A 55,370-nucleotide genomic window follows, 5' to 3' on the forward strand; every position below is an offset into this window, starting at 1 on the left:
GAGGTTCACCGCGACGCTCACCCAGGTGCTTCGGGTAGCCGCGGCGGCCATGGCGGGCGTCGCTTCGGCGACAGTTTCGGGTACGGCGTCGGGGTTGTTCTGGATCACGATTCAGTTCACGTTACAGGGTTAGCAAATTCGAATGTCGCTGGCAGCACCCGACAGCGGCGCTCAAGCGGCCAGCTGGTCGTAAGCGATCAGCGCATGGGCCGCGTACATCATCGACGGGCCGCCGCCCATGTACACGGCGACGCCGGCCACCTCCTCGACTTCCTCGCGCGTCGCCTTCAGCTTGATCAGCGCCTGCACGTGGAAGCCGATGCAGTCGTCGCAGCGCGATGATATCGCGATGCCCAGCGCGATCAGCTCGCGCGTCTTCTTCGTCAGCGCGCCGTCGCGCGTGCCGGCCGCCGCCAATGCGCCGAACGCCGACATCAGATCGGGCTGCGACTGCCGCAGCTTGCGCATCTGCTCGGTAATCTCGGCGGTTCGTTGACGATAGTTCAGTGAATCGGTCATGGCAGGTCGCCTCCGCGTTGGGGAAATCGGACCGGCTCGCGGCGTCGCGCCGCGGTCGCTGCACGCGACGCACGATGATGCACCGCAGGAGCGACATCGCCGTGACGGCCGGCACACGTTTCGATGGTATGAGCGGCTCCCGGACGGCCCTTGATCTGCCGCAATGGACAGGCTGCGCTCACGTGTACCGTTGAACGCATGCAAACCGTCGGGAGACTGCCATGTTTCGCTTGAATACCTTCACCGCACACTGCGTGATCGGCGTCGCGATCGCGATGTCGGCCGGGCTGGCCCACGCGCAGGCGAGCCAGCCGAGCCAGCCTGCACGCGGCGGCGTCGAATCGGGGCACATGATCTACGGCAGTCAGCTGATGACGCCGGCGGAGCGCACCGAATACCGGACGCGGATGCTCGCGGCAGCGTCGGACGCCGAGCGCGACAAGATCCGCGCCGAGCATCACGCTCAGATGCAGAAGCGCGCGAAGGCGCGCGGCATCACGCTCCCCGACGCGCCGCCGATGCGCGGCATGCATCGCGGCCAAGGGATGGGAATGGGGTCCGGGATGGGGCCGGGATCGGGGATGGGGTCCGGGATGGGCCCCGGCTACATGCACGGGCAGCCCGGCAGCCCCGCCAGCGGCGCTGCCGGCCAGTGACCGCGCGGCGCGGCGCGCCGGGCGAGGACCGAGGCCAGCCTGACACGCGCGCCGAGCCGGCCATGAAAGGCCGCTGCGGTGACCTTCGGTCACGCGCCGACCTTGTGCGGTGTAATTCGTAATCGACATGATCGCCTAGTGCGCGGCTGTGCCGGCTGCATCGGCTGCATCGGCTGCATCGGCGGCCGGCCACGACACGACGACGCACAACCCGCCCAACGCCGCCGAACGCCCGACCTCGAGGTCCGCTTCATGCGCGGCCGCGATGCGCCGCACGATCGACCAGCCCAGGCCGCTGCCGCCCGGCCGGCTTCCCGCCGGCCGAAAGAACCGCTCGCCCAGCCGGCGCAGATCGTCGTCGCCGATGCCGGGGCCGCTGTCCTCGACGCGCAGCGTCGTGCGTCCGTCGCATCGCGCGACCGACACGGTGATGCACGCGTCGGCCGGGCTGTAGCGAATCGCGTTGTCCACCAGATTGCGCACCATCGACTCGAGCAACGGCTCGTTGCCGCCGACGAGGCACGGCGCTCGCGCGTCGAGCTCCAGCCGCTGCCGCATGTCGATCGATCGCGGCGCGGCCTCCGCGACCACGCGCTTCGCGAGCGCCGCCAGATCGACCGGTGCGCGCTGGGCCAGCGCGCCCGCATCGAGACGCGACAGCAACAACAGCTGATCGACGAGCCGCGCGGCCCGATCGCAGCCTTCGAGCACGCCGCGCAGCGCATGCCGGCGCGGCGCGTCGTGGCGCTCGGCCAGCGCGACCTGCGCCTGCGCGCTGACGGCCGCGATCGGCGTGCGCAACTCGTGCGCCGCATCGGCAGTGAAGCGCCGCTCGGCGTCCATCACCGCACGAATCCGTTCGAACAGGCGGTTCAGCGCGTCGAGCATCGGCTGCATTTCGAGCGGCGTGCGCTCGAGCCGAATCGTGTCGAGCGCCTGCGGGTTGCGCCTGGCGAGCGCGCGGCCGAAATCGCGCAGCGGCGACGTGCCGCGGCGCACGGCCCAGCCGATCGCCAGCACCAGCAGCGGCAGCGCGGCCGCCATCGGCCAGAACGCGCTGCGCATGACCGCGCCGAGGATCGACTTGCGCGAATCGATCCGTTCGCCGACGAACACCTGGACGTCGTGGCGCACGCCGTGCACGACGAAGACGCGCCACGCATCGCCGTCGATCGCGACGGTCCAGAATCCCGACGCGCGAGCCTGCCCGGTCAGCTCGGGCGCCACCATCGGCTGCGACGGCGCGTTTTCCGAATGCAGGCCGAGCCGGCCGTCGTGGAATACCTGGAACGCCACACGCGGCCCGTACGGATGAAGCATCGGCGCGTCGATCGCGGTGTCGTCGTCGTCCGGCCCTCGCGCCTGCTGCGCGACCAGCAGCGCGGCGGCCTGCGCGAGGTGACCGTCGAGCAGCCGGTCGATCTCGCGCTGCGCATCGAGCCACGTCAGCATCAGCGTCGCGAGCCAGACGCCGAGCACCACGGCCGGCACCAGCGTCAGCAGCCGGCCGTGCAGCGAGCGTGCGGGCAGCAGCGCCTTCATGCGGCGTCCCGCATCAGCACGTAGCCCACGCCGCGCACGGTGCGGATCACTTCGCTGCCGAGCTTCGCGCGCAGCCGATGGATGTGGACCTCCACCGCATTGCTCTCGACTTCCTGCCCCCAGCTGTACAGATACTGCTCGATCTGCTCGCGCGACAGCACCCGCCCGGCGTTGAGCATCAGGATGTGCAGCAGGTCGAACTCGCGCGTCGACAGCGCAACGGCCACGCCCGCGCGGCGCGCGGTGCGCGACGCGGGCTCCAGCTCGACGTCGTGCGCGCGCAGCCGTTCGGTCGGCCGGCCGTGCGCGCGCCGCACCAGCGCGCGGAGGCGTGCGCCGAGCTCGTACAGATCGATGGGCTTGATCACGTAGTCGTCGGCGCCCGCGTCGAGCGCGCGGATGCGGTCGGGCACCGCGTCGCGCGCGGTCAGCACGAGGATCGGCAGCGCAATGCCGTCGCGGCGAATGCGTTGCAGCACGTCCATGCCGTCGACGAGCGGCAACCCGAGGTCGAGCACCGCGGCCGCATGAACGTGCGCGCGCAGCTCGCGCTGCGCCGCGTCGCCGTCGCGGACCCAGTCGACCTGGAACCCTTGCTGGCGCAACCCGGCGCGGATGCCGTCGCCGAGCAGGACATCGTCTTCCACGAGCAGGATGCGCACGATCGGGCACTCACTCAGCCGGCGGCCGTCAATCGTCGTCGCGGTCCGCGCCGTGCGCGGGGCGTCCGATGTCGGCCGCGACTGGGCCGTCGCCCGGCGCGGGCTGCGGCGCCGCGTGCCATTGCGTCCACCACCAGCCGATCGCCGCGGCCGTCATGATCGCGGCGAGGCTCCACCACGCGCGCCGGATGCCGTCGGCCGGCGCACCGCGCTTGTAACCCGTCACCATCGCGCGGGCCAGATTCTCGCGGTGCACGATGCTGCTGACGAACACCGCGCCGACGTGCACGGCGACCAGCACGAGCATCGCGTTCGCCACGCCTTCATGCAGCTCGCCGAACGCTTCGCCGTTACCGTTGTACGCGGCCCAGCCGCTCGCGCCGAGCGCGGCCGTCATCGCCAGCATCGCGACGATCGCGATCGCGCCGGCCGGGTTGTGGCCGACGTGATGTTCGGGCCGGCCTTTCGCGAGGCTCAGCAGATAGCGGACCACGGCCGCCGGCGAGCGCACGAACGACGAGAAGCGCGCATGGCGCGTGCCGGCCACGCCCCAGACGACGCGAAACGCGACGAGCGCCAGCATCGTGTAGCCGAACGCGACGTGCATCAGCCGCCATCGTTCGCTTTCGGCGCTCAGCCACGCGCCGGCAAATGCGATCACCATCAGCCAGTGAAACGCGCGCACCGGCGCGTCCCACACCAGCACGCGTTCGGCGCGCGGCGTGGCCGGTTCAGCGGGCGCCTGGAATGCGGACGAATCGTTCATCGAAATTTCCCTTGTCTGCCTGCGTATGACATGCGGCGCAATTGGACGGCCGCTTCACTGCCGGGCTGTTCCACACCGCGGCCGGTACTTCGTCGTGGGTCGAGATGAACCACGACGAGCGCGTGATCCTGTCGTCGGGCGGCCGCCGCGCCGCAGCGCCCGTCGCCGCGTGCGCGCTCAGCCAGGTCTGCAGTTGCGCGACGGTTGCCGCATCGAGCGTCGCGTCGGTGCCGAAGTGATGCTCGAGACCGTTGAGGATGCGACGCCACGACTCGGCCGGCAGCGCGCCCGGCGGATAGGCGACGTGGCAGGTCGCGCACTCCTGCTTGTAGCGGGGCAGCAGCGGCACGGCCATGCCGCGCATTTCGTCTTCGGCGAGGACGGTGTGCGGCAGCAGCGAAACCAGCAGCGCCGCGGCGATGCCGACCCGCAGCGCGGGGCGCCACGACGAGATCGTCGGTTCGACACGGTTCATCTGCGTTCCCCTTCAGGGTTTCAACGTGATCAGCCACGCGAGGATGTCGGCCTTTTCGGCAGCCGAGCATTCGCGCCCGACGACGTCCTTGCAATTTCGGCGAAACCATTTTTCGGAGCGTGCGCCGTCCGAGAACCGCGCCGGGTTGAACGCGGGCGCGAGCGGCTCGATCGTCTTGCCGGTCACGACGTGCCGCCCTGCACCGGTCGGCGAGCTACCGTGACAGCTCGCGCAACTCCATTCGCGTCCGTGGCGGGACGTGAAGAACTGTTGTCCGCGCAACGGCACAGCGGCCGTGCCCGCCTGCGCCGTGTAGCCGGCCAGCAACGCGGCCGGTGTTTCGGCATGCGCGCCGGCGCCGGCGGCCATGCATATCGCGGCCGCCGCGCAGGACCGGCGCAGCATGCGAACCGAGTCAGATAGACGCATCGTGATCCTCCTGAGCGATGCATTCATCTTCGGGCGCGTTCCTTACCGGATTCTTAAGGGAGCGGTGTGTCACCGTTCGGCGGCGAGCTGACGGTCATACACTCGTGCCGCCTTGACGCACGTCAAACGTTGCGACACCTGCCGAAGCCAGAACTGGAGCCGGCGTCGGACGCGATGCGGCCGCTCGCGCACCGAAACGAGCGGCGCGCAGGCCCGATGGCGTGGTGGCGCTTGACCTGCATCAAGCCGGCACGCGCGTTCCGCGTCAGCATGGACACGCTACCGTTTGCTCCGCACGTGCACGGCCGATGCGGCAGCCCAATCCCCGAGGAGACTTCGATGCGATCGAGACCTTTCGTTGTACTGCTTGCGTGGCTGGCATTGCTGGTCGGACAGGTAGCGCCTGCCGCTGCGAACGACCTGACGCGCAGCGTGACGTCCGGCGACATTGCCGTCAACTTCGGCGTGGTGCCGGCGAATCAGACTGCCGCAGCGGGCGGCAGCGCCGCCGACGCGTCGTCGAACGTGAACCTGTATCTGCTGACCGTCGCGCTGTTCGACCGGTCGACCGGCAAGCGCATCGAAAACGCGCACATCACGGCCGTAGTGAAGGGCCCGCGCAGCGAAGCCAGCTCGTTTCACACGAAGCCGAAGCAGATGCAGCTCGAACCGGCGCGGGACGGCAATGCGGTCACGTACGGGCACGTGTTCGACGCACGCTGGAAAGGCATCTATCACATCGACCTCGCGATTACGCGAGACGGCTCGACGCATGTCGAGCATGTCCGCCTGAACTACGACCAGCAGTTCTGAGCTTCCGACCGGGTCGGCAGCGCCAAGGGTGCGCCGCCGCGACGCGCGGCGGTCACGGCGACGCCGTTCCGTTGCGCAGCCGGCCGAACACCCGACGACGCACGCCGACCCGCGCTTAATACAGCAGGAACGCCGCCCGCTCGGGCGCGAACGCGGCATTTTGCGCAGCGACGAACGCTTCGATGTCGTCGAGCGAGCGCCCCGCTTCCAGCATGTCGGCCACCTCGCGCGAGCCGACCGACGCGCGGATCGCATCGATCCGGAACCGCGCCGGATAACGGCGGTGCAATGCCAGCGCGAGCGCCAGCCCGATCTCGCCGGGCCGCGTCGCGCCCGGCAGCCGTTCGATGCGCACGCCTTCGCAGAGCCTGCCGCGATAGGGGCCCTCGGTCGGCACGAAGCGGACCGGCGAGAACGTCGCGGCGAGCCGCATCGCGCGCAAATCGTCCGCGACGCTGCGCGCGTCGATCCACGGCGCGCCGACCACGCTGAACGGGGTCGCGGTGCCGCGCCCGACACTGACCGCCGCGCCCTCCACGAGCCCCGTCTCCGGATAGAGCGACAGCGCGGCCGTATCGCGCAGGTTCGGCGATGGCGGCAACCAGCCGAGCCCCGTGTCGTCGAAGCGCATCGTGCGCGCGTAGTTCGCCAGCGGCACTACGCTGAGCGTCGCGCCGATCTGCAGCCGGTCGTTGAACAGCCGGGCCAGTTCGCCGATCGTCATGCCGGGCGCGAGCGGCAGCGCGTAGTAGCGCGTGAAGGTCGACGGCCCCGCGTCGGCGACGGGCCCGCCGAACGCGTCGGCGCCGAGCGGATCGGGACGGTCGAGCACGATCACCGGACGATGCGCGGCCGCGCCGGCTTCGAGCGCATAGCCGAGCGTCGCCAGGTACGTGAAGAAGCGCACGCCCGCGTCCTGCAGGTCGACCACCAGCACGTCGACGTCGGCCAGCAGCGCGGGCGCGATCGTGCGGCGCTCGCCGTACAGGCTGTGAACGACCGCGCCGGTCGCCGCATCGACGCTGTCGCCGAACGTGTCGTCCACGTCGGTGCCGAGCCCGTGCTCGGGCGCGAACAGCGCAACGAGCCGTGCGCCCGGCGCGTGCGCGAGCAGGTCGGCCGTGCGCCGGCCGAACCGGTCGAAGCCGCTGCGGTTCGTGACGAGCGCGATGCGCTTGCCGGCCACCGCCGCGTAGCCGCTCGCGGCCAGCACGTCGATGCCGGCCAGCACCGGCCCGCGCGATGGCGGCGGCCGGACGGCTGCGGCGAGCGCGTCCGCCATCGGCGGCACGCGCGCGGCGATCTGCGCCGGCGTGACCGGCGCCACCGCGCTCGATACGATGCCGACCACGAGCGCGCGCAACGGCATCGCGGTGCCGGTTTCGTCCGGATAGAGACGGCTCGTCAGCACGATCGCGAAGCGACGCGTCACGGGATCGATCCATAGCGCCGTGCCCGTGTAGCCGAGGTGTTGCAGCGCGCCGACCGGCGGCAGCCGGTAGCGGTTCGCCACGAGCGGCGGCCCGACCGCCCAGCCGGGCGTGTGCAGCTCGCTTGGCGTGTCGGCCGGGAGCGGTGTTTCGAGTTCGGCGACGCTGCGCGCGCTCAGCACCCGCGTTGCACCGAGCGTGCCGCCGTTCAGCAGCATGCGCGCGAAGCGCGCCAGATCGTCCGCGCTCGCGAACAGGCCCGCATTGCCCGCCACGCCGCCCAGCGCCGCCGCGACCGGATCGTGCACGCGGCCTCGCAGCAGGCGGCCGTCGCGTACGACGGTGGGCGCCACGCGCGCGCTCAGCGGGGCGGCTGGGCGGAACGTGGCGCTCGTCATCCCGAGCGGCCCGAACACGTGCTCGGCGCACCACGCGTCGAGCGGTCGGTGCGACACGCGCCGGACGATCTCGCCGAGCACCACGTAATTGACGTCGCTGTAACGGACGCGCGTGCCGGGCGTCGCGACCGGCGCCATCGCGACGATGTCGGCGAGCACGGCCGCGCGGCTGCGCAGCGCGCGGGCCGACGACACGCCGGCCGGCAGCCCCGACACGTGCGCGAGCAACTGGCGGATCGTGATGCCGGCCTTCTCGTTCGTGCCGAACGCCGGCCAGTAGTGCGCGGCCAGCATGTCGAGGCCGAGCATGCCGCGCTCCGCGAGCTGCATGATCGCGACGGCCGTCGCCACCGGCTTGGTCAGCGACGCGAGGTCGAACACGGTGTCGGCCGTCATCGGCTCGGCCTGCTCGCCCGTCACGCGCGCACCGCGGGCGACCCGCACGCGCACGCCGTCCGCGTCGCCGGTCACGACCACGGCGCCCGCGAGATGCCCGTCCGCGATCTCCGCGGCGATCGCCGCGTCGATCGCGGCCGCCTGCTGCGACGCAGCGGGCGCGTCGGCTTGCGCCCACGCGTCGGCCGCGCGGAATGGGCCGAGCGGGCCGAATGGGCCGAACGCGAGCAGCAACGCGCCGCTCAGCGCGACAGCGCGGCGCAATCGCACCCATCGAACGCGTTCCACTGGATCGCCTCCTTCGTGGCGGCGGATGGATCGAGGCCGGCATGCGAGCGCGTCGCTGCCGAGCCGAGGCCGGGAGTCCTGCACGCCTACCTTCGGGTCGGCGCCGACCCGCCGCGCGGCTAGCGCGCCGGTTGCTGCTGCGGGGCCGGGCAGCCGGTGCAGAGTCGCATCGCGCCTTCGCGTTCGGGGTCGCGCCAGGCAAAGCGGACCTCGACGCCGCCGCGCGCCGGCACGACCACGTGCCGGACCTCCTGCACCGCGCGGTCGCGCGCGGTGATCGTGTACCTGCCCGGCGGCACGCGAGCGAACAGGAACGGGCCGCCGGTGCGTACGTCGAGAAGCGCCGACTTGCCGGACGCCAGCTTCACGTCGACGTCGGACAGATAGTGGCCGGCCTTCGACGTGAACGTCATCCGCAGGTTGTAGCGCGGCGCGACGTCGCGAAACGCGGTGACTTCGTCGCTGCCGATGCCGCCGGTGATGTACACGACGCCGTTACGCGAGATCGGCTCGTTCGCGGTGTCGGCCAGCGCGTTCGCGCCGAGCGTCAGCACGCAGGCTGCCAACAGCATCTTGATGGTGGTGGTCCGCATCTTCACTCTCCTGATTGAGCACGCGTGGCTACACGGCCGCCCGTCGATCGCGGCGCGGTGCTGCGTGCGACGGCGTCGTGCGTTCGCTTTGGCGATGCTGTGAGCGTCGCGCGGAACGTCGATTTCCCATTGATGCAAGTCAACGGCGTTCCGGTCGAGGCGCGCAAAACCGGACGAAGCGCAAGCGTTACTGCGATCGCGTCGCGGCGGTCGGGGCGCGCGGCCGAGCGGCGTACCGCGGGTGAATGGCGGGCGGGCGGCATGGTGTCGGCGCGCGCTGTCAGGCGATCCTGCGCAGGCCGTCGGAAATTGCCGACACGGCCGCCCGACGTCGGACAGCAAGCTCAGGCCGCGCTGATTGTGCCGCGCGGGGTCGCCGCCAATACTGAAGACGTGGCAGTACGCCATGCATCGAGCGGCTGACGCACGGTTGGTCCGCGCCGCCGCCGCACTGGGAGTTCGCGATGATCGATCCGACCGCAGCGCACGCCGACGCCGCCGATTCCAATGGCGAACCGCCGGTCGGTGCGCACCTCGTGACGCGCCGACCCGGCTATCTGCATCACGGCATCTATATCGGCGACGGCAACGTGATTCATTACGCGGGTTGGTCGCGCGATCCGAGCGGCGGCCCGGTCGAAGTGGTCACGCTCGACGGCTTCCGGGCCGGCCGCGCGCTCGCGGTCGTGCGCCACGCGCATGCGCCCTACGACGGGATGCAGGCCGCGCGCCGCGCGGCGTCGCGCCTCGGCGAATGCCGCTACCGGCTGCTGACGAACAACTGCGAGCATTTCTGCCTGTGGTGCCTGTTCGGCGTCGGCCGGAGCGAACAGGTGGCGTCGTGCCTGCGCAATCCGGCGCATGGCCTCGCGGTCGCGGCGATGCTGATCGCCTGGGTGCTGGCTGCGCGGTTGTATCCGGGGATGGGTGGGCGGGGGTAAACGGCATGGCGCGTTACTGGCCTGCCAGCAACTGCCGCCGCATCACCGGCGGTCGCGCCGGACCGCACAGCGCTTCACCCGCCCGCTCGCAATTCGACTCGCCGATGCCGATGCCGACCGACCCGTTCGCCATCACGACCGCATTGTCGCGCATCGCTCACGGATAGCCTCTCCGTCCCATCGCGGCACCGATTCGCGCCGCCCCGGCCACCCGCCGCAACCTCCCACTCACCGCGGCAACGCCGCCGGATCATAGCGATTACGCGGATTCCACAGCATCCACCCATCAGTCCCCTCCGCGTCGGCCGCATCGACCTGCGCGCGGATCTCGTCGGCGTCGAACGGCCGATGATCGAACGCGTAGTCGCGAAAGGCCTGCAGCCACGGTCTGAAGCGCACGCCGTCCATCCCGGTCCGGCGCTTCGCCTCGGCCAGCGACCGCGCGACGATCTCGCCGGCATGCTCGGTCGGCTTGCGGCAGCCGGGCAGCCCCCACGTGAAGCCCGACGGATACAGCATCGGCGACACGTAGTCGACCACCGTGCCCAGTGCATCGAGCCGCTGCCCGATCGCGGTGTCGTCGCTGTTCCAGCACACGTAGCCGAAAATGTCGGCCGACAGGTACAGGTTGTACGGACGCAGCCGCTCGCGCGCGCCGGTCAGAAAACCGGTGATCGCCGCGACCCGGTTGGCCTCGGTGTTGGGCTCGGCGAACCGCAGGCCGTTCGCGTCGGGAAACCGCAGATAGTCGAACTGGATTTCGTCGAAGCCCATCCGGGCCGCCTCTTCGGCGATGTCGTAATTGTGTTGCCAAGCCGCGCGCGACGTCGGATCGATCCAGCGCTGATGCTCGCGATCCTGCCAGATCTCCCCCGCCGCATCGCGCACCGCCCACTCAGGATGCGCACGCGCCAGTGCGTCGTCCTTGAACACGACGATGCGCCCGATCACGTAAAGGCCGCGCGCATGGAACGTCCGCAGCAGCTCCGGCAGATCGGGCGGATGCACGATCGCGCCCGCCGCATGACTCGCCGCACCGGACACGTCGCGCGCGAGGCTGCGATACGGCGTGACGCCGCTGTCGCCCTTCACGTCGATGACGAGCGCGTTGATCGCGGTCGTGCCCTGCAGCGCGAGCGCGGCGTCGCGCAACGTGTGGTCCGCGACACCGTACGCCGACAGGTAAACCGCTTTCGGACGCACCGGCGCCAGCCGGATCGTATGGGCCGCGTCGGTCGGCGCCAGCGTGAGCTCGGCGCGCGCGTAGCCGGGCGCGCGCACGCTCACGCGCGTACCTGCCGCATCGAGCTCCAGCGAAAACGCGCCGTCGCGATCCGCGGTCCGGTTCACGCCGCCGGCATGGCCGATCGCGCCGGCCAGCGGATGACCGTTGGTCGCATCGACCACGGTGATCGACACCGGCGCCGCCTGCGCGGCGACCGCGGCGAACAATACGAGCAGACACGCGATCACGCGCTCAATCATGGCTTCCTCCGGCGCTTCTCAGCAGTCCGTTCATGCAGCGCGTGTCGCACGCGTCGGTCATCAGATAGCGCGGCAGCGCCATCGCGGAATCGGTGCGCCGGACCGGGCGCGCATCGATCGTGAAGGCGGCGACGTAGCCCTCGGCCGCCGCCTGCTCGTCGGTCTGCGCATCGTGGACGCCGAACGGCCAGGCCAGCAGCGTGACGGGCCGGCCGATCTCGGCCTCGAGCCGTTCGCGCGAGCGCCGCAACTGGAACGACACGAAGCGCCGGTAGTCGGCCGGCGTCTGCCGCGCCCGCTCGGTATGGAAATTCGGATGCCAGTACGTATGCGACTCGATGGCGACGTCGGCGGATTGCCCGAGCGCGCGCAGCTGATCCCACGTCATCGCATAGCCGGCATTGGAGATCGCCGACGGATAGACGAACAGCGTGACGGGCATCGGATGCGCCGCGAGCAGCGGGCGCAGCACGTCGTAGACGGAGCGGTGACCGTCGTCGACGGTGATGGCGACCGCACGCGCGGGCAGCGCAACCGCATCGCCGCGCTGCCAACGCACGACGTCGGCGAGCGGCACGATCCGGTAGCCGTTCGCGTCGATCGCCTGCAGCTGGTCGCGCAACGTATCGATGCGCACCGTCATCGAATCGACGCGCGTCGTCGCGAACCGGTGGTAGGCCAGGATCAGCACACGCTGCGGCTGCGGCGCACCGGCGCCTTCATCGTCCGCCGCCCACAGCGGCGGCACGCACGACAGCAGGAGTAGACAGACGAGCATGCGCAAGGCCATGGCGGTCCTCGTAGACGGGCTGCCCCATTGTTCGCGATCGCGGCGCGCATGCCGCTGAGCCAGATCAACGATCACCGATCAGCTTGCGAGCGCAACGATTTCGTCGTGGATGCGCTCGACGTCCGCGCGCGTGCACAGGGCGGTGCCCGGATGCTCGACCGACGAAGCCGATGCGGCGAGCGCATAGCGGCACGCGTCGTCGAGCGGCACGCCGCGTGCCAGCGCCCACACCATGCCGCCGACGAAACTGTCGCCTGCGCCGACCGTGCTGCATACCGCTGCCGGCCGCCCGGGCAGACGCAACGACCGATCGCGCGTGACGACCCACGCGCCGCGCGCGCCGAGCGTCAACGCGACGATCTCGGCCTGGCCGCGCGCGACGAGTTCGCTCGCCACCCGACACGCGGACGCATCGTCGAGCGCTTCGCCGGCCAGCGCGCTGAGCTCGCCGATACTGGGCTTCACGAGATGAACGCCCTCCTCCAGCGCCGCGGCCAGCGCACGGCCCGACGCGTCGACGACGACGCGACTGCCCCGCGCCTTCGCGGCCCGTGCGAGCGTCGCGTACAGATCGTCGGGCGCGCCGGGCGGCAGACTGCCGCTCAGCACGAGATAGCGCGGCGCCGGCTGCATCGCGTCGAGGCGGGCCGCGCAGTCGCGCCACTCGGCGTCGCTCACCGATGGCCCCGGCATCAAAAAGCGGTATTCGCGCCCGGTCGAGGTCTCGGTCACGCAGACGTTCTCGCGCGTCTCGCCGACGATCCGGATGCGCACGCTCGGCAGGCGCTCGGCCTCGAGCAACAACGTCAGCACGTCGCCGGTCGGGCCGCCGGCCAGGTACAGCGCGACGCAGTCGCCGCCGAGCCGGTGGATGGTCCGCGCGACGTTGATGCCGCCGCCGCCCGGGTCGCGGCGCGGCCGCGCGCAGCGCAGCTTGTGCGTGTCGACGATGTGCTCGACCGACGTCGCGACGTCGACGGCCGGGTTCAGGGTAACGGTAACGATATCTGTCATGGTGTGGGTCTTGTGCAGTCGATGGCACGCGCGCCGCGACGGTGCGCGCGCCGGCCGTGGCTCCACCATACGTGCGGCGACGGTCGCGGCGTTGATGCCAGTCAATCGATCCCGCAACCGCACACGATTGCGCTCGATCAACGACGCACGCGTGCAGGCTCCTACAGTGAATCATTCTTCGCCGCCGAGCCCGCCATGGATGAGCAGCCGCTGTGCAGCACCGTGTTCGCCGAGCGCTACGCGCAGCCCGGCGAGACGTCGCGTGCGGCCGTATTCCAGCGCGTCGCGCGCGCGCTGTCGCTCGCCGAGCCGCCCGAGCTGCGCGCGCAGTGCGAGCGCGCGTTCTTCCTGAACCTGCAGCGCGGCGCGATCGGCGCCGGCCGCATCCTCGCGAACGCCGGCGCCGATAAGGGCGGCACGATGGTCAACTGCTTCGTCCATCCGCTCGCGATGCCGGCCGACACGCGCGCGCGGGCCGTCGATGCGGCGCTCACGCACGCGCTCGGCGACGCGCGGCGCACGCTGCTGATGGGCGGCGGAATCGGCTACGACTTCTCGCCGGTGCCGCCGCTCGACGCCTACGAGCGCCGCGCGGCGTCGGACGCCGGCGCATGCGCGGCGATCGACCGCTTCGATGCGATGTGCCGCGCGCTACCGTTCACCGGCCCGCGCCGCGGCGCGCAGATGGCCGTCCTGCGCTGCGATCATCCGGACCTCGCGGCATTCGTCGCGGCCAAGCGCGGACGTTCGCGCTGGCCAACCTTCAACGTGTCGGTCGGCATCACCGACGCCTTCATGGAAGCGGTCCTGCACGACCGGCCGTGGGCGCTCGTCCATCGTGCGCCGCCGCACCGGGCGTCCATCGCGGCGCCACGCCGGCCGGACGGAGGCCATGTTTACGCGACGGTCGCGGCACGCACGCTGTGGCACGAGATCGTCGCCGCGGCGCGCGACAGCGCCGAACCGGGGCTGCTGTTCGTCGACACCATCCGCGCTGCGAACCCGCTGCGCGAGCACGAACGGATCGACGCGACCAATCCGTGCGGCGAGCAGCCGCTGCCCGCGTACGGCAGCTGCGTGCTCGGCCCGATCGACCTGTCGCGGTTCGTGCTGCACCCGTTCGGCGTCGAAGGCAAGCCGCGCTTCGACTTCGCGACGCTCGCCGACGCGGTGCGCATCCAGGTCCGCATGCTCGACGACGTGCTGGACCTGACCGCATGGCCGCTCGCCGCGCACCAGCGCGAGGCGCGGCGCACGCGCCGCATCGGCGTCGGCGTAACCGGGCTGGCCGACGCGCTGACGATGCTGCGGCTGCGTTACGACAGCGCCGACGCCCGCGCCTTCGCGCGCTCGATCGTGCTGTCGATGCGCGAACATGCGTTTGCCGCGTCGGCGGCGCTGGCGGCCGAACGCGGCGCCTTTCCGGCATACGATCCGGCCGACTATCTGACCGGCCCCGCGCACCGCACGCTGCTGCCGCTGAACGTACAGCACGCGATCGCGCGGCACGGGCTGCGCAACAGTCATCTGCTGTCGTTCGCGCCGGCCGGCAGCGTGAGCCTCGCGTTCTGCGACAACTGCTCGAACGGCATCGAGCCGGCCGTCGGCTGGACCCAGCGCAGGATGGTGCATACGGCCGACGGTCGGGTCCGCCAGTTTCATGCGCAGAATCACGCTTACCGGCTGTTTCGCGCGCTGCATGGCGAGCACGAACGGCTGCCCGACTATTTCGTGACCGCGGCGGAGATCGCACCGGCCGATCACGTCGCGATGCTCGCGGCGCTGCAGCCCTGCGTGGACGCCGGCATCTCGAAGACGGTGACGCTGCCCGACCGGTGTTCGCTCGCGCAGGTCGACGCGCTGTTCGTGCAGGCGTGGCGCGACGGTCTGAAGGGCATCACGGTGTTCCGGCCCGACCCGCGGCTCGCGGCGGTCGTGACCGACGACGCGGCGCAAGCACGCCGCGATGGGCCGGTCTGCATCGGTTGTTGAACCGAACCGCGCGACAGCCGGCGGACGGCAGCCGGCGGTCCACACGCGACGCGATAGCGATGAACGCCGCCCCGCCCCGCTCCGGCCGTCAGGCGGACGTGCCGCTGACGCTTTCAGTATCGGTCGATGCGGCGCCCGACGTCGGGCCGGCGGCGTCCGGCGCCGCGATCAGCGCGACCAGCATGTCGTGGTCGATCGATTCGTGCTGCAGCAGGCTGCGCGCGATCCGTTCGAGCGCATCGCGGTGCGCGGCGAGCGTCGCGGTCACGCGCGCGTGCGCGTCCTCGAGCAGCGCGCGCACCTCCTCGTCGATCAGCTGCGCCGTGTGTTCGCTGCAGTGGCCGTCGCCCGGCGTCCATACGCCCGGCGCGCCGTGCTGCAATGCGCCGTCGTCGAGCGTCGCGAGGCCGAGCCGCTCGCTCATCCCGTACTGCATGACCATGTGGCGCGCGAGCGCGGTGGCGCGCTCAAGATCGTTCTGCGCGCCGGTCGACACGTCGCCAAACGCGATTTCCTCGGCCACGCGTCCGCCGAGCAGCACGTCGAGCCGGTCGAGCAGTTCGCTCCTGCGCAGCACGTAGCGATCTTCGGTCGGTACCTGCTGCGTGTAGCCGAGCGCCGCGATCCCGCGCGGGATGATCGACACCTTCTTCACCGGATCGCAATGCTCGCGGCTTTGCGCGACGAGCGCGTGCCCCGATTCGTGGTACGCGATGGTGCGCTTCTCCTGCTCGTTCATCACGCGGCTCTTGCGCTCCATGCCGGTCATCGCGCGATCGATCGCCTCGTCGAAATCGGTCATGTCGATCGCCGGCTTGCCGAGCTCGGCCGCATGCAGCGCGGCTTCGTTGACGACGTTCGCGAGATCGGCGCCGACGAAGCCCGGCGTGCGCTGCGCGAGCTCGGCGAGATCGACGCCGGGTGCGACCTTCACGCGCTTCGTATGCACGGTCAGGATCTGCTTGCGGCCGTTCAGGTCGGGCCGGTCGATCGCGATGTGCCGGTCGAAGCGGCCGGGGCGCAGCAGCGCGGGATCGAGAATCTCCGGCCGGTTGGTCGCGGCCATGATGATCACGCCGGAGTTGGCCTGGAAGCCGTCCATCTCGACGAGCAGTTGGTTGAGCGTCTGCTCGCGCTCGTCGTTGCCCGACATCAGCCCGACGCCGCGCGCCTTGCCGAGCGCATCGAGCTCGTCGATGAAGACGATGCACGGCGCGGTTTGCTGCGCCTGTTCGAACAGGTCGCGCACGCGCGCCGCGCCGACGCCGACGAACATCTCGACGAATGCCGAGCCGCTGATCGTGAAGAACGGCACCGCCGCCTCGCCGGCGACGGCGCGCGCGAGTAGCGTCTTGCCGGTGCCCGGCGCGCCGACGATCAGCACGCCCTTCGGAATCTTGCCGCCGAGCCGCTGATAGCGATCCGGATCGCGCAGAAACGCGACGATCTGCTGCAGCTCTGCCTTCGCCTCGTCGATGCCCGCGATGTCGTCGAACGTGATGCCGGTTTCCTTCTGCATGTACACGCGCGCGCGGCTCTTGCCCATCCCGCTCAGGTCGCGCATCCCGCCCGGCCGGCGCGTCATGAACGTCCAGATCACGACGAAGCCGATCAACGGAAAGATCCAGGTCGCGAGCGTGCCGATCCAGCCGGTATCGGCCGCGCCGCGGTAGCGAATCCCGGCCGCGGTCAGCGCCGCAACCAGATTGTCGTCGCTCACGCGGTTCGTGGTGAAGCGCCACGGCGCGCCGGCCGCCTTCACGTCGGCCGCGTCGGAGGCCGGCAGCGCCGCCCCCGCCTGCGGCATGCGCAGCGTGCCGGAGATCGACGTCTGCCCGATCTCCAGATCGTCGACGAGCCGCGCTTCCACGAGGTGGTGGAAATCGCTGTAGGAGATCGCGGTCGCCGCCGGCTGACGCCCGAACAGTTGAACCGCGATCAGTACCGCGAACGCGATCGGAATCAGCAGGCCGGAGTAGTCGAAGGTTTTTTTCATCGGCTAGACCCTGCCGGGCGGCCCGGCACCGGTTCACGCATCGTCGCGCGTCCAGTGCGCACGCAGCATGTCTTCGCCGTCGCGATAGTTGATCGCGAGACTGCCGTGATGCGCATGCAGCAGCGCGTCGGCCAGGCGCCTGACCATGTGTGCGCCGGTCGTGCGCACGGTGACCGAATCGGCGGACCGCTCGATCTCCATGATGCGCTCGAGCGCGTGCTCGCTCGTCTCCATGTCGGCCTGACGCTGCAGCAGCTCGAGGATCATCCCGCGATGCGCGTGCAGATACGCGCCGTGCAGCACCAGCTCGCCGGCCGGCACGTTTTCGCGCATGCGCTTGCAGGCCGGGCATTCGAGCTGGCGCCGATCGCGCGGCGTCGCGTACCAGGTCCAGCGGCCCGCGTTGCAGACCGCGCCGCAGCCCTCGCAGATCCGGTCGCCTTTGGGCCGCTTCGGCTCGCGATAGCTGTCCTTCGTATGCGGTTGCATCCGCTTGTCGCGGCGCAGAGGGTTGCGGCCGGAGCCGCCATTCGAACGGTTCATCGCATTTCTCCTGACAGTGGACAACACCGGCGCGACGGTCGTGCGACGCTCGCGCACCGGTCATGCAACGCTCAGGCGACGGTCAGCCGGTCCACGACCTGCCGCACGCCGCGCACTGCGCCGGCCGCGCCGCACACCGCGCGCTTGTCGGCCAGCGACGCCACGGTGCCCGACAGCGTGACCACGCCGTCGCTCGCGTCGATCGAAATGCCGGAGGATTCGCGCCGCGCGCGACGCGCGAGGGCGTCAGCGATCCGCGCGCCGACGTCCGGCACCGTCTGGTCGGCGCGCACGCGGATGCGGTTCGCCACGCCGACGACGCCGGTCATCCGGCTCACCATCGCCTCGGCCGCGCGGCTCTGATACGCATGGTCGACTTCGCCGTCGAGCGTCACGCAGCCGTGATCGACCTCGACCGCGATCTTGTGATCGCGCAGCGCCTCCTGCCAGCCGAGCGCGAACGTGATCGCGATCGCCAGCTCGTGGTCGGCGCATGCGCTTGCCGGCGGCGTGACGCTCAGTTCGAGCACCAGCGCGCGCGCATCGGCGACATGCAAAGCGGTTTTCTGCGCTTCCAGCTTCTGCGCCCAGCTGTCGACGCTGCCGCGCAGCGTCACGATCCGGTCGCGGACCTCGACGTCGATCCGGCGCGCATCGATCGCCGGATTCCAGAACAGCGCCTGCTCGACATCCTGCTTCAGTACGGCGTCGGACTTCATGCCGGTCTCCCGTCGGCGCATGCCGGCCGCGACGTTTGCGACCGGATCCGTGCACCATCGCGATCAGCATCGCGCACGGCGGCCGCGACGGCTTGACGAGGATCAAGCAACGGCCGGCTCGCGGCGGCCGCGCGTCGGTGCGCCGCCGTCCGCCCCGCGCTGCTTCGATCGCCCCGCTCGGCCAAAAAGGACGACGCCGGGGCAGCACAGCAGGCCGCCCCGGCGCGCCGGCATCGCGGCCACGTCTCGGTGCGCGCGTCAATCGAGGGGCCGCTCGACACGCAATCCGGCCCGAGTGACCCAGATCAAGGGGAAACCCGGTAATCGTCGGATATAAACGAGGCCGAAGCGGCGACGCCCGAGGGCGCCGCCATCCCGTATTCCTGCATTCGTCGAGGCCTTCCATGCGCGCTGCCGCGCTTGCCGCTCCGTTTCACCCGACCGTCGTGCGGCGCATGCGTGTCGCCGTGCTGTTGGCGGGCCTGGGACTGCTGTCGGGATGCCTGTCGCTCGCGCCTGCCGACACGCGCCCGCCCGCACCGATTCCCGCCGCCTTCCCCGATCCGTCGGCCGCCGCGTCGCCCGCCGCGCAGGCGCCCGACTGGCACGCCTACTTCGTCGACACGCGCCTTCAGGCGCTGATCGCGCAGGCGCTCACGAACAACCGCGACCTGCGCGCGGCCGTGGCACGCGTCGACGAGGCGCGCGCGGTCTACGGCGTCCGCAGCGCGGACCAGTGGCCGACGATCGGCGCGGGTGCGGCCTACGCGCGGTTTCGCACGCCGGGCGGCTTGCTGACGCCGGCGCCCATGATCGGCCAGCTCTACGAGGTGCAACTGGCCGAGACCCAATGGGAGATCGATTTCTGGGGCCGCGTGCGCAGCCTGAAGGCGGCCGCGCTGCAGCGCTATCTGGCGAGCGACGCGGCCCGCCAGGCGACGACGCTGAGCGTCGTCACCGGCGTCGCGAACGCGTATCTGACGCTGTGCGAGATCGACGAGCGGATCGTGCTGACCCGCGCGACGATCGACACGCGCCGCGAATCGCTGCGGATCTTCCGGCTGCGTTACGCGGCCGGCGCGATCTCGCGCCTCGACCTCACGCAGTCGGAGATCCTGCTGCAGCAGGCCGAGTCGCTCGGCGTCCAGTTGCAGCAGGCGCGCGCCACGGCGGCCGATGCGCTCGCGCTGCTGGTCGGCGCGCCCCCCGAGCTGGGCGCAGCGCCGCTCGCGCTCGACGACGGCGCGGTGCTGCCGTCGCTCGCGCCCGGCCTGCCTTCGTCGCTGCTCGAGCGCCGTCCGGACGTGATCGCGGCCGAGCACGAACTGCAGGCGAGCCGCGCGAACATCGGCGCGGCGCGCGCGGCGTTCTTCCCGCGCATCGCGTTGACGAGCGCGATCGGCTCCGGCAGCACGGCGCTGCACGACCTGCTGACGTCGGGAACGGGCGTGTGGTCGCTGATCCCCAGCGCCACGCTGCCGCTCATCGACGGCGGCCGCAACCGTTCGAACCTCGCACTCGCGAATGCGCAGCGCGACGAGGCGCTCGCCCGCTACGAGAAAACGCTGCAAGGCGCGTTCCGCGACGTCTCCGACGCGCTCGCCGCGCGCCACTGGCTGGCCGACCAGGTCGCGATCGAACGCGCGACGCTGGCGTCGCAGGCCGAGCGCGCGCGCCTCGCGAAGTTGCGCTACGACAGCGGCGCGACGCGCTTCCTCGAAGTGCTCGACGCGCAGCGCGACCTGATGAACGCCGAGCAGCAGCTCGTCGTCACGCGGCGCGCGCTGCTGTCGAGCCGCGTCGCGCTGTACGGCGCGCTGGGCGGCGGCCCCGACGATCCGCGCCTGCCGCCGACGGCGCAGCAGCCTATCCATTCGACTGACTCGGAAAACAGACAATGAAAACCATCCCGCGCCCTCTTCTGATCGGTGCCGGTGCGGCCGTGCTCGCCGTCTGCGTCGCCTATTACGGCTGGTCGCGCTGGCGCGACGGCCAGACCGATGCGGGGCTCGTCAGCGGCAACGGCCGCATCGAGGCAACCGAAATCGACGTCGCGACCAAGCTGCCCGGGCGCGTGACCGCGATGCTCGTCGACGAAGGCGACTTCGTGAAGGCCGGCCAGCCGCTCGCCCGGATGGACGTCGTGGTGCTGCAGGCGCAGCTCGACGAAGCGCAGGCGCGCGCGCAGCAGGCCGTGAACACCGCGGCGAGCGTCGACGCGCAGGTCGCGCAGCGCCGCAGCGACAAGGCGGCGGCAGAGGCCGTCGTCGTGCAGCGCGAAAGCGAGCTCGACGCAGCCACGCGGCGGCTGGCGCGCTCAGAGACGCTGTCGCGCGACGGCGCCTCGTCGCTACAGGAACTCGACGACGACCGCGCCCGCGCGGGCAGCCTGCGCGCGACCGTGAATGCCGCGCGCGCGCAGGTGCAGGCCGCGCAGGCCGCGATCGACGCGACCCAGGCGCAGCTCGTCGCGGCGCGCTCCGCAGTGACGGCAGCGCAAGCGACCGTCGCGCGCGTGCGCGCCGACATCGCGGACAGCGAGCTGACCTCGCCGCGCGACGGCCGCGTGCAGTACCGCATCGCCGAGTCGGGCGAAGTGCTGCCGGCCGGCGGCAAGGTGCTCAACGTCGTCGATCTGTCCGACGTGTACATGACGTTCTTCCTGCCGGAAGCGGCGGTCGGTCGCGTGCCGCTCGGCGCCGACGTGCGGATCGTCCTCGATGCGGCGCCGGAATACGTGATTCCGGCCCGCGTGTCGTACGTGTCGAGCACCGCGCAGTTCACGCCGAAGACGGTCGAGACGGCCAGCGAACGGCAGAAGCTGATGTTCCGCGTCAAGGCGCGGATCGATCGCGACTTGCTGCAGCGCCATCTGAAGCTGGTGAAGACCGGGCTGCCGGGCGTCGCGTGGCTGAAGACCGATTCGCACGCGGCGTGGCCCGAGCGCCTCGCGATCAAGGTGCCGCAGTGAACACGACGACGCGCGCAGATATGGACAGCCGCGCGACCGACGGCGCGCCGGGCGCGGCCGGCCCGGCGCCGGTCGCCCGGCTGTCGGGCGTGTCGCTGCGCTACGGCGGCAAGGCGGCGCTCGACGACGTGACGCTCGAGATCCCGGCCGGCCGCATGATCGGGCTGATAGGCCCGGACGGCGTCGGCAAGTCGAGCCTGCTCGCACTCGTGTCGGGCGCGCGCGCGATCCAGCAGGGGCACGTGCACGCGCTCGACGCCGATCTGTCGTCGCGCCGCGATCGCGCGCGCGTATGCCGGCGCATCGCGTACATGCCGCAAGGCCTCGGCCGCAACCTGTACGCGACGCTGTCGGTCGAGGAGAACCTGCAGTTCTTCGCGCGCCTGTTCGGCCACGACGCGGCCGAGCGGCGCCGCCGGATCGACGCGCTGACGCGCAGCACCGGCCTGCATCCGTTCCTCGACCGCCCGGCCGGCAAGCTGTCCGGCGGGATGAAGCAGAAGCTCGGCCTGTGCTGCGCGCTGATCCACGATCCCGACCTGCTGATCCTCGACGAGCCGACGACCGGCGTCGATCCGCTGTCGCGCGCGCAGTTCTGGGATCTGATCGCGCGCATTCGCGTCGCGCGGCCCGCCATGAGCGTGCTGGTCGCGACCGCCTACATGGACGAGGCGCGCCGCTTCGACTGGCTGATCGCGATGGACGCCGGCCGCGTGCTGGCCACCGGCAGCCCCGCCGACCTGCTCGCGCGCACCGGCTGCGACACGCTGGAGGCCGCGTTCATCGCGCTGCTGCCGGACGAGCGCCGCAAGGGGCACCAGCCGGTGCAGATCGAACCGTTCCGGCCCGACGCGACCGCCGGCTACGCGATCGAGGCCGACGGGCTGACGATGCGGTTCGGCGAGTTCGTCGCGGTGGACCACGTGAGCCTGCAGATCCGTCGCGGCGAAATCTTCGGGTTTCTCGGCTCCAACGGCTGCGGCAAGTCGACGACGATGAAGATGCTCACCGGCTTGCTGCCGGCGTCCGAAGGCACGGCGACGCTGTTCGGCCAGCCGGTCGCCGCCAACGACATCGACACGCGCCGCCGCGTCGGCTACATGTCGCAGGGCTTTTCGTTGTACGGCGAGCTGACCGTGCGGCAGAACCTCGTGCTGCACGCGCGCCTGTTCGGCGTGCCGGAAGCCGACGTGCCGGCGCGGGTCGACGAGATGGTCGCGCGCTTCGGGCTCGCCGGCGTGCTCGACGTGCTGCCGGAGCGCCTGCCGCTCGGGATGCGGCAGCGGCTGTCGCTCGCGGTCGCGATGGTGCACAAGCCGGAGCTGCTGATCCTCGACGAGCCGACCTCGGGCGTCGACCCGGTCGCGCGCGACGACTTCTGGCGGCTGATGATCGAGCTGGCGCGCCGCGATCGCGTCACGATCTTCATCTCGACGCACTTCATGAACGAGGCCGCGCGCTGCGACCGCATCTCGCTGATGCATGCGGGCCGCGTGCTCGCGAGCGCCGCGCCGGCGGAGCTGGTGCGCATGCGCGGCGCGGCATCGCTCGAGGACGCGTTCATCGGCTATCTCACCGATGCGCAGCGTGAGGACAGCCCGAGCGATGCAGCCGCAGCGGCCGATGCGTCGTCCGACGCCGGCTGGCTCGCCACTGCCCCGTCGGCCACGCCCGCGGCCGCCCGCGGCGCAGCGCGGACCGCATGGTTCAGCGCCGCGCGCGCCGGCAGCTACCTGTGGCGCGAGGTGCTGGAGCTGCGCCGCGACCCGCTGCGCGCGACGCTCGCGCTGTTCGGCTCGCTCGTGCTGATGTGCGTGATCAGCATCGGCATCAGCCTCGACGTCGACAACCTGACGTTCGCGGTGCTCGACCGCGACCAGTCGATCCTGAGCCAGGACTACGCGCAGAACCTCGCCGGCTCGCGCTACTTCGTGCCGCGCGCGCCGCTCGCGGACGATCGCGACATCGAACGCCGCATGCGCAACGGCGAGCTGTCGCTCGCGATCGAGATTCCGCCCGACTTCGCGCGCGACGTCGCGCGCGGACGGCACGTCGAGATCGGCGCGTGGGTCGACGGCGCGATGCCGATGCGCGCCGAGACGATCCGCGGCTACGTGGCCGGCATGCACGAGAACTGGCTGCGCGACCAGGCGAAGCGCCGCCTCGGCGTGGCGCTCGCGCCGGCCGTCGACATCGCGGTCCGCTATCGCTACAACCCCGACGTGAAGAGCTTGCCCGCCATGATTCCGGCGATCATGCCGATGCTGCTGTTGATGTTGCCCGCGATGCTCACCGCGCTCGCCGTGGTGCGAGAACGCGAGCTCGGGTCGATCGTGAACCTGTACGTGACGCCCGTCACGCGCGCCGAATTCCTGATCGGCAAGCAGGTGCCGTACGTGATGCTGGCGATGCTGAACTTCCTGCTGATGGTGGTGCTCGCCGACCTCGTGTTCGGCGTGCGGATCAAGGGCAGTTTCGCGACGCTGGCGGCCGCGGTGCTGATCTTCAACGTGGTGGCGACCGGCATCGGCCTGTTCGCGTCGACCTTCACGCGCAGCCAGATCGCCGCGATCTTCATGACGATCGTCGGCACGCTGATACCGGTCGTGCAGTTCTCGGGGCTGCTCACGCCGCTGTCGTCGCTGGAAGGCAGCGGCAAGTGGATCGGCACGATCTATCCGGCCACCTACATGCTCGCGATCAGCCGCGGCGTGTACAACAAGGCGCTCGGGCTGTCCGACCTGTCGTCGCAGTTCTGGCCGATGCTCGTGGCCGTGCCCGTCATCCTCGTGATGACCGGCGTGCTGCTGCGCAAACAGGAGCGCTGATCATGTCACGCCTGAACGCCATCTTCCGGCTCGGAGTGAAGGAACTGTGGAGCCTCGCGCGCGACCCGATCCTGCTCGCGCTGATCGTCTACACGTTCAGCGCGTCGATCTACGTCGCCGCCACCGCCCGCCCCGAAACGCTGCACAAGGTGCCGATCGCGATCGTCGACGAGGATGCGTCGCCGCTGTCCGCGCGCATCGCGGCGGCGTTCTTCCCGCCGCAGTTCGCGCCGCCGCCGATCGTCGGCGCGGCCGCCGCCGATCGCGGCCTCGACAACGGCGACTACACGTTCTCGCTCGACATCCCGCCCGACTTCCAGCGCGACGTGCTGGCCGGCCGCCATGCGACGGTCCAGCTCAACGTCGATGCGACGCGCATGACACAGGCCTTCACCGGCGGCGGCTACGTCCAGCAGATCGTGTCGGGCGAGATCGACTCGTTCGTGCAGCGCTATCGCGGCTCGCCGCTGCCGCCGGTCGATCTCGCGATGCGCATGCGCTTCAACCCGAACCTCGACGAAGTGTGGTTCGGCGCGCTGATGGAGCTGATCAACAACGTCACGATGCTGTCGATGATCCTCACCGGCGCCGCGCTGATCCGCGAACGCGAGCACGGCACGATCGAGCATCTGCTCGTGATGCCGGTGACCGCCGCCGAGATCATGCTCGCGAAGGTCTGGTCGATGGGGCTCGTGGTCGCGGCGGCGGCGGTCGCGTCGCTGAGCTTCGTCGTGCAGGGTGCGCTGCACGTGCCGATTCCCGGCTCCGTGCCGCTGTTCGTGGCCGGCATGGCGCTGCACCTGTTCGCGACGACGTCGATGGGGATCTTTCTCGCGACGCTGGTGCGCAGCATGCCGCAGTTCGGCATGCTGCTCGTGCTCGTGCTGCTGCCGCTGCAGCTGCTGTCGGGCGGGCTCACGCCGCGCGAGAGCATGCCGCTCGCGGTGCAGGACATCATGCTCGCCGCGCCGACGACCCATTTCGTCGAGCTGGCGCAACGCATCCTCTATCGCGGCGCCGGCCTCGACGCGGTGTGGATGCAGTTTGCCGCGCTGTTCGCGATCGGCTGCGCGCTGTTCCTGCTGTCGCTGACGCGCTTCCGCAAGACGATCGGCCAGATGGCCTGAGCGGTCCGGCGCGCGGCGCCCCCGGGTCCGTTGACACAGATCAACTGCGACGCGACGCCGCACGCGATCATGACGCCATGTGCCGCAACCAGCGGCGCCATCGCCTGCGGCCCCGCCGTGCCATCGGCCGCCGCTCAACCGGAGAACGTCATGATTCGACTGCAATATCGAAGCACGTTGGCGACGTCCTGCGTGTTCATCGCGCTCGCATCGCTGCTCGGCGTCGTCCACGCGATGCTGATCGACGAGCAGGTCGCGCCGTATGCGATCGTCGCGCTGGTGTCGGGCATCGTCGGCTTCGTCGCCCAGCTGGACCCGGCGTCGAGCGAGCGCTAGCCGGACGGCCGCGCGCTTCGCACCGGCACCATGAACGGCATCCTGCGCCTCGCGTTCAAGCTGCTCGTCAACGACGGCGCGAAGTTCACTGCCCTGATCGTCGGCATCACGTTCTCGGTGCTGCTGATGATCGAGATGACGTCGCTGTTCGCCGGCATTCTCAACAAGTCGTCGGCGTCGGTGATCAACATCGGCGCGAAGGTCTGGGTGATGGACCCGGCCGTGAAGACGATCGCGAACAGCATCGGCATGCCCGGCTACGTGCTCGACGCCGTGCGCAGCATCGACGGCGTCAAGTACGCGGTGCCGCTCTACTCCGGCGGTGCGCTGGTGAAGCTGCGCTCGGGCGCGTATCAGGCGGTCACGGTGGTCGGCCTCGACGACGCGAGCCTGCTCGGCCGGCCCACGATGCTCCAGGGCCGCATCGAAGACATCTACGCGGAAAACGGCTTCATCGCGATCCAGGACCCGGAGTTCGCGAAGCTGGAGAACCCGACCATCGGCACCGATTTCGAGCTGAACGATCATCGCGGCGTGATCGTCGGCATCGCGAAGGTCGCCGCGAGCGGCCTGTTCGGCACGCCGACGCTCTACACCACCTACGCACGCGCGATCCGCTACATCCCGTCGCCGCGCTTCACGACCTCGTACATCCTCGTCGAGCCGAAGTCCGATGCGGACATCGCGCACATCCAGGCCGTCGTGAAGTCGCTCGGCTACCGCGCGTACACGCGCGACGAGTTCATCGCGCAGATCTCGCGCTTCTACAAGTACGAAACCGGGCTCGGCACCAACATCATGCTGATGACGATCATCAGCTTCATCATCGGCCTGTCGATTTCCGGGCAGACCTTCTACGCGTTCATCGTCGAGAACCTCGACAAGTTCGGCGCGCTGAAGGCGATCGGCGCGAAGAGCCGCGAGCTGGTCGCGATGATCCTGTTCCAGGCGACCTTCACCGCGCTGACCGGCTACGGCATCGGCGTCGGGCTGTGCGTGCTGATGATCTCGCTCGCCAAGCTGCGCATCCCCGACTACGCGGCCCTCATCACGTACGGCAACCTGTCGCTCGCGTTCGGGATGGTCGTCGTGATCGCGGCGATCTCGAGCTATCTCGGCGTGCGGCGCGTGCTGCGCATCGAGCCCTTCGACATCTTCCGGGGCTGACGATGGCCGGTATCGCGATCGACGCGCGCGGCGTCGACAAATGGTTCGGCGAAGGCGAAGCGCGCACGCAGGCGCTGCGCGACGTGTCGATGCAGGCGCACTTCGGCGAGATGCTGCTGATCGTCGGACCATCCGGCAGCGGCAAGACCACGCTGCTCAGCGTGATCTCCGGCATCCTGCGGCCGGACGGCGGCTCGGTGTCGATCGACGGCGTCGACCTGTGGGCGCAGCCGAACGACGCGATCGCCGAGTTCCGGCTCAACCGGATCGGCTTCGTGTTCCAGGACTACCACCTGTTCCCGCGGCTCACGACCGCCGAGAACGTCGCGATTCCGTTGATTTTGAAGCGCCAGCCGTGGGACGACGCGATCCAGGCCGCGCACACCTACCTGGGCGTCGTCGGTCTCGCCAATCGCGCGCAGCTGCCGCCCGTCAAGCTGTCCGGCGGCGAGCAGCAGCGCGTGGCGATCGCGCGCGCGATCGTCAGCCAGCCCGACCTGCTGATCCTCGACGAGCCGACCGCATCGCTCGACGGCGACACCGGCCGCATGATCATGGAGTTCGTCAAGCACGAGGTGCTGAACGACACGCGCTGCATCGTGATCGTCACGCACGACGCGCGGATCTTCGAATACGCGGACCGCATCCTGCGCATGGAAGACGGCAAGCTGACCGGCATCGAGCGCGGAGGCGTGCGATGAAGCGCCGGCTCGTGTTCGTCGCGGCCGTGCTCGGCTTCCTGGCGAGCGTCGTCGCCGCGTGGCTCTACGGCCGCCAGGAGCCGCCGCAGCCGCCGGTGTTCAAGCCGGCCGCCAATCCGTACGCGCGGGGCGTCTATGCGAACGGCATCGTCGAAAGCGAGCAGCCGGCCGGCGCGAACGTGAACGTCTATCCGGACGTGTCGGGAGCGGTGACGCGCATCTACGTGCACGACGGCGATCCGGTGAAGGCCGGCGACGTGCTGCTGACGATCGACGACGCCGTGCAGCGCGCGAGCGCCGCGCAGCTCGCCGCGCAGGCCGATGCGGCCGCTGCGCTACTCGACGAGCTGAACGCGCAGCCGCGCCGCGAGGTGCTCGACGTGGCCGGTGCGCAGACCCGGGCCGCTCAGGCGAGCCTGAAGCTCGCGCAGGACCAGTACGACAAGCAGCGGCGCGCGTACGACATCGATCCGAAAGCAGTGAGCCGCGACGCGCTCGACACGGCCGCGAACGCGGTGCGCGTCGCGGCCGCCAACGTGGACGTCGTGACGCGCCAGTATCGTCTGACCAAGGCCGGCGCATGGAGCTACGACCTGCGCAACCAGCGTGCGCAGGTCGTCGCGCTGCGGCGCGCGGCCGATGCGGCCGCCGCGCTGCTGGCCCGCTACACGCTGCGCGCGCCGGCGGACGGCATCGTGCTGGCGATGAACGCGGCGCTCGGCTCGTACCTGAGCCCGCAGGGGATCTACGACACCTACACGCGGGCCAGCGCGCCGGTCGCGGTGCTCGGCGCGCCGGTCGACCGGCTGCAGGTGCGCTGCTACATCGACGAGATCCTGATCCCGCAACTGCCCGACCTGCATGCGCTGAAGGCGCACATGTTCGTGCGCGGCACGTCGGTCGAGGCCGATCTGCAGTTCGTGCGCGTGCAGCCGTACGTGACGCCGAAGATCGAATTGTCTGACCAGCGCACCGAGCGCGTCGACGTGCGCGTGCTGCCGCTGATTTTCCGTATCGTGCCGAACCGCAACGTGCGGCTGTTCCCCGGGCAGATCGTCGATGTGTACGTCGCCGGCAAATGACCGCGCGTGCGGCGGCCGTACGTCGCGGCGCCGAACCGCTGCGCGCTTGGCCGCCGGGCTGCTCGCCGCGCTGCTCGCGGGCGGCTGCACGGTCGGGCCGAACTTCGTGCCGCCGCCCGCGCCGCGCGTCGAGCGCTTCGTCGCGCCCGACGATCCGCACGCGGCGTCCGGCCCGTGGACCGGCGACGGCCGCACGCAGGCGTTGTCGCCCGACGCGCCGCTCACGCGCGACTGGTGGACGCGCTTCGGCAGCCACGCCATCGACGCGAGCGTCGACGCCGCGCTGACCGGCAGCCCGACGCTCGCGCTCGCCGAAGCGACGCTGCGGCGCAGCGAGCACGCGTTGCGGGCCGGCCAGGGCGTGTTCTTCCCGCAGATCGACGCGCAGGCCGGCGCGGCGCGCGAGCGCGCGACGCCGTCGCGCGGCCCGGCGTTGCCGGCGTCGATCTTCAACCTGTTCACGCTGTCGGCGACCGTCAGCTACACCCTCGACCTTTGGGGCGGCGAACGGCGCCAGGTGGAGGCGCTGGCCGCCGGCGTCGACGCGCAGCGCCACGCGCTGGCCGGCGCGTATCTGATGCTGAGCGCCAACGTCGTCAACACGATGATCGCGCGCGCCGCGTATCGCGACGAAGGCGCCGCCACGCGCGAGACGATCGGTCTCGTCGACGAGCAGATTCGCCTGACGCGCGCGCAGGTGACGGCCGGCGCGGCGGCCTACGTCGCGGTGCTGACGCTCGAGTCGCAGCGGGCGACGCTGCAGGCCACGTTGCCGGCGCTCGACCAGAAGCGCGCGCAAGCCGACGATCTGCTCGCGCTGCTGGCCGGCCGATATCCGGCCGACTGGCGGACGCCGGAGCTGTCGCTCGCCGCGATCGAACTGCCGGCGAGCCTGCCCGATACCGCGCCGTCGTCGCTGGTGCGCCGCCGTCCGGACATCCAGCAGGCGGAAGCCGAACTGCACGTGGCGAGCGCCCAGGTGGGCGTCGCCACCGCCGCGCTCTACCCGAACCTGACGCTGTCCGCGTCGGGCGGCTTCGACAGCGGCGTCGCGGCCAATCTGTTCTCGCCGGCCGGCCGCGCGTGGAGCGTCGGCGCCGGCGTCACCGCACCGCTGTTTCACGGCGGCACGCTGCTGAACCAGCGGCGCGCCGCGCAGGATGCCTACGACGAGGCCGACGCGTCCTACCGGCAGGTCGTGCTGGCCGCGTTCTCGCAGGTGGCCGACGCGCTGCGCGCGCTCGCGAACGACGCCGCGGCGCTCGATGCGCAGGCTCGCGCGATGGCCGCCGCCCGCGATGCGCTGCGGCTCACGCAGGCCGGCTACGACGCGGGGATCACCGGCTACGTGCCGTTGCTGGTCGCCGACGTGCAATATCACCAGGCCCGCATCGCATGGCTTCAGGCGCTCGCGCAACGCCTGCAGGACACGGTGGCGTTCTACGTCGCGCTCGGCGGCGGCTGGGGCGAAGCTGGTTGACGGACATGGCGCGGGCGCGCGGGCCGGCTTCACGCGGCTTCACGCCGCGTCGGCCGGCTGCTCGACGGTGCGGCGCGCTCAGGCGACGATGTCGGGCCGTTCCCAGCGCGGCAGCTCGGCCCAGCCGAGCGGCGCGTACACGGTGCCGCCGGCCGCGTCGATCGTTTCGACGAATGCGGCGAGCGTCGCGCCGGCCGGCACCATGAGCGTGGTCGCATCGACGAAATCCTCGCTGCGCAGCCACGGCGCCGCGCCGCGGTTGATCTGCTGGACGCTCCACGCGTGGCCGTGGCGCCCGGCTTCGGGCGGCAACAGCCCGGGCGCGTCGAACGCGACCCGCAGCAATTGCGCGCGCGAATCGCTGTACGGCGGTTTCGCCGCGTTCTGATACGGCACGTCGGCCCAGTTCTCGCCGCATTGCTGATTGAGCGGCAGGCACGTAAACCACGCCCATGGCGAACGAACGAAGCACAACCGGTACAGGTGCGCGGCGCCGTCCAGATTGGCGATCAGCGTCATGATGGATCGATCCCGAGAGACTCGCGATGCCGATGCGCAGCGCGCGCACGGCAGGCGCGGATCATCGAATCATGACACCGCGTCCGCGCGCCGGACCGCCATGCGCGGGCCGACGCGACTGACGATTGATCGTAGTCAAACCGCGCGAGCAGCCTCATTGGGCGGCGCCGGCGGTACGGCCGGCGGGGCATGGAATCCTGCAATTGCTGACTTCGGTCAAGCGCTGCCCGCGCGTTCGCGCTGTAATCGCCTTACCGATCCGTCGATTCCCGGCGAGGCTATCTCATGAAACTGACTTTTCTCGGCGCGACCGAAACCGTGACCGGCTCGAAATACCTGGTCGAGCACGGCAGCCGGCGCATCCTGGTCGATTGCGGCCTGTTCCAGGGCACCAAGAACCTGCGGCTGCGCAACTGGCGGACGCTGCCGTTCGCGGCCGACACGCTCGACGCCGTCGTGCTCACGCATGCGCACATCGATCACACCGGCTATCTTCCGGTGCTTGCACGTGAAGGATTTCGCGGGCCCGTGTACTGCACGGCGGCCACGGCCGAACTGTGCGACATCATGCTGCGCGACAGCGCGCGGCTGCAGGAGGAGGAAGCCGACTTCGCGAACCGCCACGGCTATTCCAAGCACCATCCGGCGCAGCCGCTCTATACGCTCGACGATGCGCAGCGTGCGCTGCACCTGCTGAAGCCGGTGGCGTTCGACGAATGCACGTCGCTCGGCGGCGGCGTGTCGTTCCGGCTGCTGCCGGCCGGGCACATCCTGGGCGCGGCGAGCGTCGTGATGCACTGGGATCACAAGGTGCTCGCGTTCTCGGGCGACCTCGGCCGCTACAACGATCCGATCATGCAGCCGCCGCGGGCGCCCGCGCATGCCGACTATCTGGTGGTCGAATCCACGTACGGCGACCGGCTGCACCCGGCGTCGGACCCGGAGACCGAACTCGCCGCGATGTTCGACAAGACCTTCGGGCGCGGCGGGGTGGTCGTGATGCCCTGCTTCACCGTCGGCCGCGCGCAGGAAATCCTGCACTACATCGCGCGGCTAAAGGCGTCCGGCCGCATGGCGCGCGTGCCGGTGTTCCTCGACAGCCCGATGGCCACCGACGTGACGGAGATCTATCGCCACCATATCCTCGAACACCGGCTGACCGTTTCGGAAGCGAACGCGCTCGGCCACGCGGCGACGATGATCCGCTCCGTCGACCAGTCAAAGGCGATCTCCGATCACCACGGGCCGATGGTCATCATCGCCGGCAGCGGCATGGCGACCGGCGGACGCGTGCTCCATCACCTCGCCCGCTATGCGCCCGATCCGCGCAACACGATCGCGCTGGTCGGCTATCAGGCCGCCGGCACGCGCGGCGCGGCGCTGGCCGCGCACGAGCCGACGGTGAAGATTCACGGCGAATACGTGCGCGTGCGTGCGCAGATCGAATCGATCACGACGCTGTCGGCTCATGGCGATTACGAGGACGTGCTCAAATGGCTCGGCACGATGCAGGGCGCGCCGGTGCGAACGTTCGTCACGCATGGGGAGCCGGCTGCCGCGGATGCGCTGCGCCGGCGCATCGCTGATACGCTGCACTGGACTTGTGAGGTGCCGGTTTATGAGCAGTGTGTCGATTTGAATGAGGGGGATGGGGGGGATGGTCTCCATCAAGACGCAGCCGAAGCCGAACCGGCCGATGCCGCGCAGCAGACCGCGGGGCGCTCGTCCTGACGCTTAGTGGCGCCGGTGAAGCGCCGCATACGCATGACGCGTATAGGCCGAGACCTGACCGGTCAGTCAACGTCAGGTTAAGTCTCGGACAATACGACTGTTCGTCGCCGTTGGCGGTGATCGACCCTAAAGAGACCGTCAGACCTCCCGCAAGCGGACACTCGGCGCATGAGCAGGTGCCGGAGCGAATTCAGGCGCGAGTTCCAGTCGATGACCTCCCTGGTCATGTGCGTTTTCCAGTCCGTGTGCGTTTAGAGCGAACCGGTGACAGAAAACGTACGACGAGGGAAGGACAGGCGAGGCGGCGGCTGCTATAGCCGCCGAGCCTAGTCGTTCCACCACCCAGGTGTGGGCAGCTTCTTGGTGTAAGGCGAGCACTGCTCGCGAAGAAGTCGCATGCCCTTGTAGTCCAACGTTACGACCGAAACGGCAGGGTCGGTTGGCCACTTCGCAATCGCGAAATCAGCCTCGTACTCTTTGCCTTCAATGCACGCGATATAAGGCTCGCCCTTGAAAGGCACAGCCGTAATCGCCCAGATACGCGCTTCTCCATGTCGATCGAGGGTGCCATCGAAGACAGTCGATTGGTAATGATTGCAGGAGGCCTCGGACAATCCGAACATCGGGATGCACGGCGTCTGCCATGTCGTTTGGTAAACCGTGACATCTGCTCCCGATAGAGGGTGCCCTTCTCCAGCGACTACCCGTAACGTAAAGTGCCGGGGGAAGACCCAAGGCCCCGCGTGCCCCCACACCAGGAAAAAGAGCGCCGCAGGAATGGCAACGAAGAGCCAACTTTTTCTAAGCTTCATTCGCGCCTACGCGTCAAATCCCTGCGCGTTCAAAGCCGCAGCGCCCCCAAGAGGCAGCGCGCGATGCGCCGCCTCCAAGGTCACCATGTTGAATGCGTCGCGGCTTTTTGCATCCGTCCGAATATGCGCTATCCACTTTCTGATGCTCATCGTTCCAACGCCATGCCTGGTTTAGAAAGCCAGTGCCATCGGTTTGATTTGAGGGGGCGTGGCTGTGGTTTGGGCTTGCATTGTCGACGATTCAGATTTCGTTGTCGCACGGCCGATTCTGGCCGCCTGTTGCCGCAGAGCTACTCGGTTCCGTCAATCGCCGACGCAGCGAGTACAGAGCCTTTATACCTATATGCGTCGAAAGAAAACGGTCCAAACGCCTCAACTATCTGCAAGTCAGATTCACTTGTCTGGTAGGCGAAGCTCTCCCAAACGTAGGATTCGCGTTCACGCCGTACAAGGGCCGAATATGCACCGCACGCGACGTCGCCACACTCAGGGCAGATGTAGAGTAGTACGCGCTTTCCGCTCTCCGGCGGAACGTCGAGCAGCATAGCGGACATGCGTTCGCATTCCTTCGCGTAACCACTCACGAAACAACCCATGAAGTCGGCATGTCCACCGGCACTTTTAACCAGCATTTCCAGCAAAGACTGTCCGTCTATCAGAAAGTCCGCAGAGGTTCGCTCTGTGCAGGTGGCGCCTCCCGACGAGGTTGCTGGTCGATGCAGTCGGCGATGCCCAAGTAGGTTCATGTTCGTGTGCGGAATAGGTATGACGTGCCAAGATTGTCACCGATCGCGGAGCCTGTGTCGAAGGGCCGTTCCTGGCCGACCTGTGACCGACGACGCCGTCGCACCGTGCCCGGTCCGGCGGACGGCCCGCGTCGACCCGGAGCGGTCCTTCGGATTTCTCGAAACCGGTCATTGGGGCAGCGCTAGACCGCCGCCACTTTAGACAATCTAATCGCCTTGGTTGCCCTGCCAGTCGATGTACGCGGCGGTACCCATTGCGTCGAAGTTCGGCATTTCACCGACCTGAACGTGCTGGAAAAAGCCCAAGCAACGGCCCCAAGACGACATTCCCGGGTTGGGCTCGACCCAGCACGAATATCCAAAGCGCGTCCAATCCAACGACCTATCGTCATTGCAGCGGCATAGAAGCTCCTGGGCGATTGCCCTGCACCAAATCAAAGCTTCTTCTGCCGCCGCCGCTTTGATGAAGACTCCAGTCGTCGACTCGTAGTCTTCGATCACTCCGCGGTCGAATAGCTGTCGCGGTTCGGGCTCGTGGTACTGGAAAATGACAAGGTATTCGTGTGACATGTTGCAGGAGCTTGTTTAACGACTTCATAGTTTCGTCCGTCACGCCGGTTCTAGACGATCTTGGCGGAAACATCGGACGACCGGTAGTGCCCGAACTGAGTCAGCCAACCCGCCACTGCCCGTTTAGTCCGGTCCAAGCGCTTTCGGCATACCGCCCTACGACCCGGCGCAAGCACCGGCTCGTATCGCACCCAGCCCCGTCCTCAACTAACCTCAATAATCACCTTCAACGCATGCGTTTGCGCCGCGCGCCCGAACGTGTCATAAGCGCCCTCGACATCATCGAGCGCGAACCGGTGCGTAATGAGTTGCGCCGGATCGAGGCGCCCCGCCCGCACCGTTTTCAGCAGCATCGGCGTGCTGACCGTATCAACGAGCCGCGTCGTGATCGCGATGTTGCGATCCCACAGCTTCTCCAGATGCAGATCGGCCTTGACGCCATGCACGCCCACGTTCGCCACGACGCCGCCCGGCGCCACGATCGACGTACACAGCTCGAACGTCGCCGGAATGCCGACCGCCTCGATCGCGCAATCCACGCCGATGCCGTCGGTCAGCTTCATCACGTCCGCCGCCGCGTCGCCGCTGCGGCCGTCGACGCAGTCGGTCGCACCGAAGCGCCGCGCGATGTCGAGCCGGTTGCTGTCCGGGTCGATCATGATGATCTGCCCCGGCGAATAGAACTGCGCCGTCAGCAGCGCGGCAAGCCCGATCGGCCCGGCGCCCACGATCGCCACCGAGCAGCCCGGCTGCACCTTGCCGTTCAGCACGCCGCACTCGAAGCCGGTCGGCAGGATGTCGGACAGCATCACGAGCGCGTCCTCGTCGGCGCCGGCCGGGATCGGATAGAGGCTCGTCTGCGCATGCGGAATGCGCACGTACTCGGCCTGCGTGCCGTCGATCCGGTTGCCGAGAATCCAGCCCCCGGTGGTGCAGTGCGAATACAGGCCGCGCCGGCAGTATTCGCAGCGGCCGCACGACGAAATGCAGGAAATCAGCACGCGGTCGCCCGGCTTCAGCGCATCGACCGCAGCGCCAACCTGCTCGACGACCCCCACCCCTTCGTGGCCGAGCACGCGCCCCGGTTCGCAGGTCGGCACGTCGCCTTTCAGGATGTGCAGGTCGGTGCCGCAGATCGTCGTGCGCGTCACGCGGACGATCGCATCGGTCGGCGACTGCAGCTCGGGTTTCGGACGTTGTTCGAGCGCCATGCGCCCAGGGCCGTGATAGACGAGTGCTTTCATCGGTATTCCTCCATGGAAATCAGGTTTCTAGCACGTATGCGCCAGGCGCCGCCGCGAAGCCGGCGGCTGGCACGCGAGCCGGCACGTCGCCCGACGAATGCGTGCGCAACCAGCCGCTCCAGCAGGTCCACCACGAACCTTCTACGGGCGGCGTGTCGCGCACGAAGTCGTGCCCGCTGCGGTAAGGCGCGCCGTGCTCGCGCGTCGCGCAGCGGTAGTGGCGGCCGGGATGGCCCGGTTCGGACACGATGCCGGCGTTGTGGCCGCCCGACGTCAGCACGAACGTCAGCGCGTGGTGCGTCATCAGATGGAGCTTGTACACGGAACGCCACGGCGACACGTGATCGCGTTCGGTGCCCACCACGAACGTCGGCACGTCGAGATCCGACAGCGCGACCGGCCGCCCGTCGACGCAGTAGCGGCCGGCCGCGAGATCGTTGTCGAGAAAGAGCCGCGTCAGGTATTCGGTATGCATCCGGTACGGCATGCGCGTGGTGTCGGCGTTCCACGACATCAGGTCGTTCGGCTTGGTGCGCGTGCCGAGCAGGTATTCGCTCATCATGCGCGACCAGATCAGGTCGCGTGCATTCAGCAACTGGAACGTCGCGGCCATCTGCGCGCCGTCCAGATAGCCCTGCCGCCACATCAGCGCATCGAGCGCGGACAGCTCGCTCGCATCGATGAACAGCCCCAGCTCGCCGGGTTCGCTGAAATCGGTCTGCGCAGCCAGCAACGACACCGAGCGCAATGCCTCGTGTTGCCGGCCGTCACGCGCGAGCGCGGCCGCGGCGATCGCGAGCAGCGTGCCGCCGAGGCAATAGCCGACCGCATGCACGGCCTCGCCGCAGATCGACCGCGCGGCGTCGAGCGCAGCCATGCAGCCGTCGCGCAGATAATCGTCGAGCCCGAGCCCGCGCGCTTCGGCGCCGGGGTTGTGCCACGACACGGCGAACACCGTGTAGCCGGAATCGACCAGGAAGCGGATCAGCGAATTGTGCGGCTGCAGATCGAGGATGTAGTACTTCATGATCCACGACGGCACGATCAGGATCGGCTCGCGTGCGACGTCGGTGGTCGTCGGGTCGTATTGCAGCAGCTCGCACAACGCGTTGCGCCACACGACGCGGCCCGGCGTGACCGCGACGTCGCGGCCCGGCAGATAGGGACGCGCATCGTGCGCGCGCTGCTCGCCGGTGTGCTCGAACAACGCGCGCGCGTCGTCGGCCCAGTGCCGCAGACCAGTCGCCAGATTCGCCCCGCCGCTGCGCATCGTAGTGTCGAGCACGACCGGATTGGTCGCGAGAAAGTTACCGGGCGAGCACGCATCGAGCCACTGCCGCGCGGCGAACCCGACCAGCTCCTCGTGATGGCGCTCGACGCCCGGCACGCCGGTGGTCGCGTCGCGCCACCAGCGCTGAATCGCCAGGAAATTGTCGCGATAGACGTGAAACGGCCAGGCGTCCCACGCGGGCGCGGCGAACCGCGGATCGGCGTCGCCCGCGTGCACGGCCAGGCCGCCGGGGTCGGCCGCAGCGGCGTCGCGCACCTGCGACGACGGCGCGACGGCCGCCTGCCACGCCTGTGCCGCAAGCTCGAAGCACTTGCCGGGCGCGACCGCGAGATGCGCGCCCCAGTCGAGCATCGCGAGCGCCATCGACACGGGAGACAGGCCGAGCGTCAGCGCGGCCACGTTCGCGTGGGCCGCGCGATTCCATTGTTCGGCGGGCGTCGCATCGGCCGGCGCAACGGCGAGCGCACACGGCGCCGGTTCGGTCGGCTGCGGCAGCCGTATCGCTTCCTGCGCGAGCGGCGCGCGCATCGCGGGTGCATTCATCAGATTTGCTCCGGGAAACCGGCCTGCCGGTCGCAAGACGCGTGCAGTGGAGCGCGTATCGCGCCGGACCTTCAACGCGGCGCACGCGCATCGCCGGATGAGGAAAGCCTGCGTCCGCGGACGCAGGCACACGTCAATGCATGTGCATCCCGCCGTTGACGTCGAATTCCGCGCCGGTCGAGAAAGCGCCGGCGTCGGAGCACAGAAACGCGATGAGCTCGGCGATCTCGTCCGGGTGGCCGAGCCGACCGACCGGAATCTGCGGCAGGATCTTCGTGTCGAGCACTTCCTTCGGCACCGACTCGAGCATCGCGGTCGCCAGATAGCCGGGCGCGACCGTGTTGACCGTGATCCCGTGGCGGGCCAGCTCGAGCGCCAGCGCCTTCGTGAAGCCGTGAATGCCCGCCTTCGCGGCCGCATAGTTGGCCTGCCCGAACGCGCCGCGCGAGCCGTTCACCGAGCCGATGTTCACGATCCGCCCGAAGCCGGCCGCGATCATGCCGGGCACGAACGGCTTGGTCATGTTGAACATGCTGTCGAGATTGGTGCGCAGCACCGCATCCCACATGGTCTTGGTCATCTTCACGAACGTCGCGTCGCGCGTGATGCCCGCGTTGTTGACCAGCACGTCGACGTGCCCGAACTCCGCCAGCATGCGCGCCGCGCAGTGCTGACACGAATCGTAGTCGGCCACGTCGACCTCGAACGCATGAAACGTGCGGCCCGCCTCGCGCTCGCGTGCGATCCACGTCGCGAGTTGAGCGTCGCCGTTCATGTACGACACGGCCACGGTGATGCCGGCATCGTGCAGGCGCCGCGCGATGGCGGTGCCGAGGCCACCCGTCCCGCCGGTGACGAACGCGACTCGTTCAGCGCCCATGGCCGTTCTCCGGTGCATCGACCTTGCCCTTCAGGCGGCGTACGGCAGTCGGTGCGCCGTCGGTCGCGTCCTCGATCCCGTGCTCGAGCGCCGTCATCCATTCCGCCCACGGCATGCTCGCTTCGTTGACGGCGGCGAGCCGCTCCAGGTCAGGCAGCCAGTCGGTCTGACTGCGCGACAGCACACCCGCGCCGTATTCGCGCAGCCAGGTACGCCACACGCCGGCATGCTCGAACTGCGCACGCATCGACAGCTCGCTGGCGTCCTGCCACAGCGCGACGCTCGCGAGCGCGTAATCGCTCATCACCTGCCGGCTCGCTTCGCCGAACGCGGTCCATTCGCCGCTGCCGGCGAGCGCCTGCTGCAACCGGCGCACCGCGTCGCGGTCGCGCTCGATGCCCCGGCCCGCCAGTGCGTGCCATTCGTGCTGCCAGTCGCGGTTCAGCGCCGCCATCCGCAGCGCGAGATCGCAGCTCGCGCGGCAAACGTCAATCGGTGTCGTCAAAGCGTAGGTGCTCATCGGCTTCCCTCGTTCGGTCCGGTCAATCGGTTGGCATGCGCCCGGTGCCCGTACGTGGCCTCGGCGGCGCGACCGCCTAACTGTGCGGGCAAGCCGCGCAGCGCCCGTTGATCTGAGTCAAGCACGCGGAAAGCCCGCTCCGTAGACTGGATTGCACTGGCGGATCACCCGTCGATGGAGCGATTCCGATGAGCTACAAGAGCATAGTCGTGCACCTCGATACGAGCGTCCGTGCGCATGCGCGCCTCGAGTTCGCACTGCGCGTCGCGCGGCGCTTCGGTGCCCATCTGACGGGCCTGTTCTCGGTCTACACGGCCGAGCCGCATTCGTTCTACGTGATGGCCGGGTCCGCCGATTACTTCCGCGAGCATCGCGCGCAGCGCGACGAACGCCGCGCCGCGCTGGAGCGGCTGTTCCATGCCGAGACCGCGCGCGCGAAGGTGCACGCCGCGTGGGTCGAGGCGGACGCGCGCGCCAACGTCGCGGTGCCGCGCGCCGCGCGCGTGGCCGATCTCGTGATCGTCGGCCAGAGCGACCCGAACGATCCCGAGAGCTTCGTCGACAACCAGTTTCCGGAGAGCCTCGTGTTGTCGGCCGGCCGCCCGGTGCTGTTCGTGCCGTATGCCGGCGCCTTCACGTCGATCGGCGAGCGCGTGTTCGTCGCGTGGGACGGCAGCCGCGAAGCGGTCCGCGCCGCGCACGACGCGATCCCGTTTCTCGCTCATGCGAAGCGCACGACGGTCGCCGCGGTGGTCGACGGCAATTCGGCGGCGGCCATGCGCATTCCGGCCGCCGATGCCGCGCTGATGCTCGCGCGCCATGCCCGCGACGTGAGCGTGCTCGACATCGATGCGGGCGACGGCCGCGCGATCGGCGACACGTTGCTGTCGCGCGCGTACGAGACGGGCTCCGACCTGCTCGTGATGGGCGCGTACGGCCATCCGCGCTGGCACGAGCTGGTGATGGGCGGCGCGACGCGCACGGTGCTCGCGTCGATGACCGTGCCGGTCCTGATGTCGCACTGAGCCGGCCGATGCGCACGCTTGCGTTGCTGGTCGTCAACGCCGGTTCGTCGAGCGTGAAGTTCGCGCTCTTCGCGTATCCGCCGCACGGCGATCCCGCGCGGCGGCCGCTGCACGACGGCGAGGCTGTCGCGGCCGGCAACGGCATCGCGATCCGCTTCGACGCCGATCGGGACGGCACGCTGCCGCTCAGCGCCGGCGACCCGTACCGCGCCGTGCTGGCGCAGGTCGCGATGTGGATCCGCGTACGCTTGCCGCACGTCACGCTCGCCGCAATCGCGCATCGCGTCGTGCACGGCGGCGCGCGCTTCGCGGAGCCGGTGCTCGTCGACAACGACGTGCTGGACGCGCTGCGCACGCTGACGCCGCTCGCGCCGCTGCATCAGCCGCACAGCATCGACGCGATCGACGCGCTGCGCGATGCGTTCCCCGACGTGCCGCAAGTCGCCGTATTCGACACGGCGTTTCATCGCACGCTGCCGCGCACCGAGCAACTGCTGCCGTTGCCGCACGAATGGTTCGACCGCGGCGTGCGCCGCTACGGATTCCATGGGCTGTCGTACGAATATCTGTCCGTCGCGCTCGACGAAGCGTTCGGCGCGCAGGCGCACGGGCGCGTCATTGCGGCGCACCTCGGCAGCGGCGCGAGCCTGTGCGCGATGCGCGACTGCCGCAGCGTCGCGACGACGATGGGCTTCTCCGCGCTCGACGGGCTGATGATGAGCACGCGCTGCGGCACGCTCGACCCCGGCGTCGTGCTGCACCTGCTCGATGCCGGCCAGTTGTCCGGCGACGCGCTCGGTCAGCTGCTCTATCACGAGTCGGGGCTCAAGGGCGTGTCGGGCACGTCCGGCGATCCGCGCGTGCTGCTCGCATGCGAGGCGGCCGGCGACGCGCGGGCGCACGACGCGCTCGCGCTGTACGTCCACCGGATCGTGCGCGAGGTCGGCGCACTCACCGCGCTGCTCGGCGGGCTCGACATGCTGGTTTTCACGGCCGGCATCGGCGAACACGCGGCGGTGCTGCGCGAGCGGATCTGCGCGGCGCTCGGCTGGCTCGGCGTCGAGCTGGACACGTGCGCGAATGCGGCCCATGCGCAGGTGGTGTCGACGGCGGCGAGCGCGGTCACGGTCGTGGTCGAGCCGACCAACGAGGCGTGGGTCGCGGCGCGCGCGGCGGTGCGCGTGCTGCGCGGCAATCGCGACGGTTGATCCAGATCAGCGCGACCGGCGTGCATGCGCCGATGATGATTGCATCGATCTTCGTTCAAGGAAAACGCCATGTACTCGAACATCCTGGTTGCGCTCGACGGCAGCGACACGTCGTCCCGCGCGCTCGACGCCGCCCTGGATCTCGCGGCGCAAATGGGTGCGCGGCTGACGCCGGTCTACGTCGTCGATTTCCTGGTGCCCGCGTACGACACCTACGGCTACGATCCGTCGATCCTGGTCGACGCGTTCCGTGAAGAAGGACTGCGCGTCACCGACGACGCAGCCCGGCGCATGAAGGCGCGCAACGTGGCCGGCACGCCGCAGATCTCGAACGTCGCGCCCGAGGGCGACGACATCCCGCAGCGGATCGTGACGGTCGCCGGCGAGATCGGCGCCGATCTGATCGTGCTCGGCACGCACGGCCGGCGCGGCTTTCGCCGGCTCGTGCTGGGCAGCGTCGCCGAGCGCGTGCTGCGCCACGCGAAAACCCCGGTTCTGATGATTCCGGCCGGTTGCATGTCGAACCACCCGGCCGAAACCGCCACCGCATCGACCGAAAAGGAGCCGTCATGAGCTACAAGACCCTGCTCGTCCATCTCGACGATAGCGCGCGCTGCGCGACGCGCGTCGACCTCGCGCTCGAACTCGCGGGACGCTGGAACGCGCATCTGATTGGGCTCTACGTCGTCTGCCAGGATCTGTTCGAGCCGCTGCGGCGGCCCGACGAGCCGCTGAAGCTGGCCGTCTACGAGCGCCTGTGCGAGGAGCGCCGCAAGGAAGCCGAGCAGCGCTTTCTGACGGCCGCCGAACGCGCCGGGCGCAGCGTCGAATGGCAGGCGCCGACCGGCAACGCGACGGAAGCCGCGATCCTGCATGCGCGCCACGCCGATCTGCTGGTCCTCGGCCAGGTCGATCCGGACGATCGTCTGACCTATGTCGCGCGTAATTTCGTCGAGGATGTGGTGATGGGCAGCGGGCGCCCCGCGATCGTCGTGCCTTACGCGGGCGACGTGCGCACGCTCGGCGAGAACGTGCTGATCGGCTGGGACGGCGGGCGCGAAGCCGCGCGCGCCGTGGCCGACGCCGTGCCGCTGCTCGCCCGCGCGCGCTTCGTCAACGTCGAGACCGTCAGCCACGGGCAGCCCGCTACCGACGAGACGCCCGCCGGCGTGGACGTCGCCGCCTATCTCGAACGGCACGGCGTGCGCGCGTCGTTCTCGACGACGCCGCGCGAACCGTCGGTCGGCGTCGGCGCGACGCTGCTGAACCGCGCGACCGATCTGCATGCGGATCTGCTCGTGATGGGCCTGTACAGCCATACGCGCATGCACGAGCGCGTGCTCGGCGGCGCGACGCGCACGATCCTCGAGACGATGACGGTGCCGGTTCTGCTGTCGCACTGAGCGGGTCTACCGGGCGGCCGTCTGCTGGCCGCCCGTCTTTCTTTTAACGGCGCATCGCCGTCACAGCATGCCGGCGCCCGCGCCCGGCCCTTCCCGGACGACCAGCACCGGCCGGTCCGCCTCGCGCAGCAGCGCTTCCGCGACGCTGCCGAGCACCGCGCGGCGCACGCCGCGGCGGCCGTGCGTGCCCATCACGATCAGATCCGCATCGCATTCGGCGGCCGCGCGCGCCAACACGTCCGAGACGTCCTGGCCGTTCGCTTCGACCGTTTGCGCGATGCCGCGCACGCCGGACAGCTGAAACGCCGTTTCGGCGTCCGCGACCGCGATCGCGGCCTTGTCCGCATCCAGCCCGGCCGGGTCGCGCTGCTCGACATAGCCGCTGTCGACGTCGGTCAGCCGCGGCGCATCCGACACCACGCACATCGCGATGACGAGGCCGCCCGACTCGCGCGCGAGCGAAATCGCCTCGTCGAGCGCGAGCCGCGAGCCGCGGCTGCCGTCGAGCGCCGCGAAAATTCTTCGATACATGGTGCCTCCCTGCCGTCATGCGGATTCGATGGATTCGTGAAGCCAGTCTGATCGCGGCCGGCGGCGCGCGATTGACGCCGGTCAAGCAGATACGGCGGCGCCCGTATCCGTCGGTCCCGATTGGCGAACGTCACCGTGACGCGCATAATTCCGACGACATCGCAGTTCCGGACGGTGGCGCGTATCGTGCCACGCGCCGCCAGCCCGCCGACGACCCGCTCCGTCAGGATGAACGGCAATGACAGTGAATCCCCGCGCCTTCAGGGCCGGACCGGTTACGCCCGGTGCCCGGCCCGCCCGACGTGCCGCGACGGCCGCGCCGCGGACGCTCGCAGCGCGCCATCTTCCAAGCACGTGCCGCCTCGGCGCTGCCGTATCGGGAGGCGGCACGCGTGCTTCCGTGTTACCGCCTGTCGGGCCGCGATCCGGGGCCGCATCACGCCGCCGGTTCGTGAGTCTTGCTTCGGATGAACGGCGCGAAATTGTCCACATCGGCACTTCGCAGCCGGGCGATGCACCCGACGCCCGGTCAATGCGGCGGCTGCCGCGCACGGCGCGAACGCGGCCGGCGGCGCCGGCCGCAAACGATATCCGGCAGGAGGACGCGCCGACATGATCACGGTACTCATCGCCGACGACCACGCCCTCGTCAGGGACGGCCTGCGGCACATCCTGAAGAACGCCAGCGACTTCGAGGTGGTCGGCGAAGCGCGGGACAGCGCGTCGACGATCGCGCTGGTGCGGGACCGCGACGCGGACGTGCTCGTGCTCGACCTGTCGATGCCCGGCCGCAACGGCGTCGAACTCATCAAGCAGATCAAGGACGAGAAGCCGGCGCTGCATATCCTGGTGCTGACGATGCACGCGGAGCAGCAATACGCGGTGCGCGCGTTCCGCGCGGGCGCGGCCGGCTACATGACGAAGGAAAGCGCGAGCGCCGAACTGGTCGCGGCGCTGACCAAGATCGCGGCCGGCGGCGTCTACGTGAGCCTGACGATGGCCGAGCAGTTCGCGCAGAGCCTGAACGAGCCGACCGATCTGCTGCCGCACCAGCGCCTGTCGGACCGCGAATTCGACGTGTTCCGGCGCGTGACGACCGGCGAGTCGATTTCCGAAATCGCGCACGCGCTCAACGTCAGCGTGAAGACGGTCAGCACCTACAAGATGCGGATCCTCGAGAAGATGCAGATGGCGAACGACACGGCGCTCGTGCGCTATGCGATGCGCCACAAGCTGTTCGACGACCCCGACGAACTCTGACGGGCGGCGCCGGCCGCCCGCGCCGGCGCGCGCCTTCCGCGACGGCGCGGCTCCCGACGCCGCGGCGGCGACCCGCGCGGCAACGCGCCGCGCGCGTGTAGGAAACGCCCTACAAGGCTTCCATCTCGCCTACCGCAACTTCAATTCCGGCTGATTTCCTTGACGTCGCGCAACATCCATACTCCATTTCAACAAAAACACCGAACGTGCCTCGCGGAGCATGGGCGGCATCGAGGAGACCGGCGTAGCGGTCTCCCGGCGCGCCGGACGCGTCAGCGGGGCGTCCCCACAGGAAGGCGGCAGAAACCAAGGCCGCCGGTACAACGGTCAGCGCGAGTCCGCCCGATGGCGGGCCGACGCTGCCCCCAACTGGAGCCGATCATGCAAACCATTGCGAATGTTGCGACGAACCTGCCGTCCCGCCCGTTCATCCCGCTGCACCGCGTCGAGCCTGCCGACCAGCCGAAGCGCGCCACGTCCCGCTGCTCGTCGTGCGCATTGCGCACCGTATGCATGCCGGCCGACCTGTCGACCGAAGAATTCGCACGCATCGACGCGATGATCTGCACGACGCGCAACGTCAAGCGCGGCGAGACGCTGTTCCGCGCCGGCGACGCGTTCAACAGCATCTATGCGGTGAGAACCGGGTCGTTCAAGACGATCGTCATGCATCGCGACGGCGACGAGCAGATCACCGGCTTCCAGATCGTCGGCGAATCGCTGGGGCTCGACGGCCTCCACGCGGGGCAGCACAACGGCGACGCGATCGCGCTCGAAGACAGCACGGTCTGCATCATCCCGTTCGGCCAGCTCGAGCAGATGTGCCGCGAAGTCCGGCCGATGCAGCACCACCTGTACCAGATGATGAGCGGCGAAATCGTGCGCGAATCGTCGCAGATGCTGCTGCTCGGCACGATGAGCGCCGAACAGCGCGTGGCCGCGTTCCTGCTGAACCTGTCGGCCCGCTTCAAGGCGCGCGGCTACTCGGCCGCCGAATTCGTGCTGCGGATGACGCGCGACGAGATCGGCGAATATCTCGGGATGAAGCTCGAGACCGTCAGCCGCATGCTGTCGAAGTTCCAGCACAAGGGGCTCGTCGCCGCGCAAGGCAAGCAGATCCGGATCGTCGATTCGGAAGGCCTCGGGCAAATCTGAGCGCGCGGCACCAAGCGGATCCACGAGGATCCCAACGGCGCCGAACCACTCGGAGCGGACCGAAACGGCGCGCGCGGCGCCGTTCAACCAATCGGCCCACTCAGCCCATTCGGCCCATTCGGCCACTCAACCGCTCACCCGCCCATCCCGAGCACGGCCGCGCCCGACACGCGGCCGGCGCGCAGATCGTCGAGCGCGCGGTTCGCATCGGTCAATGCATAGCGCACGGCCTCGACGCGCAGCGGCATCGCGTCGGCGAGCCGCATGAATTCCACCGCATCCGCACGCGTGAGGTTCGCCACCGACGCGATCCGGCGCTCGCCCCACAGCCACGCGTACGGAAAGCTGGGGATGTCGCTCATGTGAATGCCGCCGCACACGACGATCCCGCCCTTGTCGAGCGCGCGCAGTGCGGCCGGCACCAGCGCGCCGACCGGCGCGAAGATCAGCGCGGCATCGAGCGGCTCGGGCGGCATTTCGTCGCTGCCGCCGGCCCACACCGCGCCGAGCGACAGCGCGAGCTGCTGCGCTGCGGCATCGCCGGGGCGCGTCAACGCGAACACCTTGCGTCCTTCGAAAAACGCGACCTGCGCGACCAGATGGGCGGCCGCCCCGAAGCCGTAGATGCCGATGCGCTGCGCGTTGCCGGCCATGCGCAGCGTGCGGTAGCCGATCAGCCCGGCGCAGAGCAGCGGCGCGGCTTCGAGGTCGGAATAGCGCCGCGGCAGATGCACGCAATAGCGATGGTCGGCCACGGTGCGTTCCGCATAGCCGCCGTCGATCGTATAGCCGGTGAAGCCGGGGCTGTCGCACAGGTTTTCGCGGCCGGACGCGCAATACACGCAGTGTCCGCACGTCGCGCCGAGCCAGGGCACGCCCACGCGATCGCCGACGGCGAAGCCCGTGACGCCCGCGCCCAGCGCGCGCACCGTGCCGACGATCTCGTGCCCGGGAATCAGCGGCCGCTTCGGATGCGCGAGCTCGCCGTCGACCACATGCAGATCGGTCCGGCATACGCCGCACGCGTGGACGTCGATCAGCAACTGGCCGGCTGCGGGCACCGGGTCGGGCACGCGCGCCTCGCGCAGCGTGGGCGTCGTGCCGTCGAACATCATCGCAAGCATGCTTTTCTCCTTCGCGCGAATCGCTTTCGCGCGCTTCGTGTTGCAACGCTAATCGCAGCGCAGCCGGTCTGCACGGCGTGGTGACGCGCGCTTGACGTGGGTCAACGGGCACCCGGCCGTTCCTGACACGATGAAGTGGCGTGACGCCGCCCGAGCGACGCGTTGGAGATGACCGAATGATATCCGTTCCCCCCCTTGCCGCGAGCGCCCATCCCGAAGACCAGCTGAAGGCGCTGCTGGCCTATGCAGTGCTGGCCCCGTCGAGCCACAACTCGCAGCCGTGGCGCTTCGTCGTCAACGGCGCGACGATCTCGGTGTGCGCCGATCGCATGCGTGCGTTGCCGGTGGTCGATCCGTTCGACCGCGAGCTGATCATCAGTTGCGGCGCGGCGCTGCTCAATCTGCGCGTCGCGCTCGACCACGCCGGCCTCGCGCACACGATCACGACGTTTCCGTCGGAAGTCGATCCCGATCTGCTGGCGCTCGTGCGCGTCTGCGACGACGGCTATTCGGACGCCGCGCTCGGCGCGCTGTTCGATGCGATCCCCGAGCGCGTGACGACGCGTGCACCGTTCGAATCGAGCGCAGTGCCCGACGATCTGCAGCAAGCGCTGATCACGGCCGGCGTCGCGGAAGGCGCCGAGGTCGCGTGCATCGATGCGCTCGCGAATCGCGCCCGAGTGGCCGAGCTGGTCGCCGAAGCCGACCGTCAGCAGTTCGCCGATCCGCGCTTTCGCCGCGAGCTGGCGAGCTGGATCGATCCGCGCCGGCATACCGACGGGATGCCGGCCTTCGCCGCGGGCGTACCGACCTTGCTCGACTTCGCCGCGCCGGTCGTCACGATGGCGGTGCGGACCTTCGATATCGGCAACGGCCTCGCCGCGCTGCATCACCAGCTCGTCGACGCGTCTCCGTTGATCGTCTGCATCGCGACCGCGCGCGACGACCGCGACGCGTGGCTCGCTGCGGGACAGGCGCTCGAGCGGATTCTGCTGGTCGCGACGCGCGCCGGCTACACGGCGTCGTACCTGAACCAGCCGATCGAGACGCCCGCTTTGCGCGCGCACCTGTGCCACATGCTCGGGCTGCACGGCGAGCCGCAGTTGCTGCTGCGCGTCGGGCGCGGCCCGCAGGCGCCGCGTTCACCGCGCCGCCCGCTCGACGAAGTGATCTCCTGATTCCTGCAAGGACAACCAGATGAAACTCCTGCGTAGCGCAGCGTTGTGCGTGTTCGCCGCGACGGCCGGCCTGGCCGCCGCGCAGACGGCCGTGCCCGAGCCGACCGAGCTGGTCGAAGCGCAGCACTGCATGTTCTGCCACACGGGCGACATGGCGTTCCTCGGGCCATCGTTCCATGCGATCGCCGAGCGCTACCGCGACGATCCGCACGCCGCCGCCGAACTCGAACGCAAGCTGCGCGTCGGCGGCCGCGCGCATTGGGGCGACACGCCGATGCCGTCGGCGATCGATCGCGGCGGCCCGTTGTCCGCGGACGACGCGCATCGGCTCGTGCAATGGGTGCTGAGCCAGTGACCTTCGCATTGCCCTTCCGCTCATGTCGACCGTAGTCAAACCCCCGCTCAAACGCGGGTCCGCCGCTGCCGTGCAGAGCAAGACCGCGCGCCGCACGCCGCGCGACCGGCCTGCCGCGAAGGCGCGCGGCAAACGCGCATGCCGGCGCCCCGGCGCGCTGGTCGGCCACGACGATCGGCTCGGCATCGCGCGCCAGGTCCGGCGCATCACGAAGCGCGCGGCGCGTACGCCCGTGGACGAAGACGCGACGCTGCTGCAAGGCGCCGGCATGCGCGGCATCAGGCTGCAATTCGACTACTGGAAGGCCGAGGAGCGGCTGCAGATGGAGCGCATCGGCCATGCGGTCGTGATCTACGGCAGCACGCGCATCGTCGCGCCGTCGGTCGCGAACGCGCGGCTCGACGAGGCCAACCGGCTGCTCGCGGCGCACCCGCACGACACCATCCGGCGCCGCGCGGTGACGGCCGCCAGCCGGCTCGTCGAACACAGCGCGTACTACCGCGTCGCCCGCGAGTTCGGACGCATCGTCGCCCATGCGGACCGGTGCGCGCGCAGCGCGCGGCTCGCGGTCGTCACCGGCGGCGGCCCCGGCATCATGGAAGCCGCCAATCGCGGTGCCTACGAGCGCGGCGCGCCGAGCATCGGCTTCAATATCGAGCTGCCGCGCGAGCAGCGGCCGAATCCGTACATCACGCCGTCGCTCTGCTTCAGCTTCCACTATTTCGCGATCCGCAAGCTGCACCTGCTCGAACGTGCGAAGGCCGCGGTGTTCTTCCCGGGCGGCTACGGCACGTTCGACGAGCTGTTCGAGGTGCTCACGCTGCTGCAGACGCGCAAGATCGCGCCGCTGCCGGTGATTCTCGTCGGCGAGGCGTACTGGCGTCGCGCGGTCGATTTGCCGTTCCTCGCCGACGAAGGCATGATCGATCGCCGCGATCTCGAGCTGTTCACCTACTGCGAGACTGCGCCCGAGATCTGGCATGCGATCGGCAACTGGTACGCGCAGCGCAGGCCGACACGCGCGGTGCGGCGCAGGGCTGCGCCGAAGCCGCGGGCCGTGTAGGAATCGGCCGACGCGCCGGGCACGATTCCTACCGCGACTTCGGGGCGCGCTGATTGAATCGCGCACGCGCGGCGCCGATACTGAATTCAAGGATACCGGCCGCCCGGCACCCCGCTCGCACGGCAACCAGGAGAGACGCCATGTCATACGCCGACTATCGTTCCGATTCTGCGATGCAGGCCGACACGCGCGCGGCTGCGCTCGACACGGCCGCGCTCGTCGCGCTCGCGCGCGACGCCGGCATGCTCGTGACGCTCGACGGACAGATCGGGCGCGAGCGCTACGAAAGCGTGACGGGTTCGATCGCGACGCTGGCGCGCTTCGCGCAGGCGCTGCGGCAGTCGGTGCTCGAGGCGACGTGATGCCGCGCTTCACGCTGCCGCGCCGCGGCCTCCACGACCCGCGCGATGGCGCCGCGCGCCACGTGCGTGCGCGCACGCGTCGACCTACGCGCGGAAGCTGGCGTCGGCTCCGCTGCGCGGTGCGGGCCGCGTCGCGCTGATGCGACTGCCCGTCGGAGCACGTATCCCATTGCACGCCCATCCCTGCCCGTCGAACCCGCGATGAACCGGCCTTGGTCCGCGCGCGTCGCGCGCATGCTCCCCGGCATCGCACTGCTCACCAACTACCAGCGTGCGTGGCTGTCGCGCGACCTGTACGCGGGCCTCGCGCTGTCGGCCGTGCTGCTGCCGGTCGGCATGAGCTACGCGCAGGCGGCCGGCCTGCCCGCCATCACCGGGCTCTACGCGTCGATCGCCGCGCTGCTCGCGTATGCATTGTTCGGCCCGAGCCGCATCCTCGTGCTGGGGCCGGATTCCGCGCTGGCCGCGCTGATCGCCAGCGCGATCACGCCGCTCGCCGCTCACGATCCGCAGCGCGCGATCGCGCTGGCCGGCGCGCTGGCGCTGTCGGCTGGGACGATCTGCATCCTGCTCGGTGCGCTCGGTCTCGGCTTCGTCACCGATCTGCTGTCGCGCCCGATCCAGTACGGCTACCTGAACGGCATCGCCGTCGCGCTCGCGATCGGCCGCTTGCCGGAGCTGCTCGGCATGCAAACGTCGGGCGGCGACGTGTTCGCCGGCGTGCAGCACATCGCGCCTGCGCTCGTCGACGGCCGGTTTTCCGTCGCCGCGGGCGTGCTCGGCGCAGGTGTGCTGGCAGCCATTTTCCTGATGAAGCGCGCGCTGCCGCGCTGGCCCGGCGTGCTGCTCGCCGTGATCGGCGCGACGATCGCGACGAGGCTGTGGCCGCTGCCCGGCGTCGCGACGATCGGCGCGCTGCCGGGCGGCATTCCCGCGCCGCGCCTTCCGGCCGTGTCGCTCGCCGACCTCGGCGCACTGGCGTCCGGCGCGTTCGCCGTCGCGCTGGTGTCGTTTGCCGACATCAGCATGCTGTCGCGTGCGCTGTCCGCCCGCGCGGGCGACACGCCGGACCGCAACCAGGAGCTGATCGCGCTCGGCGCGGCCAACCTGCTGGCCGGCGTGACGCAGGGCTGCGCGGTCAGCAGCAGCGCGTCGCGCACGCCGGTCGCGATCGCCGCGGGCGCGCAAAGCCAGTTGACGAACGTCGTCGCGGCGGCGTGCATCGCGATCCTGCTGCTCGCCGCGCCGACGCTGCTCGCGTACGTGCCGCGCACCGCGCTGGCCGCCGTCGTGATCTACGCGGCATGCGGGATCGCCGACTTCCGCAGCGTCGTGCGGCTGTACCGGATGCGTCGCGGCGAATGTCTGATCTCGGTGCTGTGCTTTGCCGGCGTGATCGCGATCGGCGTCGTACCGGGCATTCTGCTCGCGAGCGGGCTGTCGCTGCTGTCGTTCGTGTGGCGCGCGTGGCACCCGTACGATGCGGTGCTCGGGCGACTGACCGGTGTGCGCGGCTATCACGACGTCGGCCGGCATCCCGACGCGGCGCAGACGCCGGGGCTCGTGCTGTTCCGCTGGGATGCGCCGCTGTTCTACGCGAACGTCGAGATCTTCTGCGAACACCTGCACGCCGCGATCGCGCGCTCGGCGAGCCCGGTCACGCGCATCGTGGTGGCCGCCGAGCCGGTTACCGACATCGACGTGAGCGCCGCCGACCGCCTCGTCGCGCTGCACGCCGAACTGGCGGAGCAACGCATCGAACTCGATTTCGCGGAGATGAAGGGGCCGGTGAAGGATCGGCTGCGCGCTTACGGGCTGTTCGACGTGTTCGGCACCGCGAGCTTCTTTCCGACCGTCACCGATGCGGTTGCCCGGCACGTTCAGCGAACAGAGGGGCATGCGCGCGCGTGCAAGAAGAAACGCGCGATGCGCAAGCGGGCGGCGCGGAAGGCGCGTTAGGGGTGCTGGAGGTGTCGGCTGCGTCGAGCATGATGTACGTAACGCAAGACTCGATCGCTCGGTCAGCGGGAGATCGGGTCCGGGATTGCCTGGTCGTCACTTCGTCACGGGCCGCGATCGACCCGGCGCCGCCGTTCGACTCGAGCGCAAGCGATCACTCGAAGGCTGCTAAAAACCGGATCGCGCGATGCCTGATTCTGCCTCGGACAGGGAACGCCACTCCAGCGATGGCAATGCCCGCGCATGATCCATGCATACTTTCCAGACCCGCACATGCGATACGATGCGCACTCGCCGCCGCAGCGGTGCCATCGAGTCGATTCGTTTTCGTATGACTTTCATTCGTCGAGTGCCGTCTCGTTTATCCTGCTGCGTCCTTCTCTTGTCACCTACCCCGATCTCATGCTCACCCCGCTCGCTCTGATAGGTATCGTGATCCTGTCTTGCCTGATGAGCGTCGCCGTCCTTGGTTCGCTGCTCCGGACTGCGGTGCCGGGCATAGGCCGCTGGTGCGTGGCTCACGCGCTGCTTACCGCTGCATCGTCGTGGGTGTTCATCGCAGGCGCTCAGCCAGGACAGATCGTGACCCTCGGCGCTGCGCTCATCACGCTTGTGGCGGTGCTGCTGCTCGTGCAGGGGATGCGTCAGTTTTTCGGTAAGGATCCGGCGTGGCACATAGAGTCGGCGGCGTTCGCCATCGTCTGCGTTGCGTTGGTGTACTTCACGTGCGTGTCGCCGAACATCGACGCGAAGGTCGCGCTCACATCGAGCCTCCTCGCCTATGCACGGATCGCCGTGGGTACGTTGGCGCTGCGTCACGCGCCGCGTGATGGAGCGCGCTACCCCTATCGCTTCGTCGCCGCCGCCGCTTATCTGGGTGCGTTGTTCCACGTCACGCGAGCCGTCGCGGCCGCCTTCGGCATGCCGCACATGGCCTTTCCGCAACCGTCGCCCTGGAATGTCCTGTTTCTCGGGCTTGCGATCGTCACGTTGCCGTGCATGTCGACCGGCATGGTGATGCTCGCGCACGATCGGCTCGTCCGAAAGATGGAACAGTTCGCGAGTATCGACGAACTGACGGGCGTACTCATGCGGCGTGCGTTCATGGCGAGGGCGAGCGTCCTGCTTCGCGAAGCGCCGGAAAAGGGCAAACCGCTGTCGATCGCCATTCTGGACATCGACAAGTTCAAGGCCGTCAACGACGGCTTTGGCCATGCGGTCGGCGACCGAATCCTCAGACATGTCACGTCGGTTGTGTCCGCGCGCCTGCGGTCGTGCGACCTTTTCGGGCGTCTGGGTGGAGAGGAGTTCGCGATCGTGTTCGTGGACGCGGGCATGACCGACGCAGCGGCGTTGACGAACGAACTGCGGCTTGCGGTCGAACGATCGCCAAACGAAGGCGTGCGCTGCACGTTCAGCGCGGGGGTCGAATGCGTCACGCCCGGCGATACGCTGGCGGGCGCCCTGGCGCGGGCCGACGCGGCGCTTTACATGGCGAAGGCGACAGGGCGCAATCGAGTCGTGACGGCGTCCGAGGTCGACGAGCGCGACCTCGAAACCCATTGAACTACTGGCACGTCAAAGCCGATCCACCTCGGTGTGATCGCGGCGGTGCACTGACGAGCCCGATTGGCTTCGTATGGCCCAAGAGTGAAGGCCAGCGGCGGTCACTCGGGCTTGTTCCCGCTCGCTTTCGCCGCACCGCTTCATAGCGCTCGCGCCACCGACTCGATGAGCGCTCTCAACCATTGCTGCGCCGGATTGCCTTCGCTACGCCGATGCCACATCACGTGAAAGACGATATCCGGCAGCGGCATAGGCGGCGGAAACAACACCAGCTTGCCGCCTGCGGGCGAATTGAGCGCGACCCGTTTCAGGACCGTCGCGGTCATCGCCGTGCGCGCGACGACCGCCGGCACGGCGAACATCTGCGGTAGCGTCAGCGCGAGCGTGCGCTGCATGCCCTGTTGCGCCAGCGCCTCGTCCACCAGCCCGTGCCGTTGCCCTTCCGGCGACACCAGCGCATGCGGCAGCGACAGATAAGACTTCATGCTCATTCCGCGCCGCGCCGCCGGATGATGACTCGCGACGATCGTCACGAACTCGTCGCGCAGGATCGGACGAGTGAGGATTCGGCCAACCGGCTGCGTAGGCGGTACGCCGATGGCCGCATCGATCTCGCCTGCATCGAGCATGTCCACCGCATCGTCGCGGTCGTTGAACGCATGCACGTTGATCGCGATGCCGGGCGCCTGCTCGCCGAGCGCTTCCAGCAGCGCGGGCAGAAGCACGAACGCCGGGTAGTCCGACAACCCCAGGTTGAACGCGAGCGCCGCCTTGCCCGGCACGAACTCCGGCTGCTTCACCAGGGTCGCTTCGATCTGCCGTAGCGCCTGCGAAATGGGCTCGGCCAGTTCGCGCGCGCGCGGCGTGGGCAGCAGGCCATCCGCGCTGCGCAGAAACAGCGGATCGCCGAGCAGGATACGCAGCCGGGACAGTGCCGCGCTCATCGCCGGCTGACTCACGCCGACCAGTGCCGCCGCCCGGGTGACGTTGCGCTCGCTCATCAAGACGTCGAAGGCGGCCAGCAGATTCAGATCGATGCCATGAAAATCCATAAATCAAATAATCATTTATATCCGCTATTTGTTGGATGGATTCTACCGGCGGCGCACACTCTCGTCACCTCCAACCGCAACGTCACGACGACGCCACCACGAGAGCACAACCATGACCGCCATCGACTCCCAACTCTCCGAGCGCCTGCGCATCGAACGCGTGGCCGTGGAAACGCTGTACCGCGCATTCAGCGACAACGACCCCGACCTTGTCGACACGGTGCTCGCCCCTGACTGGGAAGATATTCCGCTTGCGCCGGGCCAGGGTCCTGGGCCGGCCGGCATCAAGCCGATCATTGGCAGTTTTGCGCAGGCCTTCCCCGACGTGCGCATCGTCATTCACGACATGGTCCAGGTGCCGGGGCAGATCGCGGTGCGCGCGGAAATTACCGGCACGCATCGCGGCGAACTGTTCGGAATCGCCCCGACCGGCAAGCAGGTCAGCTTCCGCCTGCACGAATTCCACGCGCTGGATGGTCAGCGCGTAGCCACCACGTGGCACATGGAGGACTGGTTCGGCCTGTTCCTTCAACTCGGCCAGTTTCCGACGCAAGCCTGAGCTGCCTCATTCCGAAATCTCGAACCTCTGAAACCTGGACGGGACCCGTGAGCATCGCCCTCAAGCAAACCATGAAAGCAGCAGTCGTCACTACCTTCGGCCATCCCGATGTCGTCAGCATCGGCGAGACCGCACTGCGGGACATGCGGCCCGATGAGGCCATCGTCCGCATCGAAGCGGCGGCCGCAAATCCGCTCGACCTGAAGATCGTCGCAGGCTACATGCAGCAGGTTTTCCCCGTCGCCCTTCCCTACACGCCGGGCACCGATTTCAGCGGCGTGGTCGAGGCGATCGGCGAGCATGTCACGCATCTGCAGCCGGGTGACCGCATATTCGGCCGCAGCGCGCCGAGTGCGGGCGGCGCATTCGCGCAGCAGCTGGTGATCGCGGCCGCCGAGCTGTGCGCGATTCCTGCCGGAATGAGTTTTGAGCAGGCGGCGTCGCTGCCGACCACATTCGGCACAGCGCGTCAGGCGCTGTTCGATTCAGGGCGCCTGCAACGGGGACAGCGCGTGCTGATCCATGCGGCAGCCGGTGGCATCGGCAGCATGGCCGTGCAGCAGGCGCACCTGGCG

Annotated in this window: 54 protein-coding genes (2 of these 54 running past the window's edge); 28 read left to right on the forward strand and 26 right to left on the reverse strand. The window is 69.4% G+C overall.

The window, feature by feature from the left end:
- On the reverse strand, positions 1-51 hold the 5' end (the start) of the coding sequence (locus tag EX20_RS13995) for a cation diffusion facilitator family transporter (RefSeq protein WP_072465504.1). The gene continues 846 nt to the left of window position 1, outside the view; the window shows 51 of its 897 coding nt (coding positions 1-51); its start codon is at positions 49-51; its stop codon lies beyond the left edge, outside the window.
- A 120-nt stretch (positions 52-171) separates the two neighbouring features.
- Complete coding sequence (locus EX20_RS14000; protein WP_011880354.1) at positions 172-519, reverse strand: carboxymuconolactone decarboxylase family protein; 348 nt, start codon at positions 517-519, stop codon at positions 172-174.
- Between the two features lie 221 nt (positions 520-740).
- On the opposite strand from EX20_RS14000, the gene EX20_RS14005 reads away from it, so the two are divergent.
- On the forward strand, positions 741-1,175 hold the full coding sequence (locus tag EX20_RS14005) for a hypothetical protein (protein ID WP_034193923.1): 435 nt from the start codon (positions 741-743) through the stop codon (positions 1,173-1,175).
- Between the two features lie 135 nt (positions 1,176-1,310).
- On the opposite strand, the gene EX20_RS14010 is transcribed toward EX20_RS14005, so the two are convergent.
- The 5 genes from EX20_RS14010 to EX20_RS14030 are packed head-to-tail and all read right to left on the reverse strand — an operon-like array spanning position 1,311 to position 4,989.
- Positions 1,311-2,717, reverse strand: coding sequence for an ATP-binding protein (locus EX20_RS14010; protein WP_034193924.1), 1,407 nt, complete (start codon positions 2,715-2,717; stop codon positions 1,311-1,313).
- A complete protein-coding gene (locus tag EX20_RS14015; protein ID WP_034193925.1) occupies positions 2,714-3,379 on the reverse strand; it encodes a response regulator in 666 nt (221 codons plus the stop codon). Before EX20_RS14015 ends, EX20_RS14010 begins: the two co-directional genes overlap by 4 nt.
- A 28-nt stretch (positions 3,380-3,407) precedes the next feature.
- Positions 3,408-4,145, reverse strand: coding sequence for a cytochrome b/b6 domain-containing protein (locus EX20_RS14020; protein ID WP_034193926.1), 738 nt, complete (start codon positions 4,143-4,145; stop codon positions 3,408-3,410).
- A complete protein-coding gene (locus tag EX20_RS14025; RefSeq protein WP_051974441.1) occupies positions 4,111-4,620 on the reverse strand; it encodes a diheme cytochrome c in 510 nt (169 codons plus the stop codon). Before EX20_RS14025 ends, EX20_RS14020 begins: the two co-directional genes overlap by 35 nt.
- Positions 4,621-4,632: 12 nt before the next feature.
- Positions 4,633-4,989: a DUF1924 domain-containing protein gene (locus tag EX20_RS14030; RefSeq protein WP_014725997.1), complete on the reverse strand. Its 357-nt coding sequence runs from the start codon at positions 4,987-4,989 to the stop codon at positions 4,633-4,635.
- Positions 4,990-5,388: 399 nt separating this feature from the next.
- On the opposite strand from EX20_RS14030, the gene EX20_RS14035 reads away from it, so the two are divergent.
- On the forward strand, positions 5,389-5,862 hold the full coding sequence (locus EX20_RS14035) for a hypothetical protein (protein ID WP_011880360.1): 474 nt from the start codon (positions 5,389-5,391) through the stop codon (positions 5,860-5,862).
- 115 nt (positions 5,863-5,977) lie between these two features.
- Here EX20_RS14035 and EX20_RS14040 read toward each other — a convergent pair whose 3' ends face one another.
- Entirely contained in the window at positions 5,978-8,374 is a 2,397-nt protein-coding gene (locus EX20_RS14040) for a serine hydrolase (RefSeq protein ID WP_034193927.1), read from the reverse strand.
- A 119-nt stretch (positions 8,375-8,493) separates the two neighbouring features.
- Positions 8,494-8,967: a hypothetical protein gene (locus tag EX20_RS14045; RefSeq protein WP_011880362.1), complete on the reverse strand. Its 474-nt coding sequence runs from the start codon at positions 8,965-8,967 to the stop codon at positions 8,494-8,496.
- A 464-nt stretch (positions 8,968-9,431) separates the two neighbouring features.
- Between EX20_RS14045 and EX20_RS14050 the strand changes: the two genes are divergently transcribed.
- Positions 9,432-9,908, forward strand: coding sequence for a lecithin retinol acyltransferase family protein (locus EX20_RS14050; RefSeq protein WP_011880364.1), 477 nt, complete (start codon positions 9,432-9,434; stop codon positions 9,906-9,908).
- Positions 9,909-9,921: 13 nt separating this feature from the next.
- Here EX20_RS14050 and EX20_RS31965 read toward each other — a convergent pair whose 3' ends face one another.
- From EX20_RS31965 to EX20_RS14065, 4 genes are all read right to left on the reverse strand, one after another.
- Entirely contained in the window at positions 9,922-10,062 is a 141-nt protein-coding gene (locus EX20_RS31965) for a hypothetical protein (protein ID WP_155624612.1), read from the reverse strand.
- A gap of 74 nt (positions 10,063-10,136) precedes the next feature.
- Positions 10,137-11,393, reverse strand: a complete 1,257-nt coding sequence (locus EX20_RS14055; protein WP_034193928.1) for a putative glycoside hydrolase — start codon at positions 11,391-11,393, stop codon at positions 10,137-10,139.
- Entirely contained in the window at positions 11,386-12,183 is a 798-nt protein-coding gene (locus EX20_RS14060) for a polysaccharide deacetylase family protein (RefSeq protein ID WP_034193929.1), read from the reverse strand. The genes EX20_RS14055 and EX20_RS14060 overlap by 8 nt, the downstream gene beginning before the upstream one ends.
- A gap of 78 nt (positions 12,184-12,261) precedes the next feature.
- Positions 12,262-13,197, reverse strand: coding sequence for a 1-phosphofructokinase family hexose kinase (locus EX20_RS14065; protein WP_034193930.1), 936 nt, complete (start codon positions 13,195-13,197; stop codon positions 12,262-12,264).
- Positions 13,198-13,392: 195 nt separating this feature from the next.
- Here EX20_RS14065 and EX20_RS14070 point away from each other — a divergent pair, with 195 nt between their 5' ends.
- Positions 13,393-15,189, forward strand: coding sequence for an adenosylcobalamin-dependent ribonucleoside-diphosphate reductase (locus EX20_RS14070; RefSeq protein WP_034193931.1), 1,797 nt, complete (start codon positions 13,393-13,395; stop codon positions 15,187-15,189).
- 88 nt (positions 15,190-15,277) lie between these two features.
- Here the strand turns inward: EX20_RS14070 and ftsH are convergent, their stop codons facing one another.
- The 3 genes from ftsH to EX20_RS14085 all read right to left on the reverse strand — a co-directional run bounded on the left by ftsH (position 15,278) and on the right by EX20_RS14085 (position 18,447).
- On the reverse strand, positions 15,278-17,185 hold the full coding sequence (gene ftsH, locus EX20_RS14075) for an ATP-dependent zinc metalloprotease FtsH (RefSeq protein ID WP_034193932.1): 1,908 nt from the start codon (positions 17,183-17,185) through the stop codon (positions 15,278-15,280).
- Positions 17,186-17,218: 33 nt separating this feature from the next.
- Positions 17,219-17,728 carry a BCAM0308 family protein gene (locus EX20_RS14080; RefSeq protein WP_034193933.1) on the reverse strand — a complete coding sequence of 170 codons (510 nt, stop codon included), beginning with the start codon at positions 17,726-17,728 and terminating at the stop codon, positions 17,219-17,221.
- Positions 17,729-17,799: 71 nt separating this feature from the next.
- On the reverse strand, positions 17,800-18,447 hold the full coding sequence (locus EX20_RS14085; protein WP_011880371.1) for a BON domain-containing protein: 648 nt from the start codon (positions 18,445-18,447) through the stop codon (positions 17,800-17,802).
- 404 nt (positions 18,448-18,851) lie between these two features.
- Between EX20_RS14085 and EX20_RS14090 the strand changes: the two genes are divergently transcribed.
- The 9 genes from EX20_RS14090 (at position 18,852) to EX20_RS14130 (ending at position 30,139) form a co-directional block, all read left to right on the forward strand.
- A complete protein-coding gene (locus EX20_RS14090; protein WP_034193934.1) occupies positions 18,852-20,348 on the forward strand; it encodes an efflux transporter outer membrane subunit in 1,497 nt (498 codons plus the stop codon).
- Positions 20,345-21,418, forward strand: a complete 1,074-nt coding sequence (locus EX20_RS14095) for an HlyD family secretion protein (RefSeq protein ID WP_011880374.1) — start codon at positions 20,345-20,347, stop codon at positions 21,416-21,418. The genes EX20_RS14090 and EX20_RS14095 overlap by 4 nt, the downstream gene beginning before the upstream one ends.
- Before the next feature lie 20 nt (positions 21,419-21,438).
- Positions 21,439-24,246, forward strand: coding sequence for a ribosome-associated ATPase/putative transporter RbbA (gene rbbA / locus EX20_RS14100; RefSeq protein WP_139164706.1), 2,808 nt, complete (start codon positions 21,439-21,441; stop codon positions 24,244-24,246).
- A 2-nt stretch (positions 24,247-24,248) separates the two neighbouring features.
- Positions 24,249-25,373: an ABC transporter permease gene (locus EX20_RS14105; RefSeq protein ID WP_011880376.1), complete on the forward strand. Its 1,125-nt coding sequence runs from the start codon at positions 24,249-24,251 to the stop codon at positions 25,371-25,373.
- Positions 25,374-25,523: 150 nt separating this feature from the next.
- Positions 25,524-25,709 carry a DUF2964 family protein gene (locus EX20_RS14110; RefSeq protein ID WP_014726014.1) on the forward strand — a complete coding sequence of 62 codons (186 nt, stop codon included), beginning with the start codon at positions 25,524-25,526 and terminating at the stop codon, positions 25,707-25,709.
- Between the two features lie 30 nt (positions 25,710-25,739).
- A complete protein-coding gene (locus EX20_RS14115; protein ID WP_011880378.1) occupies positions 25,740-26,876 on the forward strand; it encodes an ABC transporter permease in 1,137 nt (378 codons plus the stop codon).
- Entirely contained in the window at positions 26,873-27,577 is a 705-nt protein-coding gene (locus EX20_RS14120) for an ABC transporter ATP-binding protein (RefSeq protein ID WP_172820474.1), read from the forward strand. Before EX20_RS14115 ends, EX20_RS14120 begins: the two co-directional genes overlap by 4 nt.
- Positions 27,574-28,659 (forward strand): HlyD family secretion protein, encoded by a 1,086-nt coding sequence (locus EX20_RS14125; RefSeq protein WP_034193936.1) that lies wholly within the window; start codon positions 27,574-27,576, stop codon positions 28,657-28,659. The genes EX20_RS14120 and EX20_RS14125 overlap by 4 nt, the downstream gene beginning before the upstream one ends.
- Complete coding sequence (locus EX20_RS14130; RefSeq protein WP_034193937.1) at positions 28,637-30,139, forward strand: efflux transporter outer membrane subunit; 1,503 nt, start codon at positions 28,637-28,639, stop codon at positions 30,137-30,139. The genes EX20_RS14125 and EX20_RS14130 overlap by 23 nt, the downstream gene beginning before the upstream one ends.
- Before the next feature lie 78 nt (positions 30,140-30,217).
- Here the strand turns inward: EX20_RS14130 and EX20_RS14135 are convergent, their stop codons facing one another.
- Positions 30,218-30,658 (reverse strand): hypothetical protein, encoded by a 441-nt coding sequence (locus tag EX20_RS14135; RefSeq protein WP_034193938.1) that lies wholly within the window; start codon positions 30,656-30,658, stop codon positions 30,218-30,220.
- 285 nt (positions 30,659-30,943) lie between these two features.
- Here EX20_RS14135 and EX20_RS14140 point away from each other — a divergent pair, with 285 nt between their 5' ends.
- Entirely contained in the window at positions 30,944-32,389 is a 1,446-nt protein-coding gene (locus EX20_RS14140; RefSeq protein WP_034193939.1) for an MBL fold metallo-hydrolase RNA specificity domain-containing protein, read from the forward strand.
- Positions 32,390-32,715: 326 nt separating this feature from the next.
- Here the strand turns inward: EX20_RS14140 and EX20_RS31970 are convergent, their stop codons facing one another.
- The 6 genes from EX20_RS31970 to EX20_RS14175 all read right to left on the reverse strand — a co-directional run bounded on the left by EX20_RS31970 (position 32,716) and on the right by EX20_RS14175 (position 38,995).
- Positions 32,716-33,201, reverse strand: coding sequence for a hypothetical protein (locus EX20_RS31970; RefSeq protein WP_059463989.1), 486 nt, complete (start codon positions 33,199-33,201; stop codon positions 32,716-32,718).
- Positions 33,202-34,154: 953 nt separating this feature from the next.
- Positions 34,155-34,517: a hypothetical protein gene (locus EX20_RS14155; protein ID WP_034193941.1), complete on the reverse strand. Its 363-nt coding sequence runs from the start codon at positions 34,515-34,517 to the stop codon at positions 34,155-34,157.
- Between the two features lie 203 nt (positions 34,518-34,720).
- Positions 34,721-35,761: a zinc-dependent alcohol dehydrogenase family protein gene (locus EX20_RS14160; RefSeq protein WP_011880386.1), complete on the reverse strand. Its 1,041-nt coding sequence runs from the start codon at positions 35,759-35,761 to the stop codon at positions 34,721-34,723.
- Positions 35,762-35,780: 19 nt separating this feature from the next.
- The gene (locus EX20_RS14165; protein WP_034193942.1) at positions 35,781-37,595 is read right to left on the reverse strand and encodes a PHA/PHB synthase family protein; all 1,815 of its coding nucleotides are present in this window, start codon (positions 37,593-37,595) and stop codon (positions 35,781-35,783) included.
- 133 nt (positions 37,596-37,728) lie between these two features.
- The gene (gene phbB, locus EX20_RS14170) at positions 37,729-38,475 is read right to left on the reverse strand and encodes an acetoacetyl-CoA reductase (protein ID WP_014726023.1); all 747 of its coding nucleotides are present in this window, start codon (positions 38,473-38,475) and stop codon (positions 37,729-37,731) included.
- Complete coding sequence (locus tag EX20_RS14175) at positions 38,465-38,995, reverse strand: hypothetical protein (protein WP_011880389.1); 531 nt, start codon at positions 38,993-38,995, stop codon at positions 38,465-38,467. Before EX20_RS14175 ends, phbB begins: the two co-directional genes overlap by 11 nt.
- Before the next feature lie 188 nt (positions 38,996-39,183).
- On the opposite strand from EX20_RS14175, the gene EX20_RS14180 reads away from it, so the two are divergent.
- The 4 genes from EX20_RS14180 (at position 39,184) to EX20_RS14195 (ending at position 42,631) form a co-directional block, all read left to right on the forward strand.
- A complete protein-coding gene (locus tag EX20_RS14180; protein WP_034193943.1) occupies positions 39,184-40,020 on the forward strand; it encodes a universal stress protein in 837 nt (278 codons plus the stop codon).
- Between the two features lie 8 nt (positions 40,021-40,028).
- On the forward strand, positions 40,029-41,228 hold the full coding sequence (locus EX20_RS14185; RefSeq protein WP_034193944.1) for an acetate/propionate family kinase: 1,200 nt from the start codon (positions 40,029-40,031) through the stop codon (positions 41,226-41,228).
- A gap of 69 nt (positions 41,229-41,297) precedes the next feature.
- The gene (locus tag EX20_RS14190) at positions 41,298-41,801 is read left to right on the forward strand and encodes a universal stress protein (protein WP_034193945.1); all 504 of its coding nucleotides are present in this window, start codon (positions 41,298-41,300) and stop codon (positions 41,799-41,801) included.
- A complete protein-coding gene (locus tag EX20_RS14195; RefSeq protein WP_014726026.1) occupies positions 41,798-42,631 on the forward strand; it encodes a universal stress protein in 834 nt (277 codons plus the stop codon). Before EX20_RS14190 ends, EX20_RS14195 begins: the two co-directional genes overlap by 4 nt.
- 60 nt (positions 42,632-42,691) lie before the next feature.
- Here the strand turns inward: EX20_RS14195 and EX20_RS14200 are convergent, their stop codons facing one another.
- Positions 42,692-43,162, reverse strand: coding sequence for a universal stress protein (locus EX20_RS14200; RefSeq protein WP_014726027.1), 471 nt, complete (start codon positions 43,160-43,162; stop codon positions 42,692-42,694).
- A 612-nt stretch (positions 43,163-43,774) separates the two neighbouring features.
- On the opposite strand from EX20_RS14200, the gene EX20_RS14205 reads away from it, so the two are divergent.
- Both EX20_RS14205 and fnr read left to right on the forward strand, forming a co-directional pair.
- The gene (locus EX20_RS14205) at positions 43,775-44,422 is read left to right on the forward strand and encodes a response regulator (RefSeq protein WP_014726029.1); all 648 of its coding nucleotides are present in this window, start codon (positions 43,775-43,777) and stop codon (positions 44,420-44,422) included.
- 381 nt (positions 44,423-44,803) lie between these two features.
- Positions 44,804-45,577 (forward strand): fumarate/nitrate reduction transcriptional regulator Fnr, encoded by a 774-nt coding sequence (gene fnr / locus EX20_RS14210; RefSeq protein ID WP_014726030.1) that lies wholly within the window; start codon positions 44,804-44,806, stop codon positions 45,575-45,577.
- A 134-nt stretch (positions 45,578-45,711) separates the two neighbouring features.
- Here fnr and EX20_RS14215 read toward each other — a convergent pair whose 3' ends face one another.
- Positions 45,712-46,701: a zinc-dependent alcohol dehydrogenase family protein gene (locus EX20_RS14215; protein ID WP_034193946.1), complete on the reverse strand. Its 990-nt coding sequence runs from the start codon at positions 46,699-46,701 to the stop codon at positions 45,712-45,714.
- 176 nt (positions 46,702-46,877) lie between these two features.
- On the opposite strand from EX20_RS14215, the gene EX20_RS14220 reads away from it, so the two are divergent.
- From EX20_RS14220 to EX20_RS14245, 6 genes are all read left to right on the forward strand, one after another.
- Positions 46,878-47,879 carry an Acg family FMN-binding oxidoreductase gene (locus EX20_RS14220; protein ID WP_014726032.1) on the forward strand — a complete coding sequence of 334 codons (1,002 nt, stop codon included), beginning with the start codon at positions 46,878-46,880 and terminating at the stop codon, positions 47,877-47,879.
- 19 nt (positions 47,880-47,898) lie between these two features.
- Positions 47,899-48,234: a c-type cytochrome gene (locus tag EX20_RS14225; protein ID WP_014726033.1), complete on the forward strand. Its 336-nt coding sequence runs from the start codon at positions 47,899-47,901 to the stop codon at positions 48,232-48,234.
- Between the two features lie 22 nt (positions 48,235-48,256).
- Positions 48,257-49,297 carry an LOG family protein gene (locus EX20_RS14230; protein ID WP_139164702.1) on the forward strand — a complete coding sequence of 347 codons (1,041 nt, stop codon included), beginning with the start codon at positions 48,257-48,259 and terminating at the stop codon, positions 49,295-49,297.
- A 140-nt stretch (positions 49,298-49,437) separates the two neighbouring features.
- A complete protein-coding gene (locus EX20_RS14235) occupies positions 49,438-49,659 on the forward strand; it encodes a hypothetical protein (RefSeq protein ID WP_011880401.1) in 222 nt (73 codons plus the stop codon).
- A 201-nt stretch (positions 49,660-49,860) separates the two neighbouring features.
- Entirely contained in the window at positions 49,861-51,618 is a 1,758-nt protein-coding gene (locus EX20_RS14240; RefSeq protein ID WP_034193947.1) for a SulP family inorganic anion transporter, read from the forward strand.
- Between the two features lie 402 nt (positions 51,619-52,020).
- Positions 52,021-53,184, forward strand: a complete 1,164-nt coding sequence (locus EX20_RS14245; protein WP_034193948.1) for a GGDEF domain-containing protein — start codon at positions 52,021-52,023, stop codon at positions 53,182-53,184.
- A 140-nt stretch (positions 53,185-53,324) separates the two neighbouring features.
- Here EX20_RS14245 and EX20_RS14250 read toward each other — a convergent pair whose 3' ends face one another.
- Entirely contained in the window at positions 53,325-54,236 is a 912-nt protein-coding gene (locus EX20_RS14250; protein WP_034193949.1) for a LysR family transcriptional regulator, read from the reverse strand.
- A gap of 112 nt (positions 54,237-54,348) precedes the next feature.
- Between EX20_RS14250 and EX20_RS14255 the strand changes: the two genes are divergently transcribed.
- Together EX20_RS14255 and EX20_RS14260 are read left to right on the forward strand one after the other, a co-directional pair.
- Positions 54,349-54,795 (forward strand): ester cyclase, encoded by a 447-nt coding sequence (locus EX20_RS14255; protein WP_034193950.1) that lies wholly within the window; start codon positions 54,349-54,351, stop codon positions 54,793-54,795.
- A gap of 47 nt (positions 54,796-54,842) precedes the next feature.
- Positions 54,843-55,370, forward strand: partial view of an NADP-dependent oxidoreductase gene (locus EX20_RS14260; protein WP_081350649.1) — the 5' portion only. It continues 417 nt past the right edge of the window; the window shows 528 of its 945 coding nt (coding positions 1-528); the start codon lies at positions 54,843-54,845; the stop codon falls past the right edge of the window.

Source organism: Burkholderia sp. WP42 (genome assembly GCF_000745665.1).
Taxonomy (GTDB): Bacteria; Pseudomonadota; Gammaproteobacteria; order Burkholderiales; family Burkholderiaceae; genus Burkholderia; species Burkholderia vietnamiensis.

Excerpts from the sequence above, each read along its gene's own strand:
- EX20_RS14000 (WP_011880354.1), bottom strand. The coding sequence starts at position 519 with ATGACCGATTCACTGAACTATCGTCAACGAACCGCCGAGATTACCGAG.
- EX20_RS14005 (WP_034193923.1), top strand. The coding sequence starts at position 741 with ATGTTTCGCTTGAATACCTTCACCGCACACTGCGTGATCGGCGTCGCG.
- EX20_RS14010 (WP_034193924.1), bottom strand. The coding sequence starts at position 2,717 with ATGAAGGCGCTGCTGCCCGCACGCTCGCTGCACGGCCGGCTGCTGACG.
- EX20_RS14020 (WP_034193926.1), bottom strand. The coding sequence starts at position 4,145 with ATGAACGATTCGTCCGCATTCCAGGCGCCCGCTGAACCGGCCACGCCG.
- EX20_RS14025 (WP_051974441.1), bottom strand. The coding sequence starts at position 4,620 with ATGAACCGTGTCGAACCGACGATCTCGTCGTGGCGCCCCGCGCTGCGG.
- EX20_RS14030 (WP_014725997.1), bottom strand. The coding sequence starts at position 4,989 with ATGGCCGCCGGCGCCGGCGCGCATGCCGAAACACCGGCCGCGTTGCTG.
- EX20_RS14035 (WP_011880360.1), top strand. The coding sequence starts at position 5,389 with ATGCGATCGAGACCTTTCGTTGTACTGCTTGCGTGGCTGGCATTGCTG.
- EX20_RS14045 (WP_011880362.1), bottom strand. The coding sequence starts at position 8,967 with ATGCGGACCACCACCATCAAGATGCTGTTGGCAGCCTGCGTGCTGACG.
- EX20_RS14050 (WP_011880364.1), top strand. The coding sequence starts at position 9,432 with ATGATCGATCCGACCGCAGCGCACGCCGACGCCGCCGATTCCAATGGC.
- EX20_RS31965 (WP_155624612.1), bottom strand. The coding sequence starts at position 10,062 with ATGCGCGACAATGCGGTCGTGATGGCGAACGGGTCGGTCGGCATCGGC.
- EX20_RS14055 (WP_034193928.1), bottom strand. The coding sequence starts at position 11,393 with ATGATTGAGCGCGTGATCGCGTGTCTGCTCGTATTGTTCGCCGCGGTC.
- EX20_RS14060 (WP_034193929.1), bottom strand. The coding sequence starts at position 12,183 with ATGGCCTTGCGCATGCTCGTCTGTCTACTCCTGCTGTCGTGCGTGCCG.
- EX20_RS14065 (WP_034193930.1), bottom strand. The coding sequence starts at position 13,197 with ATGACAGATATCGTTACCGTTACCCTGAACCCGGCCGTCGACGTCGCG.
- EX20_RS14070 (WP_034193931.1), top strand. The coding sequence starts at position 13,393 with ATGGATGAGCAGCCGCTGTGCAGCACCGTGTTCGCCGAGCGCTACGCG.
- ftsH (WP_034193932.1), bottom strand. The coding sequence starts at position 17,185 with ATGAAAAAAACCTTCGACTACTCCGGCCTGCTGATTCCGATCGCGTTC.
- EX20_RS14080 (WP_034193933.1), bottom strand. The coding sequence starts at position 17,728 with ATGAACCGTTCGAATGGCGGCTCCGGCCGCAACCCTCTGCGCCGCGAC.
- EX20_RS14085 (WP_011880371.1), bottom strand. The coding sequence starts at position 18,447 with ATGAAGTCCGACGCCGTACTGAAGCAGGATGTCGAGCAGGCGCTGTTC.
- EX20_RS14090 (WP_034193934.1), top strand. The coding sequence starts at position 18,852 with ATGCGCGCTGCCGCGCTTGCCGCTCCGTTTCACCCGACCGTCGTGCGG.
- EX20_RS14095 (WP_011880374.1), top strand. The coding sequence starts at position 20,345 with ATGAAAACCATCCCGCGCCCTCTTCTGATCGGTGCCGGTGCGGCCGTG.
- rbbA (WP_139164706.1), top strand. The coding sequence starts at position 21,439 with ATGGACAGCCGCGCGACCGACGGCGCGCCGGGCGCGGCCGGCCCGGCG.
- EX20_RS14105 (WP_011880376.1), top strand. The coding sequence starts at position 24,249 with ATGTCACGCCTGAACGCCATCTTCCGGCTCGGAGTGAAGGAACTGTGG.
- EX20_RS14110 (WP_014726014.1), top strand. The coding sequence starts at position 25,524 with ATGATTCGACTGCAATATCGAAGCACGTTGGCGACGTCCTGCGTGTTC.
- EX20_RS14115 (WP_011880378.1), top strand. The coding sequence starts at position 25,740 with ATGAACGGCATCCTGCGCCTCGCGTTCAAGCTGCTCGTCAACGACGGC.
- EX20_RS14125 (WP_034193936.1), top strand. The coding sequence starts at position 27,574 with ATGAAGCGCCGGCTCGTGTTCGTCGCGGCCGTGCTCGGCTTCCTGGCG.
- EX20_RS14130 (WP_034193937.1), top strand. The coding sequence starts at position 28,637 with ATGTGTACGTCGCCGGCAAATGACCGCGCGTGCGGCGGCCGTACGTCG.
- EX20_RS14135 (WP_034193938.1), bottom strand. The coding sequence starts at position 30,658 with ATGACGCTGATCGCCAATCTGGACGGCGCCGCGCACCTGTACCGGTTG.
- EX20_RS14140 (WP_034193939.1), top strand. The coding sequence starts at position 30,944 with ATGAAACTGACTTTTCTCGGCGCGACCGAAACCGTGACCGGCTCGAAA.
- EX20_RS31970 (WP_059463989.1), bottom strand. The coding sequence starts at position 33,201 with ATGAAGCTTAGAAAAAGTTGGCTCTTCGTTGCCATTCCTGCGGCGCTC.
- EX20_RS14155 (WP_034193941.1), bottom strand. The coding sequence starts at position 34,517 with ATGTCACACGAATACCTTGTCATTTTCCAGTACCACGAGCCCGAACCG.
- EX20_RS14160 (WP_011880386.1), bottom strand. The coding sequence starts at position 35,761 with ATGAAAGCACTCGTCTATCACGGCCCTGGGCGCATGGCGCTCGAACAA.
- EX20_RS14165 (WP_034193942.1), bottom strand. The coding sequence starts at position 37,595 with ATGAATGCACCCGCGATGCGCGCGCCGCTCGCGCAGGAAGCGATACGG.
- phbB (WP_014726023.1), bottom strand. The coding sequence starts at position 38,475 with ATGGGCGCTGAACGAGTCGCGTTCGTCACCGGCGGGACGGGTGGCCTC.
- EX20_RS14175 (WP_011880389.1), bottom strand. The coding sequence starts at position 38,995 with ATGAGCACCTACGCTTTGACGACACCGATTGACGTTTGCCGCGCGAGC.
- EX20_RS14180 (WP_034193943.1), top strand. The coding sequence starts at position 39,184 with ATGAGCTACAAGAGCATAGTCGTGCACCTCGATACGAGCGTCCGTGCG.
- EX20_RS14185 (WP_034193944.1), top strand. The coding sequence starts at position 40,029 with ATGCGCACGCTTGCGTTGCTGGTCGTCAACGCCGGTTCGTCGAGCGTG.
- EX20_RS14190 (WP_034193945.1), top strand. The coding sequence starts at position 41,298 with ATGTACTCGAACATCCTGGTTGCGCTCGACGGCAGCGACACGTCGTCC.
- EX20_RS14195 (WP_014726026.1), top strand. The coding sequence starts at position 41,798 with ATGAGCTACAAGACCCTGCTCGTCCATCTCGACGATAGCGCGCGCTGC.
- EX20_RS14200 (WP_014726027.1), bottom strand. The coding sequence starts at position 43,162 with ATGTATCGAAGAATTTTCGCGGCGCTCGACGGCAGCCGCGGCTCGCGG.
- EX20_RS14205 (WP_014726029.1), top strand. The coding sequence starts at position 43,775 with ATGATCACGGTACTCATCGCCGACGACCACGCCCTCGTCAGGGACGGC.
- fnr (WP_014726030.1), top strand. The coding sequence starts at position 44,804 with ATGCAAACCATTGCGAATGTTGCGACGAACCTGCCGTCCCGCCCGTTC.
- EX20_RS14215 (WP_034193946.1), bottom strand. The coding sequence starts at position 46,701 with ATGCTTGCGATGATGTTCGACGGCACGACGCCCACGCTGCGCGAGGCG.
- EX20_RS14220 (WP_014726032.1), top strand. The coding sequence starts at position 46,878 with ATGATATCCGTTCCCCCCCTTGCCGCGAGCGCCCATCCCGAAGACCAG.
- EX20_RS14225 (WP_014726033.1), top strand. The coding sequence starts at position 47,899 with ATGAAACTCCTGCGTAGCGCAGCGTTGTGCGTGTTCGCCGCGACGGCC.
- EX20_RS14230 (WP_139164702.1), top strand. The coding sequence starts at position 48,257 with ATGTCGACCGTAGTCAAACCCCCGCTCAAACGCGGGTCCGCCGCTGCC.
- EX20_RS14235 (WP_011880401.1), top strand. The coding sequence starts at position 49,438 with ATGTCATACGCCGACTATCGTTCCGATTCTGCGATGCAGGCCGACACG.
- EX20_RS14240 (WP_034193947.1), top strand. The coding sequence starts at position 49,861 with ATGAACCGGCCTTGGTCCGCGCGCGTCGCGCGCATGCTCCCCGGCATC.
- EX20_RS14245 (WP_034193948.1), top strand. The coding sequence starts at position 52,021 with ATGCTCACCCCGCTCGCTCTGATAGGTATCGTGATCCTGTCTTGCCTG.
- EX20_RS14250 (WP_034193949.1), bottom strand. The coding sequence starts at position 54,236 with ATGGATTTTCATGGCATCGATCTGAATCTGCTGGCCGCCTTCGACGTC.
- EX20_RS14255 (WP_034193950.1), top strand. The coding sequence starts at position 54,349 with ATGACCGCCATCGACTCCCAACTCTCCGAGCGCCTGCGCATCGAACGC.